This is a genomic window from Alkalibacillus filiformis (assembly GCF_030814115.1).
In the GTDB taxonomy this organism is placed as follows: Bacteria; Bacillota; Bacilli; order Bacillales; family Alkalibacillaceae; genus Alkalibacillus; species Alkalibacillus filiformis.
This window is the reverse complement of the sequence record NZ_JAUSUP010000001.1, coordinates 980,418-1,022,954: the sequence shown is the minus strand read 5'-3', so window position 1 is coordinate 1,022,954 and position 42,537 is coordinate 980,418. Positions and strand designations below refer to the sequence as shown.

39 protein-coding genes, 1 rRNA gene, 1 pseudogene and 1 other annotated feature (1 of these 42 cut by a window edge) are annotated in these 42,537 nt (G+C 36.1%); of the genes and pseudogenes, 28 read left to right on the top strand and 13 right to left on the bottom strand.

Annotation, left to right across the window (positions count from 1 at the left end):
- The first annotated feature begins 162 nt into the window (after window positions 1-162).
- A 5S ribosomal RNA gene (rrf, locus tag J2R98_RS05545) occupies window positions 163-278 on the top strand.
- A gap of 110 nt (window positions 279-388) precedes the next feature.
- Here rrf and J2R98_RS05540 read toward each other — a convergent pair.
- Entirely contained in the window at window positions 389-1,663 is a 1,275-nt protein-coding gene (locus tag J2R98_RS05540) for a BaiN/RdsA family NAD(P)/FAD-dependent oxidoreductase (RefSeq protein WP_307066881.1), read from the bottom strand.
- A 90-nt stretch (window positions 1,664-1,753) separates the two neighbouring features.
- Between J2R98_RS05540 and J2R98_RS05535 the strand changes: the two genes are divergently transcribed.
- From J2R98_RS05535 to J2R98_RS05500, 8 genes are all read left to right on the top strand, one after another.
- Window positions 1,754-3,376, top strand: a complete 1,623-nt coding sequence (locus J2R98_RS05535; protein ID WP_307066879.1) for a putative polysaccharide biosynthesis protein — start codon at window positions 1,754-1,756, stop codon at window positions 3,374-3,376.
- A gap of 11 nt (window positions 3,377-3,387) precedes the next feature.
- Window positions 3,388-4,098: a pseudouridine synthase gene (locus J2R98_RS05530; RefSeq protein ID WP_307066877.1), complete on the top strand. Its 711-nt coding sequence runs from the start codon at window positions 3,388-3,390 to the stop codon at window positions 4,096-4,098.
- Window positions 4,099-4,113: 15 nt separating this feature from the next.
- Window positions 4,114-4,668, top strand: a complete 555-nt coding sequence (gene thpR / locus J2R98_RS05525; RefSeq protein ID WP_307066875.1) for an RNA 2',3'-cyclic phosphodiesterase — start codon at window positions 4,114-4,116, stop codon at window positions 4,666-4,668.
- Between the two features lies 1 nt (window position 4,669).
- Window positions 4,670-5,557: an NERD domain-containing protein gene (locus J2R98_RS05520; protein ID WP_307066873.1), complete on the top strand. Its 888-nt coding sequence runs from the start codon at window positions 4,670-4,672 to the stop codon at window positions 5,555-5,557.
- A 54-nt stretch (window positions 5,558-5,611) separates the two neighbouring features.
- Window positions 5,612-6,520, top strand: a complete 909-nt coding sequence (locus tag J2R98_RS05515; protein WP_307066871.1) for a diacylglycerol/lipid kinase family protein — start codon at window positions 5,612-5,614, stop codon at window positions 6,518-6,520.
- Window positions 6,521-6,629: 109 nt separating this feature from the next.
- Window positions 6,630-7,427, top strand: a complete 798-nt coding sequence (locus tag J2R98_RS05510) for a phosphotransferase family protein (RefSeq protein ID WP_307066869.1) — start codon at window positions 6,630-6,632, stop codon at window positions 7,425-7,427.
- A 90-nt stretch (window positions 7,428-7,517) separates the two neighbouring features.
- The gene (gene trmB, locus J2R98_RS05505) at window positions 7,518-8,156 is read left to right on the top strand and encodes a tRNA (guanosine(46)-N7)-methyltransferase TrmB (RefSeq protein WP_307066867.1); all 639 of its coding nucleotides are present in this window, start codon (window positions 7,518-7,520) and stop codon (window positions 8,154-8,156) included.
- Between the two features lie 28 nt (window positions 8,157-8,184).
- A complete protein-coding gene (locus tag J2R98_RS05500) occupies window positions 8,185-9,048 on the top strand; it encodes a YtnP family quorum-quenching lactonase (protein ID WP_307066866.1) in 864 nt (287 codons plus the stop codon).
- 68 nt (window positions 9,049-9,116) lie between these two features.
- Here J2R98_RS05500 and J2R98_RS05495 read toward each other — a convergent pair whose 3' ends face one another.
- Window positions 9,117-9,425, bottom strand: a complete 309-nt coding sequence (locus tag J2R98_RS05495; protein ID WP_307066864.1) for a PepSY domain-containing protein — start codon at window positions 9,423-9,425, stop codon at window positions 9,117-9,119.
- 145 nt (window positions 9,426-9,570) lie between these two features.
- Here J2R98_RS05495 and J2R98_RS05490 point away from each other — a divergent pair, with 145 nt between their 5' ends.
- Window positions 9,571-10,638 (top strand): M42 family metallopeptidase, encoded by a 1,068-nt coding sequence (locus J2R98_RS05490; protein WP_307066863.1) that lies wholly within the window; start codon window positions 9,571-9,573, stop codon window positions 10,636-10,638.
- A gap of 56 nt (window positions 10,639-10,694) precedes the next feature.
- On the opposite strand, the gene J2R98_RS05485 is transcribed toward J2R98_RS05490, so the two are convergent.
- Window positions 10,695-11,135 carry a YtoQ family protein gene (locus tag J2R98_RS05485; RefSeq protein ID WP_307066861.1) on the bottom strand — a complete coding sequence of 147 codons (441 nt, stop codon included), beginning with the start codon at window positions 11,133-11,135 and terminating at the stop codon, window positions 10,695-10,697.
- Between the two features lie 153 nt (window positions 11,136-11,288).
- Between J2R98_RS05485 and J2R98_RS05480 the strand changes: the two genes are divergently transcribed.
- The 6 genes from J2R98_RS05480 (at window position 11,289) to murC (ending at window position 17,103) form a co-directional block, all read left to right on the top strand.
- Window positions 11,289-11,825 (top strand): hypothetical protein, encoded by a 537-nt coding sequence (locus J2R98_RS05480; protein ID WP_307066859.1) that lies wholly within the window; start codon window positions 11,289-11,291, stop codon window positions 11,823-11,825.
- Window positions 11,826-11,846: 21 nt separating this feature from the next.
- Window positions 11,847-12,869, top strand: a complete 1,023-nt coding sequence (locus J2R98_RS05475; RefSeq protein ID WP_307066857.1) for a PTS sugar transporter subunit IIC — start codon at window positions 11,847-11,849, stop codon at window positions 12,867-12,869.
- 89 nt (window positions 12,870-12,958) lie between these two features.
- Window positions 12,959-13,771, top strand: a complete 813-nt coding sequence (locus tag J2R98_RS05470) for a DUF1444 domain-containing protein (RefSeq protein WP_307066855.1) — start codon at window positions 12,959-12,961, stop codon at window positions 13,769-13,771.
- Window positions 13,772-13,776: 5 nt separating this feature from the next.
- Entirely contained in the window at window positions 13,777-14,394 is a 618-nt protein-coding gene (gene ytpR, locus J2R98_RS05465) for a YtpR family tRNA-binding protein (RefSeq protein ID WP_307066853.1), read from the top strand.
- A 41-nt stretch (window positions 14,395-14,435) separates the two neighbouring features.
- Complete coding sequence (locus tag J2R98_RS05460; protein ID WP_307066852.1) at window positions 14,436-15,545, top strand: nicotinate phosphoribosyltransferase; 1,110 nt, start codon at window positions 14,436-14,438, stop codon at window positions 15,543-15,545.
- Window positions 15,546-15,807: 262 nt separating this feature from the next.
- Window positions 15,808-17,103, top strand: a complete 1,296-nt coding sequence (murC, locus tag J2R98_RS05455; RefSeq protein ID WP_307066850.1) for a UDP-N-acetylmuramate--L-alanine ligase — start codon at window positions 15,808-15,810, stop codon at window positions 17,101-17,103.
- 246 nt (window positions 17,104-17,349) lie between these two features.
- Here murC and J2R98_RS05450 read toward each other — a convergent pair whose 3' ends face one another.
- A complete protein-coding gene (locus tag J2R98_RS05450; protein ID WP_307066848.1) occupies window positions 17,350-18,465 on the bottom strand; it encodes an aminopeptidase in 1,116 nt (371 codons plus the stop codon).
- A 148-nt stretch (window positions 18,466-18,613) separates the two neighbouring features.
- On the opposite strand from J2R98_RS05450, the gene J2R98_RS05445 reads away from it, so the two are divergent.
- The 3 genes from J2R98_RS05445 (at window position 18,614) to ytxJ (ending at window position 19,857) form a co-directional block, all read left to right on the top strand.
- Window positions 18,614-19,030: a DUF948 domain-containing protein gene (locus tag J2R98_RS05445; RefSeq protein ID WP_370871937.1), complete on the top strand. Its 417-nt coding sequence runs from the start codon at window positions 18,614-18,616 to the stop codon at window positions 19,028-19,030.
- 25 nt (window positions 19,031-19,055) lie between these two features.
- The gene (locus J2R98_RS05440; RefSeq protein WP_307066844.1) at window positions 19,056-19,451 is read left to right on the top strand and encodes a YtxH domain-containing protein; all 396 of its coding nucleotides are present in this window, start codon (window positions 19,056-19,058) and stop codon (window positions 19,449-19,451) included.
- 85 nt (window positions 19,452-19,536) lie between these two features.
- On the top strand, window positions 19,537-19,857 hold the full coding sequence (gene ytxJ, locus J2R98_RS05435) for a bacillithiol system redox-active protein YtxJ (protein ID WP_307066841.1): 321 nt from the start codon (window positions 19,537-19,539) through the stop codon (window positions 19,855-19,857).
- 49 nt (window positions 19,858-19,906) lie between these two features.
- Here the strand turns inward: ytxJ and mntR are convergent, their stop codons facing one another.
- Complete coding sequence (mntR, locus tag J2R98_RS05430; protein WP_307066839.1) at window positions 19,907-20,332, bottom strand: transcriptional regulator MntR; 426 nt, start codon at window positions 20,330-20,332, stop codon at window positions 19,907-19,909.
- 97 nt (window positions 20,333-20,429) lie between these two features.
- The gene (locus J2R98_RS05425) at window positions 20,430-22,574 is read right to left on the bottom strand and encodes a cell division protein FtsA (protein ID WP_307066837.1); all 2,145 of its coding nucleotides are present in this window, start codon (window positions 22,572-22,574) and stop codon (window positions 20,430-20,432) included.
- Window positions 22,575-22,774: 200 nt separating this feature from the next.
- On the opposite strand from J2R98_RS05425, the gene J2R98_RS05420 reads away from it, so the two are divergent.
- From J2R98_RS05420 to J2R98_RS05400, 5 genes and pseudogenes are all read left to right on the top strand, one after another.
- Entirely contained in the window at window positions 22,775-23,854 is a 1,080-nt protein-coding gene (locus J2R98_RS05420; RefSeq protein ID WP_307066835.1) for a bifunctional 3-deoxy-7-phosphoheptulonate synthase/chorismate mutase, read from the top strand.
- Window positions 23,855-24,204: 350 nt separating this feature from the next.
- Window positions 24,205-25,200: a catabolite control protein A gene (gene ccpA / locus J2R98_RS05415; protein ID WP_307066833.1), complete on the top strand. Its 996-nt coding sequence runs from the start codon at window positions 24,205-24,207 to the stop codon at window positions 25,198-25,200.
- 53 nt (window positions 25,201-25,253) lie between these two features.
- Window positions 25,254-26,072, top strand: a complete 819-nt coding sequence (motP, locus tag J2R98_RS05410) for a flagellar motor protein MotP (protein WP_307066831.1) — start codon at window positions 25,254-25,256, stop codon at window positions 26,070-26,072.
- Window positions 26,062-26,811: a flagellar motor protein MotS gene (gene motS, locus J2R98_RS05405; protein ID WP_307066829.1), complete on the top strand. Its 750-nt coding sequence runs from the start codon at window positions 26,062-26,064 to the stop codon at window positions 26,809-26,811. Before motP ends, motS begins: the two co-directional genes overlap by 11 nt.
- A gap of 447 nt (window positions 26,812-27,258) precedes the next feature.
- A pseudogene (locus J2R98_RS05400) lies at window positions 27,259-27,404 on the top strand (transposase); the annotation flags it as partial.
- 49 nt (window positions 27,405-27,453) lie between these two features.
- Here J2R98_RS05400 and J2R98_RS05395 read toward each other — a convergent pair.
- The 4 genes from J2R98_RS05395 to J2R98_RS05380 form a co-directional block, all read right to left on the bottom strand.
- Window positions 27,454-28,626 (bottom strand): acetoin utilization protein AcuC, encoded by a 1,173-nt coding sequence (locus J2R98_RS05395; RefSeq protein WP_307066828.1) that lies wholly within the window; start codon window positions 28,624-28,626, stop codon window positions 27,454-27,456.
- A complete protein-coding gene (locus J2R98_RS05390; RefSeq protein ID WP_307066826.1) occupies window positions 28,623-29,270 on the bottom strand; it encodes an acetoin utilization AcuB family protein in 648 nt (215 codons plus the stop codon). The genes J2R98_RS05395 and J2R98_RS05390 overlap by 4 nt, the downstream gene beginning before the upstream one ends.
- Window positions 29,271-29,282: 12 nt before the next feature.
- Window positions 29,283-29,921 carry a GNAT family N-acetyltransferase gene (locus tag J2R98_RS05385; protein ID WP_307066823.1) on the bottom strand — a complete coding sequence of 213 codons (639 nt, stop codon included), beginning with the start codon at window positions 29,919-29,921 and terminating at the stop codon, window positions 29,283-29,285.
- 104 nt (window positions 29,922-30,025) lie between these two features.
- A complete protein-coding gene (locus tag J2R98_RS05380; protein ID WP_307066822.1) occupies window positions 30,026-33,061 on the bottom strand; it encodes a transglycosylase domain-containing protein in 3,036 nt (1,011 codons plus the stop codon).
- A 132-nt stretch (window positions 33,062-33,193) separates the two neighbouring features.
- Window positions 33,194-33,397: a binding site (T-box leader), on the top strand.
- A gap of 52 nt (window positions 33,398-33,449) precedes the next feature.
- On the opposite strand from J2R98_RS05380, the gene tyrS reads away from it, so the two are divergent.
- Complete coding sequence (tyrS, locus tag J2R98_RS05375; RefSeq protein WP_307066820.1) at window positions 33,450-34,718, top strand: tyrosine--tRNA ligase; 1,269 nt, start codon at window positions 33,450-33,452, stop codon at window positions 34,716-34,718.
- A gap of 63 nt (window positions 34,719-34,781) precedes the next feature.
- On the opposite strand, the gene J2R98_RS05370 is transcribed toward tyrS, so the two are convergent.
- Entirely contained in the window at window positions 34,782-37,583 is a 2,802-nt protein-coding gene (locus J2R98_RS05370; protein ID WP_307066818.1) for a UPF0182 family membrane protein, read from the bottom strand.
- Window positions 37,584-37,780: 197 nt separating this feature from the next.
- On the opposite strand from J2R98_RS05370, the gene J2R98_RS05365 reads away from it, so the two are divergent.
- Entirely contained in the window at window positions 37,781-39,253 is a 1,473-nt protein-coding gene (locus J2R98_RS05365) for a UDP-N-acetylmuramoyl-L-alanyl-D-glutamate--2,6-diaminopimelate ligase (RefSeq protein ID WP_307066816.1), read from the top strand.
- 234 nt (window positions 39,254-39,487) lie between these two features.
- Here J2R98_RS05365 and rpsD read toward each other — a convergent pair whose 3' ends face one another.
- Together rpsD and msrC are read right to left on the bottom strand one after the other, a co-directional pair.
- A complete protein-coding gene (gene rpsD / locus J2R98_RS05360; RefSeq protein ID WP_307066814.1) occupies window positions 39,488-40,090 on the bottom strand; it encodes a 30S ribosomal protein S4 in 603 nt (200 codons plus the stop codon).
- Window positions 40,091-40,338: 248 nt separating this feature from the next.
- On the bottom strand, window positions 40,339-40,818 hold the full coding sequence (msrC, locus tag J2R98_RS05355) for a free L-methionine (R)-S-oxide reductase MsrC (protein WP_307066812.1): 480 nt from the start codon (window positions 40,816-40,818) through the stop codon (window positions 40,339-40,341).
- Between the two features lie 80 nt (window positions 40,819-40,898).
- On the opposite strand from msrC, the gene refZ reads away from it, so the two are divergent.
- A complete protein-coding gene (gene refZ / locus J2R98_RS05350) occupies window positions 40,899-41,489 on the top strand; it encodes a forespore capture DNA-binding protein RefZ (protein ID WP_307066810.1) in 591 nt (196 codons plus the stop codon).
- A gap of 135 nt (window positions 41,490-41,624) precedes the next feature.
- A protein-coding gene (gene ezrA / locus J2R98_RS05345; protein ID WP_307066808.1) for a septation ring formation regulator EzrA crosses the window boundary here: on the top strand, window positions 41,625-42,537 show its 5' portion. 782 nt of this gene lie beyond the right edge of the window; the window shows 913 of its 1,695 coding nt (coding positions 1-913); it begins with the start codon at window positions 41,625-41,627; the stop codon falls past the right edge of the window.

Below are 42,537 nucleotides of genomic sequence, written 5' to 3'. Positions count from 1 at the left end.
GGTAGATAGGTTCGAGGTGGAAGCGTGGTGACACGTGGAGCTGACGAATACTAATCGATCGAGGACTTAACTTAAAACAAAAGTGAAAAGCGCGTCTTCGACTTTGGTTGACTCTTATCTAGTTTTGAAGGTATAACCTTCAATTATAAAAAAATATATTTGTCCGGTGGCATTGGCAGAGAGGCCACACCTGTTCCCATGCCGAACACAGAAGTTAAGCTCTCTAGCGCCGATGGTAGTTGGGGTTCTTCCCCTGTGAGAGTAGGACGCCGCCGGGCAATCTTTATTAGTTCAGTTAAAACTGAACTTTTTTTATGATTTTTTATTACATAACCGAATAGTACAAAGTAAAAACCGAGACCATTGCATGATGGTCTCGGTTTTTACTTTAGTCTTCTATATAATTAGTAGCTCGTTGTGCTGCATTTAAGCCAGCAATATAACCTGTGGAGAAAGCAGCAGTAATATTAAACCCTCCAGTATAACCATGAATGTCTAATACTTCTCCACAGAAGTATAGTCGATCCATTATTTTAGAAGCCATTTCACTTGGTACTATTTCTTTTAATGAAACACCACCCCCTGTAATAAATGCTTTTTCTATTGGTAATGTTCCATTGACGTTAAATTCAAAGCTTTTCATGATATGCGCTAACCTAATGACTTTCTTTTTTTCTAAATGATGATATGTTGTCGATGGATCAATTTCTGCTAATTCCATTAAGTAAAGTAGAATACGTTCTTGTAACATCGGCTTCCAAACATGTTTAACAGATTTATTAGGTGATTGTTTTGAAGCAGACATAAGTTGGTCTACTAATTGTTGCTCATTTATATCTGGAAAACAATCTATAGAAACTTTTAATTGATCAACATTATGTTTTTTTAATGCTTTTATAACGTATTGACTTAATCTAAGGGCGGCCGGTCCAGAAATTCCTTCGTGTGTGAAGAGGACATCCCATCGATGAGTTTTAATTGGTTTACCATTCGGTTTTAGAGCAGTTATAGTAACATCTCTTAGTGAGATGCCTTGTAATATTTTTTGTTTTATAAAAGGTTCATTAGATGTCATTGGAACTTCAGTTGGATAAAGCTCGGTAATTGTATGTCCTGCCTTTTTAGCCCAGGCATAACCTTGTCCTTCACTGCCGGTATGTGGTACTGATTTTCCTCCTACCGCAATGACAACGGAACTTGTCTCTACTTTTTCTCCATTTTCTAAAATAATCGTGTGAGTATGTTCACCGTAATGAATGGCATCCACTTTCGTGTTAAGTTTAGTATTTATATTATGTTGATCAATTTGTTCTAATAACCTGTTCACGACAGTAATTGCTTTATCATTCACTGGGAACATTCTACCTTTATCCTCTTCTTTTAACTTAACTCCTAGAGATTCAAAGTAATCAATAATAGAATAATTGTTAAAGATCGAAAATGCACTGTATAGAAACTTTCCGTTACCAGGAATATGTTCGATTAGTTCTTTATCAGGTAAGACGTTTGTTACATTGCAACGTCCACCACCACTGATTGCTAGCTTTCTACCAAGTTTTTTACCTTTTTCTATTAATAAGGTGTTTGCACCATGACGGCCGGCTGTTATTGCAGCCATTAACCCAGATGGCCCACCACCAATTACAACAACATCATATTTCAAATTTATTTCATACCCTTCTGCTCGTTATTTTTCTCCCTTCTATATGATAAAATAAAAGAGTTAGAAAGAACAATAATTGTAGGTGAAAATATGTCACAGTCAAATATTTTAAGAGGCACGATGATGTTAACAGGTGCCAATTACTTATCGAAAGTACTAGGGTTATTATATGTTATACCATTTTTCGCTTTAGTAGGTGATACAGGAGGAACTTTGTACTCCTATGCTTATAACCCTTTTCAAATATTTTTAACCATCTCATCTTTAGGCATACCTATGGCCATGTCTAAATTTGTTGCGAAGTATAATGCTTTGGAAGATTATCGGACGAAGGAAGTTATGTTTAAATCAGGTTTGTTTTTTATGTTTATAACAGGTCTGGTCTCATTTCTAATTATGTTTTTAAGCGCAGAGTGGTTAGCGCGTATATTCGTTCCGGCAGATGGCGACTTTTCGAATTCATTGAGTGATGTGACGTTCGTTATTCAAATGGTTAGTTTTGCTTTACTAATAGTTGCCCCGATGAGTATCGTAAGAGGTTATTTCCAAGGACATGGTTCCATGGGGCCTAGTGCGATCTCGGTTGTTGTTGAACAAATCGTAAGGATCGTTTTCTTATTGGCTGCAGGTTTTGTAGTGTTAAGGATCCTCGATGGTACGATCACGATGGCAGTTGGACTAGCTGCTTTTGCTGCATTCATAGGTGCACTCGCTTCTAGTCTTGTATTAACGGCGATTTATCGCAATCGAAAACCAGAGATTGAACGTCAACTTAGGGAATCAGGTAAGCGTGCTCCGAGTATTCCTCGGCGTGATATGTACCAAGAATTACTTTCATATGCAGGTCCATTTATATTAGTCGGAATTGCTACACCGTTATATCAATTAATTGACCAAGTCACATTTAATCGAACGATGAGTAGTATCGGACTTAGTGAAATTTCAGAATCTATGTTGTCAGTCATCATTGTGTATGGTCATAAGTTAGTTATTATCCCTGTTACACTAGCCATTGGGTTAGCAATGGCCTTATTACCGTCGATTACACATGCTTTTACACAAAACAATCATCAAGAGTATCAGAATTATATTAGTAAGGCATTCCAAATTGTTATGCTTTTAATTTTACCTGCATCTGTTGGTTTATCCCTTTTATCAGACGAAGCTTATGGGACTTTATATGCACCTGAGGAAGTTGTTTATGCAGGGTCCATATTGGCAGTGTATGCACCAGTGTCACTATTTTTTGCGCTTTTTACTGTCAGTGCTTCGATGTTACAAGGTGTTAATAAGCAGAACTTCACTTTAATTAGTTTAGGGATTGGACTTTTAGTTAAAATAATTTTAAACGTCCCGCTTATAACGGTTTTACAAGCAGAAGGTGCTGTTATTGCAACAGGAATTGGTGTGTTAACGGCTGCAACGTTAAATATCGTTAAGTTATATAAAGAAACGAAATTTGAGTTAAAGTCGTTGTTAAAAAAATCGTTACTCATCATTATTTTAACGACTATTATGGCAATCATTGTTGTAATGACGAACTGGCTAATAGGCTTACCATTTAGTGACGGTACGCGTCTACAATACTCAATTCAATTATTCGGCTCTGTAACCGTTGGTGCCTATGCTTATCTATGGTTAGCATACAAAACAACGTTATTACAGCATTTACTCGGAGAAAGAGTTAACCGCTTTTCAAAACTGTTTATATAGGAGTATGATTTATGCGTTTAGATAAATTGCTGGCAAATGAAGACTTCGGTTCACGGAAAGACGTTAAAAAATTAATTAAAAAAGGGTCAGTTCAAATTGATGGGGAAGTCATTAAAGATGTTTCCCATCATGTTGACCCTACTCAATCTGAAGTCGTTGTGAACGGACATGTCATTGATTATAGAGAGTTTGTCTACATTATGCTAAACAAACCAAAGGGTGTGATCTCTGCAACAGAGGACTCAAGACATAAATGTGTAACAGATTTATTAGACCCGTTTTATGATAAATTTAATTTATTTCCAGTTGGAAGGTTAGATAAAGACACAGTCGGTTTATTGTTACTAACGAATGATGGAGAATTAGCTCATCACCTTACATCTCCAAGGAAAAAAGTCGATAAAATATATGAAGCGACTATTAATGGAATTGTTACAGAAGAAGATGTACAAGCATTTAAAGAAGGTGTCACATTAGATGACGGTTATTTCACGAAACCCGCTCAATTAGAAGTATCAGAGACAACAGATGAACACTCCTGGGTCATTGTTAAGATCTCAGAAGGGAAGTTCCACCAAATTAAACGTATGTTCCAAGCGAGAGGACACGAGGTGCGATTTTTAAAACGACGTCAAATGGGAAGCTTATCATTAGATGAACAATTACCTTTAGGTGAATACCGGGAGTTAACAGAACGAGAGTTAGACCAATTAAAAGCATAAAAGTGGTGATTTCAAGTGAACCATTATTTTATCGGTATTAAAGTTCCAAACGAAGTGGCACAGAATCTATCTCAATGGCAACAACTCGTCAAGCCTTATGTGAGCTATCGTGGGTGGGTACATGAATCTGACCTTCACTTAACATTAAAGTTTTTAGGACCTGTTTCAGAACAAAGGGTGGCTCAATTAGCAGAGCAACTCGAAGAAATTACGGTTCCTCAGTTTAATTTAAGCATTGACGGGCTTAGTCATTTTGGAAAAAAAGAACAACCTAGAGTATTGTTTGCGAAAGTTCAACTTGTAGATCCGTTAACTGATTTAAAAGAAGATGTTGAAAAAGCAGCTGCAGCACTTGGTTTTGAACAAGAAAAACGATCATACAAACCACATATTACACTCGCTAAAAAATGGAAAGGTGAAATGACTTTAAATACAAATTTAAATAATAAGATTAATGATCCGATTAATCACTTTAGAGTTGAGGAGTTTCAACTTTTTAAAATTCACCCACAAAATGAACCGAAATATGAAGTCGTCAAAACTTTTGCATTAAAGGAAACAGGTGAATAATATGGCACAGTTAATTAAATTACAAGATTATATATCGCGTTATGAAACAGATGTATATCGTTATCCAGGACAATTCACTCGTCTAAAAAAAGAGAATTATGAAGCAATTTATAGACAGTGGGTGAATCAACCAAAACCGGAGGGTGAAGAGTTTAATCACGAAGAAGAACAACCTCGTTGGAGAAATTGGTTCAAACGTCATCACGAACCTGAAGACGAATTAACATCTACGCTACCTAAAACTGAAGAAGAATTAAAAATTGAGTTTCTCGATAAAACATATCAATTTCAATTGAAATGGGCATCTAGTACGTTACAAGAAGTATCATTTCTTGATCGAATGTACGAAATAGATGAACGGCTAAAGTATTTCTTAACTCGATTTCCTGACACTTATTTATTGATGTATTACCCAATCTTTAGGTTAAAGCATGCTCTTTTAGAAGGTGAAATCATTTTAATTACGCCAACTGAAGTTTTATGTATTAATTGGCTTGATGATGGAAGTAACAGTGTATATGAACCAGTAGATCAGCGAAAATGGCTAAAAAAAGTTGATGAAACTGAGAAAATGGTTGTAAACCCTAATATCGCGTTAAAACGAATGGAAAGTACAGTAAGAACTTTGCTAGATTATCATAATGTAAACTTTGATATTAAGAAGTTAGTTCTTACAAGTCAAGGTGTGATTAATTATAATCACTTGCCTTTTCAAACAGAGTATGTTGATCGTGAAAACTATCAAACTTGGTTTCAATCAATGCGAGAAAGCAAAATTCCATTAAAACATAAGCAATTAAAAGTAGCAGAGACTTTATTATCTTATACCCAAACGACATCAATCAAAAGGCCAGAATGGGAAGATGTTGAAAGTGATGAGCAGTTTTAAGGAGTACTTCACAATAAATCAAGTGTTTTAAAGTAAACTTGAGGAGCTTGATCTATGTATGCATTTATTATTAATTATAAAGCTGGAAGTCAAAAAGCTACTTCTATATATGAGTACATAAAAGAAAGATATCATGTTGAAATCTCACAACATAAAATTTATGTTACACAGTATGAAGGTCATGCAACAGAGCTCACTAAAGCAATCGTGAAGAACGGTGAAGCTAAAACAATCATCGTTATTGGTGGTGACGGTACAGTATACGAAGTGTTTAATGGCCTTAAAAATAACCACAATATAGTAATTGCTCTTATTCCAACTGGTTCTGGCAATGATTTTGCTAGAGGTTGTGGAGTGGAGTTAAACCCATATAAACAAGCTGATCGACTATTTCATCAACCTGAAAAAATCAATTATTGGCTTGGGGAATATGAAGTTAATGGAGATCAATATGTTTTTGCTTCAAGTATTGGCTTTGGTTTTGATGGTGAAGTGGCTCAAACGGTTGATCAGTCTACGTTAAAAAAATGGTTAAACATTTTTCGCTTAAAACAACTAATTTACGTTTATGGCCTGGTTAAAAAAATATTCACCTATAAACCGAAAAATTTGTCTTTAAATGTAGATGGGAAATGTATTAAAATGGACAATACATGGTTAATCACGATTAGTAATCACCCGTATTTTGGTGGTGGGATGAAAATAGCACCTAATGCTGAAGTGAATGACCAACACTTTACCATAACAACAGTTAATAATATATCTAGAATGAAAATACTTTTACTATTTATAACTGTATTTTTTGGTAAACATACTAGCTTAAAAGAAGTAGATTCTTACCAAGCTGAAACATTATCAATCTCAAGTGATTCCCCGTTAATTTACCAAGCAGATGGCTTTACGGATGAGGTTGAACTATGCCATATTCGTAAACACTTACAACCATATTTCATTTTAAAATAAAGTTTATTTGTATATTCTCTTGAAAAACCATACTAATATAGGTTATTCTATTCTAGTCTGACTATTTAATAGAACTTGAACGACACGCAATAAAGTAGGTGAGTGAACGATGGAACAAGTGCTAGGTTCCGATTGGTTAATAACGCCAGCTGGAGGAAGCTCAGGTGAAGCTTATTTAGCTGAAAATAGTGACCATCAGAAATTATTCTTAAAAAGGAATTCCTCTCCGTTTTTAGCGATTTTATCTGCTGAAGGGATTGTACCTAAGCTCGTTTGGACGAAACGTTTAGCGGATGGGGATGTTATAACAGCGCAAAAGTGGTTAGAAGGTCGCGTATTAACAAAGCCCGAGATGCAGCAAGATGATGTCGTTCAACTGATTAGCAAAATTCATCACTCATCTGAAATATTACACTTATTTATGCGCATGGGTAAAAAGCCATTAGAACCTTGGCATTTACTTGTTAATTTACATGAGAAAAGTAAAAAACTATCAATTTCTGAAACTAGTATTGTAAAACAAACAGTTCAGTTCTTAACGAATCATATAAGCGTTGTTGAAAACCATAAAAAGGTTGTTTGTCACGCAGATCTTAATCACGAAAATTGGTTATTAGGAGAAGATGATCATTTATACTTAATCGACTGGGATAATGCTGTATTAGCAGATCCAGCAATGGACTTAAGTATGTTGTTATATCAATACATTCCAAGGACAAACTGGGAGCAGTGGTTAGATCAATATGGTATTCAGTTAAGTGATCATTTACTCGCACGTTGTCAATGGTATATGACAGCACAGTCGTTATCATTTTACTTATGGCATCTAGAGCGCGGTGATGATCAAGAAGCAGAGAAATGGAAAAAACAATTAACTAGCGATCAGCAATTATTTATAAAATATTAATCCATATCTATATCCTTGATTGTTCTTGGATATAGATATTTTTATTGTATAATGGAAATGAGACTAACATGATTGAAGAAAGGTGTCATTATGAGATTACGAAATAAACCATGGGCTGAAGGATTTATTCAAGAACATACATCGATCGTTGAACAAGCACCTTACGAAAGGAAAGGTAGTTGGAATTCGATCTTCGAGAAGCAACAGCCAATTGCTTTAGAAATTGGAACTGGCAAGGGTCGTTTTATAGAAGGCATGGCTTTAAAAAATCCTGACCTAAATTTCATTGGTATTGAACGTGATAAAAACGTTATTGTAAGTGCTATTGAGAAATTAAAAGAGCAGGAAATAACAAATGCGAAATTAATGCATGAAAATGCTAAAGATTTGCGCGATATGTTTGCGGAAAATGAAGTGGATCGCCTATATTTAAACTTTTCAGATCCTTGGCCTAAAACACGTCATGAGAAAAGACGTTTAACTTACCACACATTTTTAGAACAATACAAAAGTGTTTTGCATGATGAAGGTCAAATTATTATGAAAACGGATAACCGTAAGTTATTTGAATATAGCTTAGTAAGTTTCTCGCAATTTGGGATGAAACTAGAAGATGTCACCCTAGACTTACACGCCTTAGAAGATGAAATGAATGTTATGACAGAGTATGAAGAGAAATTCTCTAACAAAGGACAACCAATCTATCGTTGTATGGCATCTTTTAAATAAATGATTTTGTTTACAAAAGGGTGAGAGAATGGAACAAATAACAATTGATCAGTTGACGTTAACTTGGTTAAATGGCGGTGTAACGCACATGGATGGTGGTGCGATGTTTGGCGTCGTCCCCAAGCCACTTTGGAGCAAAAAGTATCCACATAATGAATCTAACCAAATTGAATTACGCTGTGACCCTATTTTAATTCAAGTAAATGACCGTAACATTTTAGTAGATTCGGGTGTTGGGTTTGGAAAGTTAAATGAAAAGTTAAAACGTAACTTTGGAGTTTTGGAAGAATCTCACGTCGTTTCGTCTTTGGAAGCCTTAAATTTAACGGTACATGATATTGATACGATTTTAATGACACATTTACACTTTGACCATGCAAGTGGCTTAACTTACATTAACGATCAAGGAGAGCTTGCTTCAACTTTTCCTAATGCAACCATTGTGACATCAGAGGTGGAATGGGAAGAGATGAAGAATCCTAATATGCGTTCAAAAAATACGTATTGGAAAGAAAATTGGGAGCCGGTGCAACATCAAATTGCAACTTTTGATGGGTCATATGAAGTGTTTCCTGGCTTTACAATGAAGCACACGGGTGGTCATAGTAATGGACATTGTGTCATTCACTATGATGGTCAACAAGAATCGTTTGTTCATATGGCTGATTTAATGCCAACCCATGGTCATCAAAACCCACTTTGGGTATTAGCATATGATGATTATCCTGTTACAAGCGTGCATGAGAAGAAGGCATTGTTGGATGAGGCATACGAGAAGGAGCGGTGGTTTATTTTTTATCATGATGCTTATTATCGTGCGATTCGCTTTGATCAAGAAGGACAAATTGAAGAGAAGTTAGAACGTATGCGTTATGAATATACCAATGAATAAATGGAAACCCGAGCATGGCCTTAACGGAGGATGCTCGGGTTTTTATGTGCTTTAACTTTAGTAGTAGATTAGATCGTATAGGAAGCTAGTATTTGTCCTGTTGATGCATCGACATAAAATTTATAATGCTGAGTTTGTCCATCAACTGTTCTAGAAATACCGCCTTGATAAGCGATATATTGTTGTCCGTCTTTTCTATAGAGTTCTTTCTCCATTAAAATCCAAGAACCACTGATTGGTCCACCTTGTTTAAATAACTCTTTAACGTGTTTTAAAGCTACTTCAGGCACAATCCATTGTTCTTTAATCTTTTTGCCAACATAAGCTCCAACAGTAGCCCCGACTGCTGCAGGTACGATTAGTTTATACCATTTCATGTTTAGACCACTCCAAATAAATTTGTTTCTTATATTATAAGCTTAATATTCTCGAAATTAAAATAGCTTTCAGCAAACTATGATGGATTAATGTTAATTTTCTGTTAAAATAAAAATAAGTAATCTAAAACTTGGAGTGATACATATGAATCAAGAAACGAAGGATTTATTCAAAACGTTAACGGAATTGCCGGGAGCACCAGGGCATGAGCATGAAGTCCGTCAATTTATGCGTCAAGAGTTAGAAAAGTATTCTGATGAGGTCGTACAAGACAAGCTGGGCGGCGTGTTTGGAGTACGTCACGGTGAAGGGCCGAAAGTGATGGTTGCAGGCCATATGGATGAAGTTGGTTTTATGGTAACACAAGTAACGAAAAACGGTATGTTACGCTTTCAAACGTTAGGTGGCTGGTGGAACCAAGTTATGCTAGCTCAACGTGTACAAGTCATGACTGACAATGGCCCAGTCGATGGTGTAATTGGATCAATTCCACCGCATAACTTAACACCAGAACAGCGAAAGAAACCAATGGAAATTAAAAATATGTTAATTGATATTGGTGCAGATGATGAAGAGGACGTGAAAAGAATCGGAGTTAAGCCAGGTCAGCCAATTATACCTGTCTGCCCATTTACAGAAATGGCTAATGTGAAGAAAATAATGGCTAAAGCTTGGGATAATCGTTATGGTTGTGGCCTTTCAGTTGAATTGCTAAAAGAATTACAAGGTGAAAAGTTATCTCATACATTATATTCTGGTGCAACAGTTCAAGAAGAAGTTGGACTTAGAGGTGCACAAGTTGCTGCTAATATGATTGACCCAGACATTTTCTTTGCACTAGATGCTTCACCTGCTAATGATATGGAAGGTGATGAAAATGAGTTTGGTCAGTTAGGAAAAGGAGCATTACTACGTATTTTTGACCGTTCAATGATTACACACCGTGGTATGCGAGACTTTATTTTAGATACTGCTGAAACACATGACATTCCATATCAATACTTTATTTCACAAGGTGGAACTGATGCAGGACGAGTTCACACCTCAAATGATGGAGTACCATCAGCAGTTGTTGGGATTTGTTCTCGTTATATTCATACAAGTTCATCTATGATTAACATCGATGACTATGCAGCTGCTAAAGAGCTATTAACTAAATTAGTTAAGTCAGTTGATCAATCAACAGTTGATTCTATTAGACAAAACGGTTAAATTAAAAGAGAGATGAATAGGTCGTTAGTCCCTATTTCATCTCTCTTTAATTATGTTTATTGAAAAGTATAAGCTATCACATCAATAGCTTGATCGATTGTTTCAACAGTGACATTTGCTTTATTGGATAACTCTTTTAACGGATGGATTAAAGAGTCGGGGCGAATTAGAATTAACGGTTTATTAAGTCCAATGGCAATACCAGCATCCATTGCTGTGTTCCACTGTTTATATGATTCACCGAAAAGTGCAATAACAGCATCTGACTTTTGCATCATTAATTCCGTTCTAAAATTATTAATACTAGAAGCGGCGTCATCGCGGTATAGGTTGTTAGGTTGCTTACCTAAGATATTTTCACCGATATCATCAGATAGACTATGATTTTCTTGAGGTCCGTAGAAGTTAATGTTCAAACCTTTCTCTTCAGCTTTTTGTTTTAATTGTTCGCGCCAATCATCATGAATTTGTCCTGCTAAATAAATTGATAAGTTCATTAAATGACCTCCTCATTATAGGTTTGTTATATTTAATAATGAATAGATAGCTAGATTTTGTCAAATACATAAGCTTTAATTTTTAATATAATTGTAAGCGGTTAATAGTGTTTTATCAGAGAGAAAAACTTTATGATCTAGGAGGGAAAGAAGTTGAAATATATAAAAATTTTGCCTTTAGTGTTTGTTGTTGTTATCTCGGCATGCTCTCCATCAGCAGAAGAAGCATTTAATCAAGCAGAAAGTGAAGTGAGGAGTGTTGTTTTATCTTCTGAAGATATTGAGCCTAACTATTCATTTGACCGATTTGATACCTATAAACCAGAAAACTTTCAAGTTACAGACGAAAATCAACACAATGTTGTTTTTAACGACGGTGATCAACCTTATGTATTATTCGTAAATGAGTTTGAAGAGCCTAATAGTAAGTGGTTTTATAACCGTATACAAGATGAAGGTGTTTATTTAAGAACAATTGAAACAGATGATGCATTTGCCTACATTCATGCGATTGAGCATGATGATCAATACGAGGTTCATTTAGGTATTGGCGGAATTAAAATGTCTACAGTTACTAATTTAAACCAAGTTGAAGATGATGCGAAACTTATGATCGAAATTATTAGTTCAGTTGAACAAAACGAAGAAGACGAAGACGAAGACGAAGATGAAGATGAAGAAGAAGAATAACTATTGTCGGGGGTTGTTGCTGTGAAAGCATTTCTACAGAAAAAAGGTGTTGAACCATCTTTTCACCAATACTTGATTATCTCATTAAGTTATATGGCATTGGGGTTATTTGCTTCTTTAATCATTGGTACAATTATTCAAACGCTTGGAAGTGAAGTGCCATTTCTACCAGGTGCATTTGTGGAAATTGGTGATTTTGCTACCCAGCCGATTATTTATGGTGGTGCGATCGCAATCGCTGTCGCTCATGGACTAAAGGCTCCACCATTAGTTTTATATAGCGCGCTTTTCGCGGGGAGTTATGCAGCAGATATCGGTGGCGGCCCTGCTGGAAGTTTTATTGCAGCATTGTTAGCTGTTGAAATTGGTAAGTTAGTAAGTAAAGAAACGAAACTAGATATCGTTGTCACACCGTTTGTAACAATTTTAGTCGGATTTTTAGTGGCCTCATTTGTAGGACCACCGATTTCAGCCTTTTTAGAAGGGTTCGGAGCCATTATTAATTGGGCGACTGATTTGAGACCATTTTTAATGGGGATGATTGTTGCTGGTTTAATGGGCTTAGCTTTAACAGCTCCAATCTCAAGTGTAGCCATCGCTGTTATGTTGGATTTACAAGGATTAGCAGCAGGGGCAGCGACAGTAGGTTGTGCAGCCCAAATGATTGGCTTTGCTGCAAGTAGTTATCGTGAAAACGGAATATCTGGTGTTGTATCACAAGGGATTGGAACGTCGATGTTACAAATAGCTAATGTTGTACGCAAACCTATTATTCTATTACCGCCGACAGTTGCTGGCGTCATTTTAGCACCTGTTGCGACAGTGTGGCTACATTTAGAAAATAATGCGATCGGAGCTGGCATGGGGACAAGTGGAATCGTTGGACCTATTATGGCATTTGAAACGATGGGCTTTTCAATAGAGTTATTAATTATTTTAATCGTTTTATTAATCGTCGCACCAGCAATTATAAGTTTAATTATATCTGAAGCGCTAAGGAAAAAAGGTGTCATAAAAGATGGTGATTTAAAGTTAGATGCTTAATTTTCCACCCTAGTAAGCCGTTAGCTTTTCTCGTCCAGTAATACATGGTAAAATAATGGCTAGTGTGCTTCGGTAAAGGGGGCAAAATAATGAAAATGACAAGTATTAAAATGAAAAAGAAGCTAGAAGAACAGTTTAATCGTGATGAATGGAAGACGATTTTTGATAAAGATCAAGATACGTTTAGGGTAGAGTGGAAGCATAGTGGACAAGGAGTGACAATTTCACTACCAGGGGTCATTTCCAAGTGGGAAAACCGAAAAGATGAAGCAGTGGATGAGCTTGTGTCACATATAACAGAAGCATTGAAAATCATGAATGAAGAGCAAACATTAGAAGGGAAAGAAAATCAAATCTTCCCTGTCATACGCTCAGGTTCATTCCCGACTGAATCAAATGATGACGTGCCACTTGTTTACACTGAACATACAGCCGAGACAAGAATTTATTATGCGTTAGATCTAGGTAAATCTTATCGGTTAGTTGATGAAGAGATGATGAAAAAGGAAAACTGGGAGTATGAGCGCATACGTGAAGTCGCTATGTTTAATGTGAGAAGACTCCCGACAGACATGAAACAAGATGAAGTCGCAGGCAATACATTTTATTTCTTATCAACTAATGACGGCTATGATGCCAGTCGTATATTAAATGAAGCTTTGATTGAAGAAATGAAAGCAAAAACTGAAGGCGAATTAGCAATCGGTGTACCACACCAAGACGTTATGATTTTTGCAGATATTCGTAACAAAGTCGGCTATGACGTGTTAGCTCAAATGATGATGCAGTTTTTTGCAGAAGGTCGAATCCCAATTACATCTTTACCTTTCTTATATGAAGGTGACCAATTAGAACCAATCTTTATCTTAGCTCAAAAAAAACGTGAAGATGATAAGGAGTAGAGAAAATGCAACTAGTTTATAACCGTGAAGGTATTGGAGACGTATTAGTTTTAACACTTAAACAAACAGAAGAAAAAATTTCAACGACTTCTTATGGGTCTGTGACTCGTATTGCTATTGAATCGACAAACGAGCCTGTAGCTTACAACATCTTTGGTATTTCTGATTATTTAGATGTTAATCGTTATGAACTTCTCAATGTTAATCAAGAGTTAATCGACAAAATTGAAACGATCTTTAAAGAAAATGGACTTGATGAGGAACTCCACATTGATGTATCACCTAAGTTTGTTGTTGGTGAAGTAGAAGAAGTGAGTGAACATGAAGACTCCAACAAGTTAAATGTATGCCAAGTTAATGTTGGCGATGAACAATTACAAATCGTTTGTGGCGCGCCAAATGTTGCTGAAGGACAAAAGGTTGTCGTAGCCAAAGTTGGGGCTATTATGCCAAGCGGAATGGAAATTAAAGATTCCGAATTAAGAGGTGTGTCATCAACAGGAATGATTTGTGCGGCAAGAGAATTAAACTTACCGAATGCACCTCAGGAAAAAGGTATTTTAGTATTAAACAACCAAGAAAAAGCTGGCGAACCATTTCAAGTTAGAATGTATGAAGCGTAATGCTGTTTGATTGATCAATAATAGTGGATGAGGGGTCTACGATGAAAGAATTTGAATTGAAGCAACAAGGTGAAATTAAACGCTTAACAAATAAAACCTTCAAGTTTGATGAACGAATCAAAGACGGTTGGTTCTCAGCAGTCTACTTTTTAAAAACAAAGAAAATTGTTGAAGAGCATCTTGCTAACAATGTTATAACAATGCAGTTCTTTCAAAAGAAAGATGCTGTTTTATGTGGAACAGATGAAGCGATAGCTTTGTTACACACATTTGCCGACAACCCAGAGGATTTAGAGATTTATTCATTACAAGACGGCGACAAAGTTAGTCCATATGAGTCTGTGTTAACTGTCACTGGTCGTTACCAAGACTTCGGTTTTTTAGAAGGTATTGTAGATGGAATTTTAGGTAGAAGGACATCTGTAGCGACAAATGTGTATGAGGTCGTTAATGCTGCAGGAGTTTCAGGTAAACAAAAACCAGTTATTTTCATGGGTGATCGTGATGATCATTATACGCAGCAAGCTGGAGATGGTTATGCGGCTTATATTGGTGGCTCGACGGCACAAGCGACGCATGCTATGAACGAATGGTGGGGTAAACAAGGTATTGGAACGATGCCGCATGCCCTTGTCCAAATCTTTAAAGGTGATATTGTTAAAGCAACACTGGCGTATAAGGAAACTTTTCCTGATGACGAACTAATTGCCTTAGTTGACTATAATAATGATGTCATTACGGATTCACTAAAAGTTGCACGCGAGTTTAAGGATGAGTTGAAAGGTGTGCGCGTAGATACTTCTAAAAACATGGTTGATAAATATTTCTTTAGAAACCAACATTTGATGGGTTCATTTGATCCAAGAGGTGTTAATCCACAACTTATTTTTGCTTTACGTAAAGCGTTGGACGATGAAGGGTTTAACCATGTGAAAATCGTGGCTAGCGGTGGTTTTACTGAAGAGAAAATTAAACGTTTCGAGTCATTACACGTCCCGATTGATATGTATGGAGTAGGAAGTAATTTACTTAAAATGAAAATTGGCTTTACTGGGGACAATGTACTTTTAAATAACGAACATGAAGCCAAGCAAGGTCGTAAATTCTCTCCGAACCCACGGTTAGAAAAAGTTGATTATACAGGCGAATGATTGTATTTGCAATCATTCGCTTTTTTTATGTGTTTAGCATAATAGGATTATGTATTTTCATAGGTTTTAAACAGAAGAATTAGGAAATAATATTTATAAATTAAATTTTATAATCAAATGTAAATAAAACGTAATATAGATGTTATAACAATTGTCAAAATACATACTGGATAATCTAAATAATTCTGCTATAATGAAAAAAGCAATTTCATAAAATAGACATATACTAATAACAGAATGAAGAAAAACGGGGGTTCGATTAATGTCGACTTACCATTTTATTGGCATAAAAGGAACAGGAATGAGTGCATTAGCGCACATCTTGCATGATTCAGGTAAGATTGTGCAAGGATCAGATATTGAAAAAACTTTTTTTACCGAAGAAGCTTTAAGACAAAAAGACATAACTATTTTGCCATTTAGTGAAGATCATATTCAAGAAGGTCAAATAGTGATTGCAGGTAATGCGTTCAATGATGATCATGAAGAAATTGTTCGTGCTAAACAATTAGGCGTACCATTTTATCGTTATCATGAGTTTCTAGGAGAATATTTGCAAAATTATACGAGCATCGCAGTAACTGGAGCACACGGAAAAACATCGACAACTGGTTTATTATCACATACGTTAAGTGAAAATGTACCAACTTCATACTTAATTGGCGATGGAACTGGACGTGGTCGTGCAGACAGTCAATACTTTGCATTCGAAGCTTGTGAATACCGCCGACATTTCTTGGCATATGAGCCGGACTATGCAATTATGACAAATGTAGACTTTGACCACCCAGATTATTTTAAAGATTTAGATGATGTGTTTGCTGCTTTTCAAGAGATGGCTTTAAAAGTTAAACGAGGGATTATCGCTTGTGGTGACGATGAGAAGCTTCAGGAAATTCAAGCAAAAGTACCGGTCGTATATTACGGATTTTCTGATGAAAATGACTTCCAGGCAAAAAACGTTAAAGAATCAGAAGAAGGTACGACATTTGATGTATTTGTAAGAGGGACTTTTTTCGATACGTTTATCATTCCTACTTACGGGAATCATAGCGTACTAAATGCTTTAAGTGTAATTGCTTTATGTGACTACGAGAAGTTTTCAACAGAACAAATTAAGAGGATTTATACATTTGAAGGAGTTAAGCGCAGGTTTACTGAAACACAATGGAAAGATGGCCAAATCATTATTGATGATTATGCGCACCACCCAATTGAAATCGACGCAACGATTGATTCAGCTCGTAAGAAGTATCCCAATAAAGAAGTAGTAGCTGTATTTCAGCCACATACGTATACGAGAACACGTAAATTTTTAGATGAGTTTGCTGAAAGCTTATCAAAAGCAGACCACATTTATTTATGTGATATATTTGGTTCGGCACGTGAACAAGATGGTAACTTAACGATCAATGATTTACAAAAGCGAATTGAAGGATCAGAAATCTTACCAGAAAATAATACTGAAACATTACAACACCATAAAAATAGCGTTATTTTATTTATGGGTGCAGGTGATATTCAGAAATACCAAGAAGCTTTCAAAGCTTTAGCATAATTTGTGAATATATTTCCAGCTAGTAAACTTTTAAAAGAGCTAGCTGGTTTTTGTTGTCACACGCTAGGATTTATCAGCGCTCGTGGAGTTTTATCAGCGTTCGCATGAATTTATCAGCGCTCGCGGAAGTCTTATCAGCGCTCACATGAATTTATCGGCGCTCGCGGAAATCTTATCAGCGTTCACATGAATTTATCAGCACTCAAAAATATAAAAAGGGAGTGAGCCTTAGCTCACTCCCAATCTTTATGCTTTTAACTGATCGGCATTTAATCCTTCTAATTCTGGAATGACGAAACGACCATCTTTTCGGATTAGTTCACCGTCGAAATACATTTCACCGCCACCATAGTCTTTACGTTGAATGTTAACCATATCCCAGTGAATGGATGAATCATTTCCATTATAGGCATTTTCATACGCTTGTCCAGGTGTAAAGTGGAAGCTTCCATCAATTTTCTCATCGAATAAAATATCTTTCATTGGGTGTTGAATATACGGATTAATTCCGATTGCGAACTCCCCGATGTAACGAGCTCCTTCATCCGTATTAAATACTTGCTGAATTCGATCTGTGTCATTGGCTTGAGCATCTACGATTTTACCATCTTCAAATGTTAACTGGACGTTTTCATACGTAAACCCTTGATAAGGTGAAGGTGTATTATATGTGATCGTGCCATTTACTGAATGACGAACTGGAGCTGTGTATACTTCACCATCAGGTATATTCATTTCTCCAGCGCATTTGATAACTGGTATATCTTTAATAGAAAATGTTAGATCAGTACCAGGGCCTGTGATTTTAACTTCATCAGTTTCTTCCATTTTCTTAACTAAAGCATTCATAGCTTTATTCATTTTCTCATAGTCTAATGTACAAACATTGAAGTAGAAATCTTCGAAGGCTTCTGTACTCATTTCTGCTAATTGAGCCATTGATTCATTAGGGTAACGAAGGACGCACCATTTAGTTTTTGGTACACGGATCTGTCTATGAACATTCATAACCGTTTGACCATAGATTTTATTTTTTTCGTTTGGTACATCTGATAATTCATTAATATTATCACCAGAACGAATGGCTATGTAAGCATCCATATCTTCCATAACGGTTGCCTCATAACGTTCCCAGGCTTTCATTTGTGTTTCATTGGCCCCTTTAAGTAGTGTCCGCATAATTTTAGGGTCTTTTAATTCTACAAATGGATGTCCACCTGCTTCATAGGCTTTTTCTACAATTGCAGATACTAATTCACGTTGCATACCCGTATTTTCAATTAAAAGTTTTTCTCCTTCTTGGAGTTTAACTGAATAATTTACGAGTAAGTCTGCTAGTTTATTAATACGTGGGTCACGCATCGTTTACTCCTCCTCTACTCTACAAATCCATAAAACTTATGATACCATTATACTGAAATAAGAAAATAAATTCACTAATAAGTTTGACAAGAATAAAATCCGGGTATAGATTAAATATAATGAGTATTAACGGAAGGGGATGAAACAGTTGAATTTATTACATATTTCTGCACTAATTGCTGCTATTGCTTTCGCTATCGGGTTTATTGTCCTTGTATATTACATTGCGACCACCCTAAAGTCAGTTAGACGTACGTTACACCATACGGCAAACACGATGGAAGGTTTCGAAAAACAAATGGAAGGTGTTACTAAAGAAACCGAATTGTTATTAAATAAAACCAATCGCCTTGCTGAAGACATAACAGAAAAAACTGAAAAGGTAGATGTTTTATTTGATGGGATAAAGGGAATAGGATATACTGTGAACCAATTTAATGATTCATTACAAAAGCTGTCTGATGAATTACAGGAACAAGCTAATGAACATGCTGCCCAAACCTCCCAAACGATTAAATGGGGAGAGGCTGCAATTCATTTGTGGAAGAAATATAAAGATAAATAAAATAAGGGTCTAAGGAGGAATTGTAATGAGCGAAGAGAAACAAAAGACGGAAGAAAACATTAATAGCAAAGATTTTATGATTGGCACTTTAATTGGTGGTATTGTAGGAGCATCAGTTGCATTAATATTTGCACCAAAATCAGGTAAAGAACTAAGACAAGATATTAATACTGGAGCTCAACAAGTTAGAGAGCGTGCAGATGAGTGGAAAGACGTAGCTTATGAAAAAGGTACAGAATTCCAAGAGCGATTTTATGAAACTAAAGAACAGCTACAAGATAAAGTGAATGAACTGAAAGATCAAGCGTTAAATGAAGGTGAAGATGTTGCGCAAGATATTGCCGATGCAATTGAAGAAGCGACAGAAGAGTTAGAACGTCAAGAAGCAAATGAACTTTACGAACGCTCTCAACAAAGTTAAGATATTAAGGGTTGTTAGTTGACAAAACTAACAACCCTTTTATATTTTAGTTTTAGTGAGACAATAATTTTAGGGGGCAATAATCATGGCAGTAAAACAAATTACAGCTCAAGATGAGTTAAAGAACATATTAGAACAAGAAGATGCTTTATTACTTAAGCATAGTTTAACTTGTCCAATTAGTAGTGATGCTAAAAATCAATTTGAAAAATTTACAGGACAAACTGAATTACCAGCTTATATTATTCACATTCAAGAAAATCGAGAGCTATCAAACTTAGTAGCAGAGCATTTTGGTATTAAACATGAATCACCACAAGTTTTCTATATAAAAAACGGCGAAGTAAAATTCCATGCTTCTCATTTTGATATTAATGCTAAAAAGTTAGAAGAAGTCACAAAATAATAAGCATACAAACTAGACCCCAATATGCGCTCCGCATATTGGGGTCTGTTTATTCTTTATTACTATTCCGTTCTTGTACCTTCTGTAATGCATTTAACCGCTCAGGGTCTTCTTGGAAGTATTCAACTAAGTCACCAATTCTGAAAATACTTTCCCAGCTTAAGTGATGTTCAATTCCTTCTACTTCTTCATAGATACTATCTTCTTCCGTACCGATAATCTCGAGAAATTGTTCTAACAGTTCATGTCGATATACTAACCGCTTTCCAATCTTTGTTCCTTTATCGGTTAACACAATTCCTCGATATTTTTCATAGTGAAGGTAGTCTTTTTCGTCTAATTTTTTAACCATTTTCGTAACAGACGATGGGTGGACGGATAAACGTTCAGCTATATCTGAAGCTCTCGCATATCCTTTTTGATCAATTAATATGTATATTTGTTCAATGTAATCTTCCATACTAGGAGTTGGCATGTTGTACCTCCAAATGAATAGTTCATTACCTATTATTTTAGCAAACAAAAGCCGATAGCAAAAGTTTTTTCCTAAAGCTATCGGTTATATTGATCTGTTAGGAATGTGGTTGATTCATTTCTATCCATTTAATATTTAATTGATCACCGTCAAAAATCGGTTCAGTAAAGCCAATCTCCGCGCCGTTTCGATACAACTTGAAGTGTTTACCTTTCGTCTCGTTCATATCAATGTCGATAAAGCGAAACAAGTCTTGGAATATAAACTGTTGTTCTTTAATTTCAATTTGATCATTTGGATAGATCAGTGAGTCTAGGCTTAACACTTCATTATGACGAGTGATGGTTGATAATTGATACGATAAATCAACTGGTTGGTGATCATATATAACAGTTATTGAATCTTCTAGATTAATTTCTAAAAGCTCTAATAAATCATTTGCTGTTATATAATCAGTTACTTCATAATTTAATCGGTCAAATTCTTTAATCGTCGTATCAAGTTGTGCGATCTTACTGTTAAGATATAACGTTAGCATTTGGTCTTTAATTAGGTGATCTTTACCGTTCACCTTTATTTTAAAGGGATGTATCTTCTCATGAATGTTGAAGTCAACATGTTGTATAAGGACATCTTTTACAGTGATTTTTGGTTGCCAATTTATTTTGTCACCATCTTGAATTAAATCATCAATGTGAGCTACATGATCATTTAACTCGACTGTTTGTGGCATTCTTATTTGACCATCATTAAGATAAACCGTTAGATCTTCTAGAGGACCAGTGAGGTCTTGCACGGTAACGTTAGGTGTATGACCATCTTCACCTTTTATTACTTCGATTTCATCACTGTGAGAAATCGAGTTTTGGATTGAAGCTATTTTTCCATTGATCTTGATCGTTGGTGCAGTCCCATATGTTCCTGGAATTGTGATTGATTTACCGTTAAATGTAACAACAATTCCCATACCTGGTTTTCCATAAAGTTTTTTAAGTTCTATTCCAGCAGCAAGTAAGCAATCACCAATCGTTAATTGCTTTAAATCAAATAAACGGACCATTCGTTCATTAACCGTAACACTGATGTAATGGACTGGACTCTGTTGTGATGCAATAGCAATTCCAATTGGCGTCACATACTCAGGGCTGCTTGGCAACTGATCTTGACCTTTTAGGCCTTTGATCGCTTCTATACCACGCACTGCGACTCTATTTTTCGGTAACTGTAGTTTTTCTGCAATATATTGTGTTAAATTAGGTGTTAAACTACCGCCGCCTACTAACATGACCGCTTGTGGTGATTGTTTGTTAAGCTCAATCACTTGATCACATATAGAATCAGCTAATTGTACTATAGCATAATGGATTTCTTTTGTTGCTTCTTCAATTGGGACTTCAGATGTAAAACCTAATATATCTTCAATTTCCATTTTATTTTGTTCTACTAATTGTCTTTTGGCTTCTTCTGCTTGATGAAAGTCTAGTAAATACTGTTGGCTAATTGCTTCTGTAATTTCATCTCCAGCTTTAGGAACCATCCCATAAGCAATAACAGTTCCGTCCTTTGTAATTGCAATATCACTAGTCCCAGCACCTATATCCACTAAAGCAACGTTTAATTTTCTCATAGATTGTGGTATGAGGACTTGGATTGCGGCAATAGGTTCTAATGTTAAAGCTTGCATCTCTAATCCAGCACGTTGTAGCGCTGATAACAGTGATTCGACAACAACTTTAGGAAGAAAAGTCGAGATAATATCAACTTGGGCTTGTTCACCTTGTTGGTCGATTAACGATCCGATTTCTTGCTCATCTAAATAGTAATGTAAAACAGAATAACCAACACAATAATATTGTGTGCTAGACGCTTCTTCTACTTGTTCAGCTAGTTGATATTGGGCTTGTTGTACAGCTGCTAATTCCAAATGAAATATATCATCAGATGTGATTAATGGTTGTTCGGAAATATTGACCGTAACAGAACTATTCATCGTTTTTAGAGCACGCCCAGCAGCTGCGACACACACTTCATTAAGTGTTCCGTGTCTTGCTTCTAGCTCATGTTTAACTTCTTGAATGACATCTGATACAGCAATAATATTATGTATTTGCCCATCTACCATAGAACGTTCTTTATGTTCACGTGAAACCATATCTATAACACGATAGACATCATCTTCCTTTTGTAAAATAAGACCTACTACAGTTCGAGTTCCGATATCTAACGCAAATAAATGGTTCATATTAGTCCACCTCTTTAATAAATACAATGTTCAAAGTTTTAAGCTGAAGAGAATGACAAGACTTAAGACGTTCGATATAATAATTGTATATGAACACTTTAAATCGTTGAATTTAGCGAATATTTTATAAAAATAACGTAATTAAGGTTAATGTACCATAAAAGTTAACGTATATAAACTAAATTTGGAGGCACGTTTTCATGAGTAACCATTTAGATCAACTAAGAGAAGAGCTCGATCAAGTTAATATAAAAATTTTAGAACTAATTAACAAACGTGGCCGTCTCGTTAAAGAGATAGGCGATATTAAAAAATCTCAAGGAATGAAAGCTTATGACCCTGTTAGAGAACGAGAGATGTTAAATCATATTGTTGAACAACACGAAGGTCCTTTCGAATATTCTACGATAGAACATTTATTTAAAGAAATTTTTAAAGCGGCTAAAGAATTACAAGAAGATGACTATCAAAAGACGCTACTCGTATCTCGTGAGAAGAAGCCTACAGATACGGTCATCAGTGTAGATGATGTATCTGTAGGAAATGGTGAATCACAATTTGTAATTGGTCCATGTTCGGTTGAATCCCAAGTACAAGTCGACACGGTTGCCCAATCTGTAAAAGAGCAAGGTGTTAACATTTTAAGAGGTGGTGCATTCAAACCACGTACTTCTCCTTATGATTTTCAAGGATTAGGTGAAGAAGGTCTTAAAATTTTGAGAAATTCTGGCGACAAATATGGTTTGAAAGTGGTAAGTGAAATTACGAATCCGAAAGATATCGAAGTAGGATCACAGTATTTAGATATTATTCAAATTGGTGCACGCAATATGCAAAACTTTGACTTATTGAAAGAAGCAGGGAAAGTAAATAAACCGATTCTGTTAAAACGTGGTTTAGCGGCTACCATTAATGAATTTATAAATGCAGCGGAGTATATTGTTTCACAAGGGAATAGTGATTTAATTCTTTGTGAAAGAGGGATTAGAACGTATGAAACGGCCACTAGAAATACGTTAGATATTACAGCTGTACCTGTGTTAAAACAAGAAACTCACTTACCAGTTATGGTCGATGTGACTCATTCTACAGGGCGTAGAGACCTACTTTTACCTGCGGCTAAGGCAGCACTAGCAGTAGGAGCTGATGGTGTAATGGCAGAAGTGCATCCAGACCCAGCTGTCGCTCTATCAGATTCACAACAACAAATGGATATTCCAACATTTAAATATTTCATGGAACAATTGAGACAGCCTAATTTAACTGCTCATAACATATAAATAGATTCGTTTTAAAAAAGGTCGTAGCGTAGAATACACTTCGATCTTTTTTGTTTTGTAGCCAAACATTTATTGAACCTTACACGCTTTTCTTTTATAATTGCATAATTGTTCAGCCACTCACGCAAATTTAATGGCGTTCAACGAAATGACAATGCGGTTAGAAAATTCAATGAAATAAGTTCAATTAACGTTATGAAAGGACTATGTTTTCATGTATAATAAGAGAAAATTATGGATTTCATAAACATGAAAAAATAGGAAAAACTATTATCATATGTTAACTATTTTAGCTCTGTAAACCCTACAGAGCTTTACTAAAAGTTTAATTTACAAGGAGTCGTTGAAAGATGGGTGTAACAATATACGATGTAGCAAAAAAAGCTAATGTATCAATGGCAACAGTTTCTCGAGTAATTAATGGAAACACAAACGTAAAACCGACAACTAGGCAGAAGGTGTTAGATGCTATTAATGAGTTAGGGTTTAGACCAAATGCCGTTGCGCGTGGTTTAGCAAGCCGTAAAACGACATCAGTTGGTGTTATTATTCCTGATATATCAAACCTTTTCTTTGCAGAGCTTGCAAGAGGAATTGAAGATATAGCATCAATGTATAAATATCACATTATCTTAAGTAGCTCAGATCAGCAGAAAAATAAAGAACTTGATTTACTTGATAATATGTTGGAAAAACAAGTTGATGGTGTCATCTTTATGGGATCTTCAGTAACCGATGAACATATTGAAGCATTTAAACGTGCTAATGTCCCAGTTATATTGGCAGCTACGGTTGATGAATCCCAGTCAATAGCGTCAGTTAACATTGATTACTATCAGGCGATGAAAGAAGCGGTTCAGTTTTTAGCTGAACATAATGATGAAGGAATTAGCTTTGTCACATCGCCATTGAATGCAACAATTAATGAAATGAAGAAACAAGGCTATGAAGATGCATTAAATGACAAAGGATTAAGTTTTAATCAGGAATTAATTTACGCTGGTGATGATAGTTATAATTCTGGAATTGAAGCGGCTAACCATTTTCTAAGTTTACAAAAACGTCCAAAAGCAATTATTACATCTTCAGATGAAATGGCACTTGGTGTGATTCATGGAGCGCAAGATCAAGGCGTTAAAATTCCAGAAGAAATCGAAGTGATTGGTTTTGACAATACTAGGTTAGCAAATATGGTTCGACCAACTTTAACGAGTGTTGTACAGCCAATGTATGATATTGGTGCTGTTTCCATGCGTTTACTGACAAAATTACTTCGTGGTGAAGAGATAGACCAAGAACAAGTAACATTACCTCACAGAATTGTAGAAAGAGACTCAACAAAATAAAAAATATGTCGATATTCATGGTAGACAGGTTAATAGAAGTAGGGTGAGAGGTAATGAAAAAAAGAGACTTATTAACACCGATTGGAATAGCCCTTGGTGCAACCATGATTTTGTTTGGAATTTTCTTTAACGACGGTATTTCTGGTGTCAGTTCATTTGTGCAAGTTAGTTCGTTTATCGTTGTAATCGGAGGATTGTTAGGAGCATTATTCGTTAACTTCAATCTTAATGAAATGAAGCTCTGTTCGAGAGTTTTTAAAGAAGCGTTCAAAGATGATGATTACAACCTTAAAGAGTTAATTCAATTGTTCATTTCATTATCTGAAAAAGCTAGACGAGAAGGGCTACTAGCTTTGGAAAGTGAAGTTGAACAACTAGATGATCAATTCATTAAAAAAGGCGTATACTTAGCTATTGATGGTATAGAGCCTGAAGTAATTAATGACATTATGAATGCAGAAATTGCAGCTATGGAAGAACGCCATAATAAAGGACGGTCCATTATTGAAAAAGCGGGTGAATACGCGCCAGCTTGGGGAATGATTGGTACTTTAATCGGTTTGATTTTAATGCTTAACCATTTAGATGACCCAGGTACAATCGGTCCTAGTATGGCCGTTGCCTTATTAACAACTTTCTACGGAATGCTTCTAGCAAACTTAGTTTTCCTTCCAATAGCAGGTAAATTAGTTTCTAGAACAGAAGAAGAAGTGTTCATGAAACAAGTCATTGTTGAAGGTGTCTTAGGTGTACAATCAGGTCAGAATCCTAAAATTTTAGAAGAAAAGTTGAGCGCATTTTTATCGAGTGAAGATTTGAAGGAAAAGAACCAAGAGCAGTTTGAGGCAGAGGAGATTCAAAATGAAACCTAAAAAGAAAGCTCAGCCGAAACGAAGTGCTCCGATTTGGATGGTTACATATTCTGATATGGTGACATTAATTTTAGTATTTTTTATTTTATTATTTTCAATGTCACAGATTGATGCAGTTAAATTTAATGCTGTTGCTGAATCTTACAGACAAAATGTTATCTTTGACTTTATGCCTTCAGCTGTACCTTTAGAGGACCCAACAGACTATGAAGAAGGCGATCTGCCTGAAGAAGATGAGGATGAGGCAGAAGAAGAAGTCACCGAAGCAGAGGACCAGGAAAACTTAGAGCAGTTGTATGAAGAAATTCAAGAATACTTGGATGAACATGAATTGAACGATGTCATTACAGCTAGTCAGACTGACCGCGGTGTCGTTTTAGTTTTACAAGAAAGAGTTTTATTTAACTCAGGTGAAGCTGAACTTATCGATGATTTTTCCCCATTTTTAGATAAAGTTGCGGTTCTATTAAATAACATACCGAATGATGTAGAAGTAGAAGGACATACAGATGATGTACCCATCGACACTTATCGTTTCCCATCAAATTGGGAATTGTCAACAGCAAGAGCTAGTAGTGTTATCAGATATTTTATCGATGAACATAGTTTAGATCCAACACGTTTTCAAGCTACAGGTTTTGCTGAATTTAAACCAGTTTCAGACAATGCAACCGAAGAAGATTTGCAAAGGAATCGTCGTGTGGAAGTTATTATATTAGAATTAAATCAAGACCAATAAATAATAGACCGATCAACTGTCTAATAGTTAATCGGTCTATTTTATATTTACGGCTCTAAAATATTTGTTCGGGTAGCTGCACAATTTTTTCATTACTGTATGTTGGGTGTCTTTTACCTGAACCGTTGGTATCAGGTGATCCGCTCTCGGTGGACGCTTTCCGCGGGCACGGCTCGAGCCTCCTCGGCCCAAAAGGCGGGGCCTGTGGGGTCTCGAGACTCGTGCTGTTCCCACTGGAGTCGCCACCTTCGCTCCTCACCTGATACCAACTCTGTGCTTTAACCTAGAATATAAAAGCACGCTAACTCCTTATTTATTATCCTTGTTTTAAACCACTAAAACAAAACAAAAGGAGTTCTGTAATCGGTACACGAGAAGAAAAAGGTTACTATCATATTTATGTCGAACGCCCACGTGAGATGACACCTTGCCCTGTCTGTCAAACGTAACTTACACAACGGGTACGTTGAAGGCCTCAATAATCAAACAAAAGTCTTAAGCGACAAGCCTTTGGCTTTCGACGCTTTGATCGATTGCACCGAAAAGTATTATTACATCACCAGTATAAACATGTACAAGGACACATGGCATAAATAAGGAGTGCCCTTAACGGGCACCCCAACATTTGACTTAGAACCATATTTACATCATATATTTTTGTTCGTTTCGAATAGGCTCAAGTAGTTTACTAACGAGAATAGCATTTTTCTCTGTAATTTCTTCTTTTCTCGGAATGGGCTCATAAATACTAAGTTCGTCATGCCATGTTGTCGGTAGATTAACAGGGCTTTCTTTTTGCCATTTATTAAGCCAGTTTTCTGGTATTGCACCTGAAAATATCTCCCCATGGTTGTTAGCTACAGACCAAATTTGAGACCATGCTCTAGGTACGACGCGCCAAATATCATAGCCGCCACCACCTAATGCAATCCATTTACCGTTACAATACTCATTGGCTAATTGATACGCTAACTTTGGAATTTCTTCATAGATTTTCATTGTACAGCACAAGTGTGACAACGGGTCATAAACGTGTGCATCTGCACCGTTTTGAGTCACAATGATATCAGGCTTAAAGTGTTCTGTAATTTCTGTTAGCGCTTCCTTATAAGCAGATAAAAAAGATTCATTTTCTGTAAAGGCATCAATTGGAATATTAAATGATGTACCATAACCTTCGTTGTGTCCACGCTCGTTAATGTTACCTGTTCCAGGAAATAAGTATCTGCCTGTTTCATGAATCGATAATGTACAAACGTTGGGATCGTCATAGAATATCCATTGTACACCATCACCGTGATGGGCATCAGTGTCGACATAAAGTACTTTGTAGTCATATTTTTGACGGATGTATTGAATAGCAATAGCAGCATCATTATAAATACAAAAACCAGAAGCTTTTCGGCGGAATCCATGGTGCAAACCACCACCAAGGTTTAATGCTCGCTTAGTTTGCCCACTTGATACGGCATCCACAGCCGTTAATGTGCCACCTACAAGTTGAGCTGCAGCTTGATGCATATCCTCAAAGATCGGTGTGTCTTCTGTTCCAATTCCATATTCTAAACTCTCTTCTTGAGCTAGTTTATTTTCACTAGCACGTTTAACGGCATCAATATACTTTCTATCATGTACTAAAGCAATCTCATCATCTGATGCGATTCTAGGTGTTAAGATTTGTTGATCATTTAAAGCATTCATAGATTTCAGTAAATCATACGTCAGTTCTACACGTTTTTGATTAAAAGGATGGTTATCACGAAACTTATAGTTTTGAAAGGCTTCTGTATAGACAAAAGATGCTTCATTCGTCATTTTGAAAGCCCCGGTATGTTTGGCCATATGACTTCATAGCCATGTTGTTTTAACTCATCAATTAAAGGCATAGGATTCATGGTTTGAATGCGTAGAACGATAATTTTTTCGTGATAACTATCCTGATATGGGTAGATAAAAACTGATGATATGTTTGTGTTTCGATCGCTTATAATTTTTGTAACGTTGGGTAAAACACCAACCTTATTAGGTACTTTAACCTCAATTTGTGAGCTTTGTTCATGAATTCCTGTTAATTGAATTAGGCGATAAAGTAAGTCTTTTTCTGTTACAATGCCGACTAACTGATTGTTTTTCGTTACAGGTACACATGCAATTTCATGCTCATAAAAAATTGTTGCAATATCTTCTATAAAATCTAATGGATGAACTGTAATTACTGGTGTTGTCATTATTGATGAAACTTCATGTTGTAAGATCTGTCTGTTTTGATTTTCCTCAAGAATTGATGGTGCTGCATCTCGAATATCACGATCTGACAATATTCCTACTACTTGTTCATTTTCACTAACGACAGGAATGTGCCTAATTTTATGTTTGTGTAGTAGTTCCAATGCTTCTTCTATACGATCGTTTGAATTAATTGTCACAATTGATTCTGACATAATTTCTTCTACTAACATAATCTCACCTCACTATAACCAGTAATCATTTCGCCCCATAAAACGAAGGGAATCAAAAGTTTCTACTGAAGATTTAGGTACGTTTTTGCCAATTCGAACGAGAAGACAATTGGCAGGGTGTGAAATAATCTCAGGGTCATCTGTAGACATTGGTTTAAGTCCACCTTTACCCATCATTTTCTCCATAATTTTTCGGTATTGCCATACGTTAAGTCCTGTTGATTTCATATCCCAATGCCAATAATATTCAGTTGTAATAATAATATAGTTCTCCATTTGAGGATCTTTCATAGCTACTTTTAGTATAGAGGATCCAACACTCATACCACGGTAGTCATTTGATACTTCAATGGCCCCTAATTCAATTAAATCTTCCATTTTAATTTCTGACCACCGTTCTAGTGGGTCAGGGTGCAAAAAAGTGGCATAACCAATTATTTTGTTTTCATCTCGAGCTACAATGACCCGACCTTCTTCAAAATCAGCAATTGATTTTACTGCCTCATATTGCTTTTTCGGTGGACGAAAAGCTGTAAGGCCCTCATCGAAATAATAATCATCTAACTGACTTGATGTTAGTGGACCTTCTACTATGACGGATTTTCCGTCTTTTTTAATTGTTTTTTGATGATATTTTTTTGGATGTTTCAATGGGACACCACCTAAAAATCATATATATCACTATTATAACATGGATTGAGATTGGACTAATATATATAAAAGCCACTGATTTAAACAATCAGTGGCTTAGAAAGTCATATTAATTCATCAATTTCTCCGTCTTCGTCCTCTTCGTCATCTTCACCGTTTTCACCGTCGTCATCGTTATCTTCATCATTGTCATCGTCTGAATCATCGTCATCTTCGTTTCCGTCTTGTTCATCACTAGCTTCTTCATCTTCGTTTCCGTCTTGTTCATCACTAGCTTCTTCATCTTGGTCTTCATCATCATCATCATCATCATCATCTTCACGAGCTTCTTCTTCGTTTTCTTCCTCTTCCTCGTCCTCTTCATCTTCAATCGTACCGTAGATGATTGAGTCAGATAATCCTGATTCATGACCATAAAGGCTTACAGCTGATACAGCGTATGCATATCCTTCTGATGGTAAATTATATTCTGTTTCGGTTGTATGACCAATCTCCTCAAAATCACCATCTTCTTCATCTGATATATAGATACGGTAACCGATCACTTGACCGTCAGCTTGATTCCACGTAAGTGTGCTACCTGATAGTGACAGGCTGCTAGGAGAATTAGGTGTTCCATCATCTTCAAGTTCGTCATCATTAGCAACCATTAAATCTGACCAATCGCCACTTCCTAATACATCTTCAATGTCAACTGGATCAGACCAGCCAGAACGATAAGTTGTTCCCCAACCAAGTTGATCAATAAAGTCTTGGTCAATCGACATCCCTTCACTTGTAAACTCTTCAGGTGTTTCTTCAACAGCCGCAAAGCGTTCTCCATCAATTTCTACAAAACGGCCTGTCGTGAAGCTGTCATCCTCTTCTGAAGGAGCGTGTTCAATGTTGAATAAATCGGTTTGGACTAAACCTAATTCTTCACACATATCACTTGGTATATTTCCAGATAATGCACAATAGCTTCTAGACACGATGCCGCCTGGCGTTGAAAAACGGTCACTTGGTGTGACAAGGTCTGCATCGACTTCAGCAGCAGCATTGACTAATTCTGACCAAAAACGAAGATTTCGTGAACTGTAGTCATCCTCGACAAAATCAAGGTCAGATACATTTACTGCATGATCATGTCTGTAATAACCCATCCAAGTTCCTACTGTAACATTTGGGTTCGACCCAATGAACCAAGCATCGCGTCGTTCACCTGATGTACCCGTTTTACCAGCCCAGTCTACACTTGGGTTATTAAGGAAATTATTAAGTCTTGAGGCTGTTCCACTGCTTATAACGTCACGCATCATATCTAACATAAGGTACGATGTTTGCGGTGAAAAGACTTCCTCACTTTCTGTCTCATGTTCATATATAACATCGCCATTTCGATCAACAATCTTTTCGACCATATAAGGCTCAATATAGTTGCCATCATTAGTAAATGTTGCAAAAGCAGCTACATTATCTTCAACAGATATATAAGGGTCTTCTCCTAAAACAGTAGCAGGACCGTTATTTGCACCTTCAATATTCATTCGATCTAAAAACCTTGAAGGCTCATTATCACGTTCAAGTATGTTAATCATGGCCCTTACAATTGGTATGTTATCTGAATCAGTTAATGCTGATCGTGCGCTTACTAAGCCCTTTTCTTGACCTCGTACAAAGTTTGTAGGTGTCCACCAACCATGAGATTCTCCTTGCCAATAATCTAAACTAATATCTAGCAATGGTGAACCTGGTTGAATCATACCTAACTCCATACCTACTGCATAGCCAAATAACGGTTTCATTGTACTTCCTGGCGGTCGTTCTTCATATATCGCATGATTAACTTCTCGTCGTTCAAAATCACGGCCTCCTACGAAGCCTAATATTGCACCAGTACTGTTTTCCATCATGAGAGCGCCTGCTTCATTAGGTATTTCTTCTTGTTCTATTTCACCTGTGTTAGGATCCTCAACATTAATAGTTTTAGTTCGCATATAATGTTCGAAAGAGTCTTTAGAATCTTGGAAATGATCATGAATATCTTTGTTAATCGTCGTATGAATTTCTAAACCATCATGCCTTAACTGATGACGAGCTAAATCTTCATAGTGGCTTTTTGTAGCACCAACATCATGATACTCTTCTAAGTCACCAGCTTCTTCAGCTAACTTTTCAGCAAGAATGTCTGTGGCACGCCCTTCTACTTCTTGAGCAACCCACGGGTACTCATCACGAATAGATTCTCTTTTATCAGTGAAATCACCAACGACATCATATTCTAACGCTTCTTCATACTCTTCTTCAGTGATTTTTTCAGCTGACAGCATACGGCTTAAAACGGTTTGCATACGATTTAAGCCAGGCTGTAGTTGTTCTTCCTCTTTGAGTGAACCACCTGAGGCATATGGTGTATAAGCGTATGGACTTTGCGGTAAACCAGCGATATAAGCAGCTTGTGGTAAATTAAGCTCATCAGCATCAACGTCAAAAATACCTTGTGCTGCAGCTTGAATACCAGCAATATTTCGTCCAGTTGAATCACGTCCAAATGGGACTACATTTAAGTAAGCTTCAAGTATGTCTTCTTTATCAAAGAAGTTTTCCATACGAAGGGCAATGAAAATCTCTTCTGCTTTACGTTCAAATGAAACTTCATTTGTTAAGATTTGGTTTTTAACTAACTGTTGGGTTAACGTACTACCACCAGTTTGGGTAGCTGCACCTGTAAATTCTTGATACAAAGCGCGCATAATTGCTTTAGGTACAATACCATTATGTTCTTCGAAGTATTCATCTTCGGTTGCAATTAGTGCATCAATAAATACACCAGCAACATGCTCTGTTTCAATTTCCTCGCGGTGGATGTCACCACGTACAGGACCTAAGTATACGTCATTAGCAAAATAGATATCAGATGTTTCTTCATAGTTGTAAACCATCTGTTCCATTTCTTCAGCTTCACTTACATCAACGTCTTCCACCAGTGAGGCCATATACCCTAATCCTAACCCACCTGCAAAAAATGCTGCTATTAAACCAACGATTAGGAAAAATAACGCGACATTCCATACAATATCAAGTGAAATTCGAGTGATTTTTGGGAATTTATCACCTTGGAAAAATGCAAGGAATCTATTTTTTGAATTATTATGACCCATTTCCGAACCTCCTAAAATATCGAGTATATTATAGCATAGATTAATTGAAAGGCATATTGTAAATATTCTTCGAAAGTTGCATTTTTATTGAACTTATGATAAAAATAAATATCATAAATTAAAACGTGAATATGACATGCAACGAATAGTTGAAGTAATTTTATGTCCAATGCAACAGAGAGCTAGTGGCTGGTGGGAACTAGTGCAAGGCATAGAACGAATTACGACTAGGAGCATTCTCTTGTAAAGAGACGGGTAATACCGTTAACTAATGAAGTGGTAACTGCACAATTGTGGTTACAACTAGGGTGGTAACGCGAGTCCCTCGTCCCTATGTGGATGAGGGGCTTTTTTGTATTATATAGACTAACTTTAGGAGGAAGAAACGATGAATATTATTGAAGATCTAAGAGCGAGAGACTTAATAAATCAAATGACTGATGATAAGGGGTTAGAAAAACATCTAAATGAAAACAGAGTTACATTGTACTGCGGATTTGACCCTACAGCTGATAGTTTACACATTGGACATTTATTACCTATTTTAATGTTAAAGAGGTTCCAGGAAGCAGGTCATCGTCCAATCGCATTAGTCGGTGGAGGTACAGGATTAATTGGTGACCCAAGTGGTCGTAATGAAGAACGTCAATTAAATGAAGAGACAGTAGTACAAGAATGGGTTAAAAATATTGAAGACCAACTATCTAGATTCATTGACTTTACAGATGACCAAAAAGGGGCAAAGGTAGTCAATAACTATGATTGGCTGTCTAAAATGTCAATTATCGATTTGTTAAGAGATGTTGGAAAGCATTTCAGTGTTAACTACATGCTAGCGAAAGACTCAGTCGAATCAAGAATTGAAAATGGAATCTCATACACAGAATTTACTTACATGTTACTACAATCTTTAGACTTCTTACGTTTAAATCAAGAAGAAGATGTGACGTTACAAATTGGTGGAAGTGATCAATGGGGAAATATTACAGCTGGCCTTGAACTGATCCGCCGTACTAGTCAAGAAGGAGAAGAAATTGAAGCTTACGGATTAACAGTTCCTCTTATTACGAAGGCTGATGGGTCTAAATTCGGTAAAACAGCAGGTGGTGCTATTTGGTTAGATGAGAAGAAAACGAGTCCTTATGAGTTTTACCAATTTTGGGTTAATGCTGATGATCGTGATGTCGTTAAGTTCTTAAAATCATTTACATTCTTACCATTAGAAGAAATTGACGAACTAGCTAAAGAAGTTGAGGAACGCCCTGAACAACGTGTAGCACAACGTCGCTTAGCTGAAGAAATGACGAAGATGGTACATGGGGAAGAAGCGTTGAACCAAGCACAACGCATTACTCACGCGTTGTTTAACGGTAATATTAAAGAATTAACGAAAGAAGAAGTAGAAGTTGGATTTAAAGACGTACCAACTTATGAACTTGAAGAAAACGAAAAAGGTTTAATTGATTTGTTAGTTGAAGCCAATATTTCTTCTTCAAAACGCCAAGCGCGAGAAGATATTTCAAACGGTGCTATTTACATTAATGATGAAAGACAACAAGATTTAAAATACTTCATTGATGAAAAAGATCGAATTGACGATGCTTTTACAATTATTAGACGCGGAAAGAAAAAATACTTTTTAATTAAGCATGTATAAATAAAAAGCAGGCTGTCCTGAAAAGTCATAAATGTGACTTTTGGGACAGCCTGTTTATTTTTGTTATTCAATTGTACCTAAAAGCTCTTCAATCTCATTCATAATTTGACCTGCACCTTCCCAGTCACCTCTTGAAAGTGCATTTTGATAGTCGTTAAATAATGTTGATAGTTCATTTAAAGTGTCTTCTGCATCTCCAGGAATGCCCGGAAGTTCTGTTTCAGTGTCTTCTTCAAAGTCCGTATCTTCATCCATGTCTGCATCTTCATCAATATCACCAATGTCATCATCTACATCAGGCATATTACCAGGTACACCTGCTTCAATTAAATCGAGGATTCGCTCTAACGATTCTTCGAAAGTCGCTTCCATCACGATGTGATCTCCATAAGCGACAATGACTTGTTTAACTTCTGGTAGAGAAGTAGCGTTGGACGATTCGATATAAATGGGTTCAACATACATTATTGTATCTTCAATCGGGATCGTTAATAAGTTACCTCTAATAACGCTTGATCCACCTTGTGACCATAAATTTAATTCTTGTGAAATTCTACTATCCTGGTTAATACGGTTTTCAATTTGTTGTGGACCGTAAACATTTCGCTGTTTCGGGAATTCATATACCACTAAATCTCCGTAATTTTCACCGTCGTTACGAGCACCAATCCAGGCAATCATATTTTGTCTATTTCTAGGTGTGTAAGGTGTCATTAAGACAAATTCTTCAAAATCATTTCCTGGTAGTTGCATCGTAATATAGTAAGGTTCCATTGTTATATCATGTTCGAAGTAACGTTCTGTTGCAAATTCCCATGAATCTTCACGGTTGTAGAATACTTCTAAGTTACTCATATGATAAGTACCATACATATCCGCTTGAATTGTAAATAAATCTACTGGATAACGGAAATGTGCTTCAACATCTTCTGGAATATCCGAAGTAAATAAGTCTGGGAATATATTCTCGTACGTTTGTAACACCGGGTCATCTTCTTCAACGACAAAGAAGTCAACTTCACCTGTATAAGCATCCACCATGACTTTTACTGAATTTCTAATGTAGTTATGCTCTCCGTTATAAGTCTCAGAATAAGGATAGTTCCCTTCTCGCAAGTAAGCATCGATCATCCATGCCAAACTTCCATCTTCTCGAACGAAAATGTATGGATCTTGATCATACGCTAAAAATGGTGCAATTCGTTGAACACGATCCATAATGTTACGAGTGGCAAGGAGCTGACTATCCTCACTCAACTGGTCAGATACAAGCATTCTAAATGAACCTTCATCAATCGCAAATAATAGTCGATTAATACCACTGAGTGATACACCTGAATCAGCACTAAAACGATACGACATATTTTCATCCCCAACAGCTGGGTAATCAAATTCATCTACTTCAGTATTAACGATGACGTTTTGTGATTGTTCTTCACCAAAGTATATTTGTGGTCGTGTTATTTCAATATCACCTTCAGGAGGTAAGTCTTGTAATATATATTCAGGTTGACCTTGTTGAGTAATTTCGTTCACATGACTCATTGTTACACCATAACCGTGCGTGTAACGTAATTTTTCGTTTACCCAAGTTCTTGATTGGTCAGGTAAGTCTGAAGTGTTTAATTCTCTAGCGCCGATAAATACTTGTTGATATTCGTCGTCAATGTAATAGCGGTCAATATCAACATCATTAAATTGATAATAGTTTCTAAATGTTTGTAGTTGATTATAGACATCTAGAATCGGTCTTGAATCGTTAATTCGAACATTATCAATCGTTAATTGATTTCGCTCGATCATTTCTTCATCTAGAGAATCATTAGCAGGATGTTGTTCAGTTGTCATATCATTTAAATCATAAGCTTCTAGTGTATAGTCTAGGTTGTGTTGTAAATAAGGTTGCTCACGATGAAATTCATTCGGTGAAACAACATAGTTTTGTACAGCCGCTGATACTAATTGACCAGCTAATGCAACTGTTATATATAGTGCGATTGGAATGGCCATCCAAATTAGGTTTCCTTTAATTAAAGCAAAAATTAGGATAATAACCCCAATGATCGCGACACCAGCTAGAATATAAGCTTTAGGAATGTTAATGACATCATCTGTATAACTTAACCCGTGTACGACACTTGTTTGAAACACGTTAACTTGATTTGTTAATAACGTGTTATAAGGATCAAGTAGATGATTAGCTGCTAAAAATACTCCAATTAATGAAATGCTAATTCCTAAATGCACTTGAGCTAAACGACTTTCACGATACATGTTAAAGACTGAATAAGCTAACGCGACAATGATTGTCATAAATATTGTTAAGCCTAACAATAAATTAACGATTAGTTCTAAGAAAGGTAACAAGAAAATGTAAAAGGAGATATCTAAATTAAAGTACGGATCAGTTTGCCCGAAACTTTCATAGTTTAATGCTTTTAACGTCGGCTCCCAACCAATTCCTTGAACCATAGATGTACCAATTAAACCAAAGACAATTGAAATACCAAACACAATGGCATAAGCCGATTTTTTATTTAGTAGTATGTTAGGTATCATAGAATGGTTTAGAAAGCGTATATACGATTTGTGAATCCAATACAAGGTTATATAAGTAACGACAAAATATAACACAAATCCTACAACACCAAGTGCAGCACGACTGAACAGGACAGTTGTAAACACTTGTTCAAACCCAAGTGATCCCATCCAAATATATTCAGTAATCCAGCTTAAGCTTAGTAGACCAATTACAATAATAGGTATGATTATAATCGCTAACCACTTAATAGGTGTAAGGAATTTCTTTAAATTTTCTTTTTGTTTTCTGTTTAACTTCGCATGGAAGTCTTCCTCTCTCCCCATCGAATCCCCCTCAATAATTATTCCTATAAAAGTATATCAAATAAGTGCTTTGGATTATAGTTAAAGACAACTATATTTTTATAATAAATTGCACATAATAAAATTGGTTCAATATAATCAGTTTTATCTATATCAATTTAGGTAAATGTTTTAGTACAATGATACGCACACTCTTTTATAGTAGGAGCATAAGAAATATGGTTGAAGCCAAAAAGATGTTAAGCCAGATGGAATACAAACACATATCTCAAACTGTTGACCATATCAATGTGGTTAATATAGTTGATGATTCACGCAAGGTGAAAGAGGGCTCACTTTTCGTTGCTGTAAAAGGCTATGCAATTGATGGCCATGAATTTATTGAAGAAGCGGTTAACAAAGGTGCGGTGGCGGTAGTTGGTGAGGAAGATAATGACCATCTCTCTGTCCCATATATAAAAGTTGAAAATAGCCGTAAAGCGTTAGGAGAATTAGCTAAACAATTCTATGAAGATCCATTAAAAGGGAAAATCGTCATAGGCGTTACAGGAACTAATGGTAAAACGACAACAAGTCACTTAATTCATTATCTACTAGACCAAAGTAATATAAATACTTCTCTGATCGGTACAGCAAGTTGTATTATTAATTCCACTGTATATGAAAATGCCCAGACAACTCCGAGTGTTTTAGATTTGTATAAACATTTCTATAATAGTAAAGATGATGTCATCGTAATCGAAGTTTCATCTCACGGGTTGGCACAACATCGCTTAGCAGGTGTGGAATTTGATTATGCTGTGTTTACGAATTTAACGTATGAACATTTAGATTATCATGAAAGTATGGAAGACTATTATCAAGTGAAGAAACAGTTATTTAACCAACTCAAGTCCCAAGGCCAAGCGGTAGTCAATGTTGATAATGAGTGGGGAGCACGGTTGTGCCGAGAATTGAATGCAGATGGTTTAAACTGTGTAGGTGTTGGGAAACAGTTAAGTTCAAATGTTGTGATGAAAGAATTAGTAAGTGTTGGTAAACCGAGTGTTACCGTCCACTATAAACATAAATCTTATAAATTAAACTGGCAGATGCTTGGTATACATAATTTATATAACCTTGCTCTAGCCTATACGACAGTTAATCTCATTGTAAAATCCCCAATACAGTTAAAAGAAGTCGTAGCTAAATTTCCTGGAGTCCCAGGCAGATTTGAGCAGTCTAAGTTACCAACAGGATCAAAAGTTGTTGTTGATTATGCGCACACACCTGATGCGGTAAAAGAAGTCTTACTTACAATCAATGAAGCTAAACCGAATAAATTAATCCACGTACTCGCTTTTAAAGCGAACCGTGATGAGAGTAAAAGAAAAGATATGATTAAATATTCATTAGAGCAAAGTGACTTAACGATATTGACTACAGGTGATTTAGATCATTTAACAGAAAATGAAATGGATCAAGAGCTTCGAAAGTATCAAACTGAGTTTGGTTCAGACCAAATTAAAGTATCAACTAAACGTGTTAGCGCCATTAAAGAAGCAGTTTTAAAAGCAGAAGAAGGAGATTGGGTTGTTATTACAGGCCAAGGTCAAAAAAGTTACCAACAATCCAATGAACTTAACACGAAAACAGACCAAGAAACAATTAATTATTTAAAAAAGTTATTATCAGTAGAACAGCCTTATTAGTATTAAATATCTAATAAGGCTGTATTTTTAGACAGTGATGTAGTTGAAGCAGGAGATGAAACCAAATATGAGAAGGTCGATTTTTTCTACGGGTACGACCATCTTGTTGAGTTAAGAGCTGAAATTCTAGAGAACTTTTACAATTTGTCGGTGGAAGACGGGAATAGGTATTAATTTAAATTAAACAAAAAACATCCAAACCATTGATTGGTTTGGATGTTTTCGTTGTAAGTCTTATCTTGAGTACCACTCAACGATAAGAGCTTCGTTAATTTCTGAAGAAAGCTCAGAACGTTCTGGGTAGCGGTTGTAAGTTGCTTCTTTCTTATCCGCATCTAACGTAATATATTCAGGTACGAAGTTGTTAACTTCTAGTGCTTCGTTGATGATGTCTAGGTTTTGTGATTTTTCACGAACACCAATTACAGTACCTGGAGTCACACGGTAAGATGGGATGTCTACACGACTACCATCTAAAGTGATGTGACCATGTGTTACAAGCTGACGAGCTTGACGACGAGTACGAGCTAAACCTGAACGGTATACTAGGTTGTCTAAACGAGATTCTAAAATAATCATGAAGTTCTCACCATGTACACCGCGCATTTTTGCTGCATCGTCAAAAATACGACGGAATTGACGTTCAGTTAAACCGAACATATAACGAAGTTTTTGCTTTTCTTGTAACTGAAGACCATATTCAGTAAGTTTTTTACGCTGAGTAGGACCATGTTGGCCTGGAGCGTAAGGGCGCTTTTCTAATTCTTTTCCTGTACCTGAAAGTGAAATGCCGTAACGGCGAGATTTCTTCCAAAGAGAGCCTGTGAAACGTGCCACGAGCGTCTCCTCCTTTTTTTATTTTATTTGCATAAAATAAAAACAGTATACCGTGTCCCGGACTATGCGCATTTTGCTTTCATGTACCTTCGCTCCAGCAGCAGAGAGTTACGCGATACACCTCATTTTTCTAGAGGTACAAAATGCAAAAACATAGCAAGTCCACCGAGGCTGCCTTTTATTTTACACAAAAGATATTATAGGATGTATTAAGCTTATAGTCAAGGATTTAACTATAAAACTTATAATTAAATGTGTTTCTTTAATGTTTCAACAAATTTCTCTAAATATTTTCGATCTACTTCGTCAAAACGATTTTTAATCGGGGCATCGATATCTAGCACACCAAAGATCTCATCGTCTTTAATGATTGGGACAACAATTTCAGATTGGCTTTGTGCATCACAAGCAATGTGGCCAGGGAATTCGTGTACATCTGGCACTATTTGTGTTTCTCGTTCGGCTGTGGCTGTACCACATACGCCTCGTCCATTAGGAATCTTGACACAAGCTGGAAGTCCTTGGAATGGACCTAATACAAGCTCTCCGTTTTCCATAGTGTAAAAGCCAACCCAGTTAACGTCGTTCAGAAATTGATTTAATAGTGCACTCGCATTGGCTAAGTTAGCGACCGTACTGTCTTCACCTTCCAATAGAGCATTTAACTGTTTTATAAGTTGTTCGTAATTTTCTTCTCTCGTTCCGTTGTAATGTTGTACTTCAAACATAGAAAAATCTCCTTTTTTGTTTATTTTTTAAAAGGTTTTTTGCTAAAATCGTCGAATAATAGGATATAAGAGGTGATTGCATGTCAGAACTAACTAGTAAAGAAAAAATCATGCGAGCAGCTAGTGAGCTGTTTTATTATAATGGTTTCAAAGGAACATCGACGCGTGCTATTACCGAACGGGCTAATGTCAATGTATCTTTGATCAGTTATTATTTTAAAAATAAACAAGGTTTACTGGAACAAATGACGGTTGATTATTATGAGAATTATTTAGCAATGCTCGATCAATTAATGGAACAATATCAGCCAATTGATAAACCAGAAAACCTTTATCACGTAATAGAAGAAATTATACATTATAAGGAGCGTCACTTTCAATTCACTTGTTTTATTCAACGTGAATTATCTTTGGATAACATTTTTATAAGAGAACTGTTTTCTACTTACGTTGCAAAAGAAACATATTATTTTAAGGTGATTACCGAGCAAATATCAAAAGAATATCATTTTAATGAAATGAAGAAAGAAGCTTTTTATTTACAATTCAAAAGCCTAATCAATGCACCATTTACATTCGGCAATGAGTGGAAGAAAGACTATGATTGGGATGATAGTCGTCCCGTTTTTGTTAATGCTTACATTGATGTATTAAAAAAATGGTTTATATAATCAAGTGTTTGCCGATATACTCGTTAGACATAATTTCTTAAAAATTTACAATTAATTTAGCAAATCGTGTTTTAAACATGATATTATATGGTATATAAGTATATGTTCGGAAATGATTTGTGAGGGGGGCTTTCGATGGAGTACATCATAGGTATACTGGTAATTGTTATTGCTTTTGTATTAGTTGGCGTTTTTATGAGAAGGAAAGTGTATAACAGTGTGGACAAGCTAGAGCAATGGAAAGTCCAACTGATGAGTCGCCAAGTAGCTGATGAATTAGGAAAGGTTAGACATTTGAATCTAACTGGTGAAACGGAAGAGTTGTTTGAGTCTTGGCGTAATGAATGGGATGAAATAAATGATTATGTGTTTACTGAAGTAGAAGAGTTTTTGTTAGATGCTGAAGAAGCAGCTGAAAAATATAAGTTTAGTAAAGCGTCCCGTACATTAAGAACAGTAGAACAAAAGTTATATAAAGTAGAACAGACAATTGATGACATATTTGAAGAAGTTGATCGCTTACTTCATTCAGAGCAAGACAGTCGGGAAGAAGCGGAAAAGCTCCACCCTCGTATTAGTGAAGTTCGTAAAAAGGTTCTTCAGAACGGTTATCAACTAGGTAAAGCTGAAGTTGTATTTGAAGTTGAATTAGATGATTTACAAAACGATATGAAGCAATATGAGGAATTGACCGATTCCGGAAATTACACAGAAGCACAAGAACTTATACATAATGTAAAATATCGTTTGCATGAATTGGAACGTAAAGTAAACGTATTTCCAGATATATATCGAATGTGTAAGCACACGTTACCTGAAGAACTTGATCAACTACAAAATGGTGTTAAAGAGATGAGAGATGATGGTTTTAGAGTTCAACACCTTGGTGTTGAAAAGGAGATTCAAACTCATCACGAAACACTTCTAGCTTCAGTAGAACAGTTAAATAAAGGAATCGATGACGGTGTTGAAAACCAAATCGAGCAGATTAGGTCGAGAATGATAGAAATTTATGATCATCTTGAAAAAGAAGCTTTTGACAAAAACT

Excerpts from the sequence above, each read along its gene's own strand:
- motS (WP_307066829.1), top strand. The coding sequence starts at position 26,062 with ATGAAACCTAAAAAGAAAGCTCAGCCGAAACGAAGTGCTCCGATTTGG.
- J2R98_RS05520 (WP_307066873.1), top strand. The coding sequence starts at position 4,670 with ATGGCACAGTTAATTAAATTACAAGATTATATATCGCGTTATGAAACA.
- J2R98_RS05440 (WP_307066844.1), top strand. The coding sequence starts at position 19,056 with ATGAGCGAAGAGAAACAAAAGACGGAAGAAAACATTAATAGCAAAGAT.
- msrC (WP_307066812.1), bottom strand. The coding sequence starts at position 40,818 with ATGTTTGAAGTACAACATTACAACGGAACGAGAGAAGAAAATTACGAA.
- J2R98_RS05390 (WP_307066826.1), bottom strand. The coding sequence starts at position 29,270 with ATGTTAGTAGAAGAAATTATGTCAGAATCAATTGTGACAATTAATTCA.
- ytpR (WP_307066853.1), top strand. The coding sequence starts at position 13,777 with ATGCAACTAGTTTATAACCGTGAAGGTATTGGAGACGTATTAGTTTTA.
- tyrS (WP_307066820.1), top strand. The coding sequence starts at position 33,450 with ATGAATATTATTGAAGATCTAAGAGCGAGAGACTTAATAAATCAAATG.
- J2R98_RS05490 (WP_307066863.1), top strand. The coding sequence starts at position 9,571 with ATGAATCAAGAAACGAAGGATTTATTCAAAACGTTAACGGAATTGCCG.
- refZ (WP_307066810.1), top strand. The coding sequence starts at position 40,899 with ATGTCAGAACTAACTAGTAAAGAAAAAATCATGCGAGCAGCTAGTGAG.
- J2R98_RS05425 (WP_307066837.1), bottom strand. The coding sequence starts at position 22,574 with ATGAACCATTTATTTGCGTTAGATATCGGAACTCGAACTGTAGTAGGT.
- J2R98_RS05535 (WP_307066879.1), top strand. The coding sequence starts at position 1,754 with ATGTCACAGTCAAATATTTTAAGAGGCACGATGATGTTAACAGGTGCC.
- ytxJ (WP_307066841.1), top strand. The coding sequence starts at position 19,537 with ATGGCAGTAAAACAAATTACAGCTCAAGATGAGTTAAAGAACATATTA.
- J2R98_RS05500 (WP_307066866.1), top strand. The coding sequence starts at position 8,185 with ATGGAACAAATAACAATTGATCAGTTGACGTTAACTTGGTTAAATGGC.
- J2R98_RS05365 (WP_307066816.1), top strand. The coding sequence starts at position 37,781 with ATGGTTGAAGCCAAAAAGATGTTAAGCCAGATGGAATACAAACACATA.
- trmB (WP_307066867.1), top strand. The coding sequence starts at position 7,518 with ATGAGATTACGAAATAAACCATGGGCTGAAGGATTTATTCAAGAACAT.
- J2R98_RS05530 (WP_307066877.1), top strand. The coding sequence starts at position 3,388 with ATGCGTTTAGATAAATTGCTGGCAAATGAAGACTTCGGTTCACGGAAA.
- J2R98_RS05510 (WP_307066869.1), top strand. The coding sequence starts at position 6,630 with ATGGAACAAGTGCTAGGTTCCGATTGGTTAATAACGCCAGCTGGAGGA.
- J2R98_RS05515 (WP_307066871.1), top strand. The coding sequence starts at position 5,612 with ATGTATGCATTTATTATTAATTATAAAGCTGGAAGTCAAAAAGCTACT.
- J2R98_RS05380 (WP_307066822.1), bottom strand. The coding sequence starts at position 33,061 with ATGGGTCATAATAATTCAAAAAATAGATTCCTTGCATTTTTCCAAGGT.
- motP (WP_307066831.1), top strand. The coding sequence starts at position 25,254 with ATGAAAAAAAGAGACTTATTAACACCGATTGGAATAGCCCTTGGTGCA.
- J2R98_RS05370 (WP_307066818.1), bottom strand. The coding sequence starts at position 37,583 with ATGGGGAGAGAGGAAGACTTCCATGCGAAGTTAAACAGAAAACAAAAA.
- J2R98_RS05420 (WP_307066835.1), top strand. The coding sequence starts at position 22,775 with ATGAGTAACCATTTAGATCAACTAAGAGAAGAGCTCGATCAAGTTAAT.
- J2R98_RS05450 (WP_307066848.1), bottom strand. The coding sequence starts at position 18,465 with ATGCGTGACCCACGTATTAATAAACTAGCAGACTTACTCGTAAATTAT.
- J2R98_RS05485 (WP_307066861.1), bottom strand. The coding sequence starts at position 11,135 with ATGAACTTATCAATTTATTTAGCAGGACAAATTCATGATGATTGGCGC.
- J2R98_RS05395 (WP_307066828.1), bottom strand. The coding sequence starts at position 28,626 with ATGACGAATGAAGCATCTTTTGTCTATACAGAAGCCTTTCAAAACTAT.
- J2R98_RS05470 (WP_307066855.1), top strand. The coding sequence starts at position 12,959 with ATGAAAATGACAAGTATTAAAATGAAAAAGAAGCTAGAAGAACAGTTT.
- murC (WP_307066850.1), top strand. The coding sequence starts at position 15,808 with ATGTCGACTTACCATTTTATTGGCATAAAAGGAACAGGAATGAGTGCA.
- mntR (WP_307066839.1), bottom strand. The coding sequence starts at position 20,332 with ATGCCAACTCCTAGTATGGAAGATTACATTGAACAAATATACATATTA.
- ccpA (WP_307066833.1), top strand. The coding sequence starts at position 24,205 with ATGGGTGTAACAATATACGATGTAGCAAAAAAAGCTAATGTATCAATG.
- J2R98_RS05460 (WP_307066852.1), top strand. The coding sequence starts at position 14,436 with ATGAAAGAATTTGAATTGAAGCAACAAGGTGAAATTAAACGCTTAACA.
- J2R98_RS05495 (WP_307066864.1), bottom strand. The coding sequence starts at position 9,425 with ATGAAATGGTATAAACTAATCGTACCTGCAGCAGTCGGGGCTACTGTT.